Source organism: Providencia manganoxydans (assembly GCF_016618195.1).
GTDB classification, from domain to species: Bacteria; Pseudomonadota; Gammaproteobacteria; order Enterobacterales; family Enterobacteriaceae; genus Providencia; species Providencia manganoxydans.
Genome location: NZ_CP067099.1, coordinates 1,845,487 through 1,903,157, shown reverse-complemented (window position 1 = coordinate 1,903,157; position 57,671 = coordinate 1,845,487). Strand labels below are relative to the sequence as shown.

The following is a 57,671-nucleotide window of genomic DNA, read 5'->3' as shown; positions in this document are numbered from 1 at the left end:
TGGAGAATCTGATGGTGATTTTTCTCCATCAGCAGACTGTCATGGTGGCCCTAAAGCCGGTGTATTTAGCCCAGAATTAGCAATGAAATTAATTGAAGGGAAGTAAGTGATCAGGATGGTTATTCAGGAAAGAAAATAATCATAAAATGGAAGAAAAAATAGAAATGCCGATAGAATATCGGCATTTTTTAAGCATAACCACAATATTAAGCGTGAAAATTGTCACATCGTATTTGTAACTGATTAACTATTCTCGCCATATGAAACCCATCGATAGTTGCATGATGAACTTGTATAGAAAGTGGTAATAAACATTTTTCACTTGATTGGTAATATTTCCCCAGCGTAAAAATAGGCGGAAAATAATCAGTGAAGTTTGCTACATTTAAATTAAAACCATCAAAACTCACCCATGGGATCATCGAAATACAAAAATGATTTTCAGGAAGATTTGGCTTAGCCATCAAATCAATATTGTCTTTGTATAATCGCTGGTCGTACTGATAATTAGCCAAAAAAGCTGACCAGTCACTATCATACTCCGTCCATAACTGGGAAAATGTCTCCGTCTCTGGATGAAAAACCGTATAGGCGGGGTTTACCTGATCCCACAGTATCAGCTCATTATCTTTTATCGCCATTCTCGATTCAGGATATTGATTCACCACCTGTGCAATTATGTGGATCATGGCTGGATAGAGTTTATGCCCTTTATTGCGAAGCTCAGTCTGCAAAGCCGTAATGTCTAACTGGGTAGTTAAACTAAAACCGCAAGGCACAGTTTGACGGTAAAATAGGAAATGCTGTTTTCTATTCCACTGTTCGATATTGACTTTTGTATAATGCATTGAATTGCCCTTCTCATTGATTAATAAAATTTTTAATGAAGAAGGGCAACTCTCTCTGCTTTGATTGGTGACATTGGTTAGTCCTTATGCTTTAGATTACAAATGAAATACTAACAGATCTAACCTAGTTTATTGAAGGTTTAAGTGCCCCGCTATATTTTCAATAGAATGAGTAAACACTTTTTGCTAACTTTATGTTTTGATATGATCTGTTGTCTTAACGACTTAAAATGAATATATATAACTAGCATTCTTATTAAGAGCTTAGATTTAAGAAACGATTTGACTTACACTTCAGGGTTGCTAAAAGGAATATTTAATGGAAAACAATGTGTTACTCTCTGTGATTATTCCTTGCTTCAATAATGAAGAATATGTTTATCCATGTCTATCTTCCTTACCTCTCGTACAACATGAGCTACTTGAAGTGATTATTATCAATGATGGCTCCACCGATCAATCCTTAACTGAAATTCAGCGTTATATTTCTGAGCACGACAGCACCAATATTCATATTATTAACCAGCCTAATCAAGGGGTTTCAATCGCTAGAAATGAGGGATTAAAATATTCAAATGGGAAGTATATTACTTTCTTAGATGCAGATGATTTGTGGTCACCATCGCTATGGGAGAAGCTATTTCCGATACTTAGCGATAAATCACCTGACATGGTCATATATAACGCGTTGAAGTTTTATAATAATGATTTAAATCATAGTCATCAATTAAAGATGACTAAACTAGCGGATGGGTTACATACTATTAATAGTATCTGTGATTTATCTGACCTTTTCGGCGAGAATAAATGGTTTGCTTGGTGCCGTGTGTACAAAAAAGAATTATTAGACACTATTTTATTTCCTAAAAATAGAGAATATGAAGATTTAGCGATAGTCCCAATCATTACCGCTAAAGTAAAAAGATTGTTTGTGATTAATACTCCATTGATATTTTATCGTGTTAGAGAAAATAGCATTACCAGTAAGCCAAAAGAAAAACAAATTGATGACATCATATATGCGATGAGTTGCATATATGATGCCTATTTAAACTCAAATCAGAGTCATAATTTTAAACAAGTGTTAGCCCCGACTATGCAACATGAGTATAGCTTACTCCGTAGTATAAGCCGAAAAGTTCACGGTTATTGCTATTTTACCAAAGAACAACAACACAGTTTAAAAACAATTCTTAAGCCATTCCAAACTGAATTTAAATTTAGTTTTAAAATGAAAGCAAAGTTTCTTGGTGTGTATTGTTTATTAGGTAAAATAAGAACAAAAAAAATGTATAAACATAGCTAATTTATGCCCATATACATCCAATTTGCATGATGCCACATTAAGATTAGATACCCCATAAAATCAATCAGATAACCATTCAAATATATTCATTATAGTAAAACTTTTAACCTTTACTTTCAAATTATTTCTAATCTATTAGAGACAAGATAACTCATGACTACTAGTACTAAAATGATTGTAGAGCAAATAATATTGAAATTGCTCTTAAAATTACCCCTATTAATGTTTACATTAATAGGGGTAACACCATCACTGAAAAGTAAACTTAAATTTATTCCTTTGTTCAAATACTAAAAAAAATTCACTAACTCATTTTTATTTCTAAAAATAATCAATCTCAATAAATAATCAACCAAATAGGAAAAAAGTGTTATAAGAAAAACAAATTGAATGATATAAGAAGTTATAAAGATATCTGACAAAATAACGCTAAATCTCATCGTTCCATTTGTTACATTATCATTAGACAACCAAACAACAATATTAATCCAATATGGAATTAAAAAATAAATAATTAAACGATCTTTCTTACTAATCATTAATGATTTAATTGATGAAAATACAATAAAAACACAAAGAAACGCCAAATACGCAAATAAAGAGTAAGACATTGATTTTATGGAAGGTATTATTAGATTTGAATTAACTGAAACAGGGTAAAATCGAAAAAAATACTCATGAACCAATTCAAGATAAAAAAACAAAATACCAAATAAGAGTGAAAAATACGATATAGCTAATTTTAATTTAGCGTCATTCATAATCTTTTAAATATCCCTGTAATTTATAAGGCACTACTTTATAGTGTAGGTCATAAAACCTCTTGTACTTGGAAAATACAACTCAAGCAACTTATGCCTTAATGTCCATGGATCTTCACGCATCAACAAGTTTGCTTCAAGTGAGCTAAAGATACCACCACTTTGCTTCAAAATAGTAAACACGGTATCTGAACACATAGCCCATCCAGCCATACCATGATTATAAATTAATTCTGTGATTTTTTCTGCTTGTGCTCTAGGTACTGTAAACTCAATAATTTGAATATCTTCACCATCCCATTTTTGAAATGAAAGATAGTCATCCCATGTAAATTCAGGATAGTTAAAAAATTCGCCCGCACTTCTAGGTATTCGATATAATTCTATACTACTGAAACAATCATCAGAACCACACTCACCATACCCTCCAGAAGGATCATACAGAAGCGCTTCTTCACTTTCTCCCACAACTAAACCTGTGTGCCCAATTCCCCAGTTATAATTTATCATCACAAATATTTTTACTGGATCTTCAATTAAAGAATCTGCATAAACATTAGGTGAGATAACAACGGGAATATTGAATCGATTATAATGTACATCGTTAATTTTCATTTCAATCACCTATTTGATTGCTTCATCTCGGATACAATAGCCTGATGTATTAGCACTAATATGTGTATAGGCGATACTTTCATATAAAATTGCAACTTTCTCAAAGGGTTGTAAATCATTTTGAGTCATTGAATTAGGTGCTTCGTTTGTAATACGAGAAATCGAAGCTTTTGTCAGCTTTATCTTTTTGTAAGGGTGCATTATCCCATTCCTATCAACACGATAGTATTCAAAAAGAAAATCCAACATCTCATTATTAGCAATAGCAGATAAAAGAAGTGGTGATGATTTATCATCTGCTTTAATCATGATGAAAGGGGCATGAGAAACATTTTGTTTTCGCGCTAAATCATAAATAGTAGAGTAAACGAAAATTTGGTCTTTGTGATCTACTTGATATTTGTTACCAATCGAATCATAATTGGAACACCCCGCAGAAATCAAACCTTGTTTATTGCCATTTAGTGTTAAGTAAATTAAATCAGCCATACATTTCCTTATGTTAAGCAGTCGAATTTGACTTAATTAATACATTTATTTCAATAAATTGCAATAAGAAAGATTACCCCTTGTCACATAACTAATTATTATTCTTCCTAAAAAATATTTTTAGGATATGACATAATTCTATTTACATATATTGATAGGCTGGCACAGAATACCTATTTGTTTAATAATATTATAGAACATATGTATACTAAGATTAGAGCGTATTTAGAAAAAAGATGATTATTATTTTAAACCAGTCAAAAATATTTAATGTAATAAGAAGCCGCTTTTTATAGCGGCTTTATTTTGATTGAAATTAAGGTTTTTTAGGCCAATCAATATCAGGTGCGGTTGATGTATCAACACGGTTTAACAGAACGCGGTATTTTTTCCATTCTTGGAGTGCTGCTGTTTCAGATTCTGTTGCTAAGTCAACGTCAGCCGCCTCCTGCAAATACGTAATTGTACCATTCGCTTCATTCAATCGCTGGGCTTTTTCGTTGTCAGCTTCGGCAACTAAAGCGATTTTTTGCGCGTCTGTATCAGTGACCCATTGTTTTCCATCCCATTTATCGAATTCCGTTTTCGGTTCTAAAAGTGTGAGTGTATCGGGTAAATCACCGATAAAATCTATCTCTGTTGGCTGACGTGTTTCAGTGCTGTACGCAGTTTTACCGCTATGGTCTATGACATGTAACCATGACAGCTCATCAGCGCTTCGAACAATTGCAATGTCTTGTTTTTCAGGTAGCTCAGGGGCATCTAAATAAGCACCCGCCGGTAAACCACCACCAATTGTAATATGTTCCATCGTTGCGCCCATATACTCGCGCGTTGCCTCATTGATGTAATAGGTTTTTACCCAACCTGTCTGTGACACATAACCATCTTGACCGATTTTGCCTTGATTAATTTCTAAATTATATTTGTTCATTATGCTGCTCTCACTATATATAAAAATGCAATGTTACGAGGACGGTTTTCGTTTGCTGTAGGTACGACTCTTGACGCATCAAATCTTACTTTATGACCAGCATTTCCTCCGCCTAGACCTGACTTGCCGCCAACAAAGCCACCATCATAAAGAGCCCCTATAAACTTTATCATTCGATCATTCGCTTCATACATTTCTCCGGTAATATTTCTTATCGCATCGCCTTGTGCTGATAACACTGTACGAGCACTATCAACATTACGACCAGCATCAAAACCGCGAATAAATTCACCACGTAAATCAGGCAATACACCGGATGGATAAGCTAGCGCTAAAAGAGGGTAAGTTGCTTTATTGAACGTTTGGCCATTACAAATTAAATACCCCGTTGGTGCTGTAGTTTGAGGCCAAGGTAAAGGAATTCCAACGCGACAATCGCTAAGATGCTCTGCTGTTCCTAATTCTCTTAAGTTACCATTTCTGTCTGTTGTAGTATTTTTATCTGTATAAGCTTTCCAACCTATATAAAACTGGCTTTTATTATCTACATTCTTATACGCCGTCCGACCAAACAAAGTGCTATTTGTTAGAAATAGTTGACCTTGTGCACTTGCACCTGTCGGATCATTCCATCCTCTGACAGTTAATAAAGCTCCATACGTAGTACTAGAACTTCCAACGATATAGTCTTTCATTGATGTAATGCCCGCTGTAACACCAATGGGAAATTCATCTGCAATATTAACGTTCACACCACCACGATCAGACCGTGCTTCCATTCTTCCATACTGCATTATACCGTTATAGCTGGCCCAGCCCATAGGCGTGTAAACATCTGTATTTAATAAAGCAAAGCCTGTTTTTTTCGGGATCGATACCACTGCAACGTTTTTACCATCTTTATCACGATAAATAATGTTCACCGATATGGGCGATGTATCAGGAGCTGTTTCTATATCAACGCGCTCCCCATTATTTTTATAATTTTTTCTAAAAGAAAGCGCGGGATAATCTCCCTCATTTTTTATTTTTAACATGCCAGTAGCTTCAGGCATTATTGTATTTAATTTTTCACCTAATCCGTTTTTTAGTGCTGTATTTGTAGCGTAGTCACCAGCCGGTGCATAGCTGCCTTTCGGTTGAAACTTAGTATCCGCATCCTTTTTGGTGTAGTAGTTGCCTAACTCCAAAAACCCCGCCAACGTTGACCACGATGCCTGCGATTTATCAGGCTGTTCGCCTTTAGTTTCTTTAATCGAAACATAGATAACGCTATTAAATTGAACAATGGCGGTTTTTGGGTAGGAAAGCGTGGCATCCCACTCTGCCACACCACGCTGCGTCAGATACATCAACCACTCATCGGTACGTTGACCTATTGCATTAAACCACTCAAGTGGCGGCTTGCCTGCGGTTCTATCAAGGGTGATCCCCCAGCCACGTAATACATCTGGAAATGTTTCAATCTCCCCTGTTTTCGCATCTTGCGCGAAAATTTTTAAGTCTGGCTTTTTAATGACTGACATTCATTAACCTCGTGAATTTTCCATCGTTAAAACCAAAGGCATGCAGATCATTTGACCAACCAAATGGATGCGTATCGGTAATGACGAGATATTTATAACTAACACCTATCGGTCTAGATAAGATGTCGAGATTTTTAATTGCATAAAGTCGAAATGGCGTTAAATAATTGGCAGCAATCACCACATTCATCGTCATATCATCGTTATCAATAACAAAAGATTGCTCACTGAATAAATGAGCAATGGAATAACTAATGTTGGCAATATCAGGCCGCTGGTAATTCTTAATAATTTTCGCTTTGATAAAAAAACGATAGTCTTCATCATCCAGTACTGATGAACCATTTAATGAATCGCCGTAGCGATATAGCACGCCGACATCAAAGGGTAAGGCGCCCTCAACGCCTAAAAAGCCAAAGTAATCTTTTGGAACGACTGATTTCATGACACGGCTGATACCAACGTGCTTGCCAATTAAATCAAGCCCATAACCTGAAGCCTTATTCACATCGAGCACCTCGGCTAATTGAATAACCGACTCGAATGCGGCTCGTGTTTCAGAAAGCAAAAGCCCGACAGTTTGTCGGGCTTTCGGTTTCTGGCGATATTGCCAAATCAGGAAATCTTCACCTTGTTTACTCAATCAGCACCTCCACATCTTCAGGGCGGATCACGGCACATTGGCGAAGGTTTACTGACACCCTCTCTTGGCCATTTACCGTAATACTTTTGATATAAAAGCCGGGTACTTGATTGACCTGACAAATCAAACGTGTCGCATATACTGCTTCACCGATAGCAAATTCTGTCTCCGCTAACAGTGACTTAATACTATCAGTATCAATATCATGGAAGCCGCCCACGCGTTCAATTAACAACTTCACTTGAATATTCACTGGCTGTGCCCGATCAAATTTGACTGTGCGCATTCCCCCCGCATAGTGTTGTGTATTGCTAATGCTGCCGAATACGCCACAACCGCCAATTTTCTTTTTCAAGATCGTTAAACCAATCGCATCATCACTTCCTCCAATCACGACTGCATTTAATGAGTGAGGTGGAATACCTTTCTCATCAGTAAGATGGGTGAAGTTTTCATAAACACGCGCTTGTTTCACATCGGGTAAATCCAGTAACGCACCTTCTAGTCCTTTATAGTCATCATGGTTATTAATCGAGTGTGAACGCATAAACCGCAACAATAAGTTGCCATCCGTTTCTGTGAAAGCACCTTCTTTGGCCGCTTTAGTGGTCATCACTTTGTCAATTCCGACAGTGACCGTATCCATCGTTAACATTTTCTCTGCCGCAAGCGAAAAAGCGCCCAATTCGCTGCTACGCATATTCACCCTAGCCGATCCCGTTGAGCCTAATGTCACTTCACTGGTCGTTACCCACCGAGCACGGTTGTCATCAGTAAAACGACTGCCTTTTGCAACAACCGTGCCCTGCTTACCTGTAATCACCACATCATCAAGATAGCTATATTCCGCGCCACGACGCACAATCCCTGCATACATCGCCCGCTGTTCCAGCCATGAGCCCATCGCTTTATAGGGATCTAACATCTGTACTATCATTGCAATAGCTTGATTGATGTTATCTATTTCCTTAGAGAATAAACCTATCATCTGCCCATCAGGGGTGTCGGCATCAAGGTTGATATCATCGCCATAGATTTGTTTAAACCCTGCGGTTAGCCGTTGATGGACATGGGTTAGTCGATCAATCACTATGCCTGTTTCAGTTATTTGGAGCATCTGTCGTTACCTCCGTTTTGTGACCATAAATATCGATATATGAGACAGAGATCGTAATTAACCGTGTATCTGGATTGAGTTGAATATCAAATGCAGTGATCTGCTCCACGCCTTGGGTATTTAACACACTGTTTTTGATTTCTGATTCCATCACCGCTAAGTTCGGATTTTTACGTAAATAATCAAACCATTTGATGCCATGGTCTCGATTAAGAAACCAATCTTTATTTAATGACAGCAAGCGTGTCAGTACTGATTGCGAAATAGCGCTCGATTGTCCGCAATAATCTGTGCGCCCTCGACCAAAACACCAATCATGATTGTCATCAAGCCTTCGTACTTTCATTAATTAGGTCCTCCGGTATTTCCTCCGCCGGTCTGCACACCACCATGCGTATGCGTATCGCCAATGTTTTTACCATTATGTTTCAGTGTGCCACCTGATGACTCACTATTACCCTCTACTGAATGATCGCCTTTAATCAAAGCATTACCTTCCAATTGATAATTACCTTGATGCTGGATATCACCTTTAATGATTATTTTTCCTGCTTGTATACGAATAAATGTTGAGCCATCATCGGTTTGTAATGACAGCGCATCATGTGAATAATCAGGGATCTTATTGGGTAAACTGCTCGCTTGAGGTAAAAAAAAAGCATCTGACAAATCATGAAAGCGTTGATCAAGCGGCTGTGATTGCTGCCCAGACACATACCATCCATCAATACATCGTTCCGCAAAAATAACTAGCCCTTCATCGCCAGCAGCTAAAGGCACAGTCACACAAAACCCACCGCCACGATAAAAACCAATAGGGACATCCACCAGCGGAGGGAGTGCTATTACCTGCCCTTCTTTATTTATATGGCTGATCATTAATTCGACGGTCGCACTATGCCCATTGGATGAAATAATTTTAGCTGGTAGCGCAGTGTGAATTTCATAGCGTTGGTTCTGTGCATATTGATTGATAACATCAAGAAAAGTAGGTTGTTTCATAATTTAACCTTATTAAATTCACCACCAATACAAACTAATTTGCTATACCAATCCTTTTCCATAAAATCACCCATATGGCTAAGTTCAATAATCTTATAATCGCCATTCAGTTCAGTAGTCATCGAATTAATGCGTACCAATGCACCTATTTTCAACGCAGGATTACACAAACAAGTGATAACTAAACCCGTTTCATTTTTTTCGGGCTTACCAATTAATCCTGTTTCCTGAGATAAAATAAAACCTTCGTTATCAGTAACCACTTTATTTTTAGGTAATAATGTTAATTGACCATCTTGCACAGACCAATCGGCTTGATTGTTTTTGGCTATTTTATGCAGTATTTCCCTTGCGTCCGTAAACATCACCTTACCACGAGGCAGTTGCCTATCATTAGGTAACTCCGTAATCCCAATCTCAATCCCCATTGCTTGGGCATTTTCTTTTAAAATATCGGCATCACTATTGCCTGCGGCGAGTGTTTTATTAATTAGCGACGAGGTATAAGCGCTAAAACCATCACCACAAGCCAATTCACAGATTAAATCTTCTGCACTCTCCGTAATTTTTGCATCAATAATATCGCCTGAATAAATTAAACGCAGTTCATCATAACCAACAGAAAGCGCCACTCGGTTAAACACTTTGCTAGTGAGTAAATTACGGTGTGATGTATTGAGATTATAAATACGAATAATTGCTGGATTAGGCTCTGAAGATAATGTTTTTTTAACATCAAAAGTTACTCTTAAATTAGTGACTTCAAATGCCTCATCTTGATTACCAATAACTAATTTAAGCTGTCTGCCAAATTGTTTCATGCCAGACTCCTTTATCAACGATATAGAGTAATAACCGTTCACCTAATTCATTCTGAGCGATTGCATTAATACCAAAACGTGATTTATCACTGAGTAGAAAAATAAAAGGTAAATTTTTTTCAATTAAAGACGGGGCATTGACTGCTAATCCTTGCATCTGTGTGATCATTCGATTGTTATTTGCATCAAACAAATCAAATTGCCACCCTTTTGAAAGTTGGTTGTAATACAGTGTTAATCGTAGATTCATGCCAAATACAGTAAATAATTGCTCTTGGATTGGCTCATTTGATACTGGTATTTTATATATCATGACGTTATTCCTAGCATTATAGATGTGTCGTGAGAGGAATTAATCGCCTGAAGTTCAGGTTGTGTTCTACCCATATTACTTTTCTGTGGTTGCTGCTTTAAATCAGGATGTAGCCCAGTCACAACTTGACTTTCAACAATAAATATTTCTTCCAGATTTAAAACAAAATCAGCCGCTGCGGGGGTATCTTGTGTCGTGCTAATACTGGTTAGCACCATATTTTTATACAGCCTGATCCCCGTTTGTACATCAATGGGTTGCCCCATTCGTTGGATCGCTAACAAAGACTCATAAGCACGCCCTGCGCGATCTAACGTTTGTGAACTGTCGGCAAACGGTTTCAATGCATCGGGGTACCAAGGTGCGATCACCTTTTGAGTTTTATTTGCCAACACACGACCAACGGTCATATATTGAGCCAACATTGCTTCTGCCTGCCGTATCGATGAGGATATTTCTAATGGCAAAGGATAGTCATCCATGGCATCTGTATCCAACCCCAACAGCTGATTAAAATAGTTAGCGGGTTCATAACCCACGACTTTCCCCGTGATAGTCAGCGATTTGGGTTCAAGTACCGCATGATCAGCAATATCAGCTCCTGATTCGACAGGATTTTTTGTCACTCGCAGCGAAGAAGTATGAGATTCCCGAATGGTACAATCAAACTCAAATTGGCCAATAGTTCGGGTGATCACGGAGGCGCGCCCCGTAAATATTCCACTTGTGATATCCATAATCTGTATCCAATAAAAAAGCCACAATGATGTGGCTATTGTATTATTTAAATATCTAATTAATTGCTATGAGCACTTTGCAGTGAACGATATAAAACCTGAGTCAGATTATCATTGATCCCATTAATGGCTAATGATGCAGCCTGATAAGGATCTGAGCTCATTACATTTTGTTCAACATTCACACTGCCTTGATTAACAATAATATTTTTATTGTTGCTTGTAGTAACATTAGATAAATTAGGATTTGCCAAGTTTTGAGCAATTAATTCCCCTGTTGCATTTGAAATGTTCAGTAAACTATTTTCGCCTTGTTTGTCTTCACTGAGTACTCCAAGCTTTTGTAGCCCTGACGTAATCCCTGAAATAACCCAGCCAAACTTTTCATTTACCCATTTAAACGCGATATCAAACGGTTTTTTAATTAACTCGGTAACACTGTTAAACGTATTCGCAATATCATCAATAAACTTATCAATATCGGTATTACTAATATTGAATATCTCTTTAATATATTGCCAGCCAGCCTCAAATGGTTTGATCAGATAACTGGCAATGGCATAAAATATTAAGCCTAACTTCTCAGTCCATGAAGTTGAGTCATCTGTAAAAATGGCAAACAATGCATTAATTAATGCAAACGCATTTTCAAAAGGTGCGAGTATATAGTGAGTGATCGCTAGGAAAATTTTCGATACATTATCAACAACAGATTTAACAGCATCAACTAACCAATCAAACAGCGCTAATGCAGATGTTTTAATGATGTTCCAAACATTGGTGATCACTTGAACCATCATATTCCACATCACACCAAAAGATGCGACAAATCCAATAAAGTATTGTTTTAATCCCTCCCATATTTGTATTAAACCGTCAGTCATGCCTTTCCATGCTTCAGACATCATGGTGGTATTACCGCTAAATAAACCTACAAGTAATTTAAAAGCATTACTGATATATTTAAAAAAACCACCAAAAATCATGAGCACACCATCAAACATGTGTGACCACGCAGCAGCCATAGCATCTAATAATGCTTTATTTTCTGTATAAAATGTATTCCACCAAGCTAATAGCGACTTTATCCACTCAACAGCAGGTGCCCAAAAGCGGGCAAATAGTGATTCACCGCCATTTAGGTAAGCCATAAAATCGCCAATCAGTACCATTAAACCGGCAATCGCCGCGACAACCCACATTACAGGATTGGCGACAAAAGCCATCAACATGGACTTTTTAAATATGGCCAAAACAGCCACGATACCTAAAATGGCTGCCTTCCAACCAATTGTATTTTCAATTAATTGGCTAATTGCGCTAACGGTATTGCGGATCATCAATATCGCTTTTGAGCCCCATTTCACAACTTGGGTTAACCCTTCAGCGATTAATTCCTTATTTACACTCAACCAAGCGTTAAAATCGTCAATGACCGCGGTTAAATTTGGCAATAATCCCAACGCTATTTTGGCTTTTATCGCGTCTATGGATAATGCTGTTTTCTGTGTTGCGACTTGATATTCATCGGCTTGCTGTAGCTCTTTTTCTGAAATGTCAAATAACAGATCTTTTTGTTGAGCGAGATTTTTTACCCCCTTTACCGTGCTATCAATAAACCCCATAAAACGGTTAGCCACAAAATCGACCGCCATAGCGAGCGTGGATAGTACCGCTTTAAAATTATCAATTGTCAGTCCAAAACCTTTAAGGTTTCTTTTTACCTTGCTAATTGTCTCTGCAATTGAAGCCGCCGCCGTGCCGAGGGCAGTGACGACACCTTTTAATTGCGCCACTTGCTCGACCTCAAAGCCGAGTGTGGTGAGAAGCTTTTCTATTTCCATTCTCTGCCCTCTGCTGTGACAACAAACGCTCGGCATAAGCTTCATGAAAATCAAGCACATCGCCGAGCGTTGCTGTCGTTCGAAGATCGTGACCGGTATAGATGCCTTCCATAATGGGTAGCATTTTCAACCAGTCAACGTCCGTTATGCCGTCAGACTGACCAAGCTGGGCATATTTACTTTGGATGCGACTCCATCGGGCAAAAAATCAGAAAAGTGAAATATCAAACCATTCACAATTAATGGATAATAATGTGAACGGTAAGTATTAAAATGCGTATTAAACACATCTACTTTATCTAATTGAATCAGATTATTATCGACATCTTTCGCCGTCACCCACTTTAAAATAAATTTTTCCACTCCCTGCATATCTGGAGAGCCAATATTGGCTAAAACACCGCCCACATCAATATCAACGTGCTCGCCATTCATCGCAATGCAGCCTTTTAACATACCCAATAATTTCATTGCGTGACTTTTGGCTTCGACAAAATTGCTATGGCGATGCTCATAAGTAATGTTATCTTTTTCCATCAGTTAAACGCTCCTTTACCTAGTTTGGTGATCACGCGTTCAAATTGGATCACCCATGATTGCGCGTTATGGGTCGAGCCACGAGATTGGGTTGGCGGTGTTGTGAAAAAGCCAACATGACCAACAATTTCATCACCATTCCAAGTATCTTTAATATACAGTTCTAGCGGTGCAGGCGCAGACTGGCTGCTTAACATTTGATTGCGTAAGTTAGATAAAAAATGGTTGTCCGCTGAATGTTGCAATAGCTTCATTGTCAATGTACCTGATTGGTTGCCACTAAATACGTAAACACCCCGCCCATTGGCACCGAAGGTCCATGCACCATCATCACCGACAGGCACAATAGATAAAGCATCAGCAGATTCATCAAACGCGGTAAATTCGTAACCATTGATGCTAACCATCAGACTTTTATGATTATATACAGACATAGTGACCTCTTAACGATTGAATTGAATAAGTAAATCCGCAGAATGCCCCGCACCTGCTAGCTTGATAGCGCACATAATTGGCATCATTTTGCGTGCTTCACGATCAGCTTGTGACTGAACATCAAAACTGTCCGAATAAAAATAAAAACCTTCATCTAGACGATCGCCAAAGGTGATTTCACCAATGTCATTGCCTCGCCAAATTCCACCGGCTAAGAAACCATTACGATTGAATTCATTGCCTATAACGGTCAAAGAACCAATTAACATTGCTTGCCCTTTATCGGTTTGCGCAATTTTAGTTGGACTTGCCTGTAAAGTAGTAAAAGCTTGTTTTTGGCATGCATCAATGAAAGCATCTAGCCCCATCACTTCATCAATAAACGTACCGCCAAGCATAGTCCCTTCGGCTAACATATTGATACCGTCATAATCTGTGTAGAAATTTATCCCTAAGCGACGACATTTTTGTGCCTCATCCTGTGTGACGCGGTCGTCGGAACGCACGGAAGTTTGCTGCTTAAATTTGACCGTTTTCGCGGTATTTTGCCCCTGCCAAGTGGTTGACACCGCAATAGCCAGTAACTCAGCTGCCGCATGGTCGTCACCGGTCTTATTGAATTGCACCATTAAGCGACCACTGTTTTTGTCATACAATTTTTTGAGTATATTGCTGTTTTGCCACTCAATTTGTTCATCACGAGTTGCGGTATAAGCCATGACTTTTAAGTCAGCAGCACTAATCCAAGCATGAGCATCTTCAAGCTGCTCATCAGTGAGTTGATCCGCAAAATAGACGCCGTACCAGTTTTGATAGCTATTTTGCAACTGATGCAATGCCTCAGAAGGCTGCTCCGCATTAATGATCTGAGCGGCAGAACCAATACTCAACGTGGCTTGACCTTCCTCTAATTTCAGCAAATGGCCAATGTAACTGCCGTTTTCGGCTGGAGTCACATAACCTAACCGAGTTTTTGCATCAGCACCGGCAGTTTTTGCTTCAATAATTATTCGATTACCAACTTCGTCCCACTTAGTTTGTAGATTGCTGCCTTCAGGCAATTGAGCATCAATCACTTGCGCAATATCGCTAAAATCGATCGCTTTACTAAAATCAAGATCTGCCAGCACCGCTTCTTGACCCGCAATATTTAATGTCATGGTTCCATCAGTGATCTGCTTCAGTGTATTAACACCAATCGACAATGTAGAACCTTTAAGCGCATTTGCTGTAGCTGCAATTTCTTGTTTTTCTTTTGCAAAACGAGCAATCATCGCTCGTTTTAATTTTGGGCGAGCAGAAAACAGCGCTTGAGCAGCTTTATATGTCGATGAATGAGAGCCAAACAAATTAGCGACGTCTTGCTCATTAGAAACAAATAGATAACGTGATGTGGCATCCGTAAATGCATTACCGACCTCAGAAGTAAAAATAGCCACCATACTCAGATCACGGCGTTGTGCTGCCGCTGCCTGTGGCAGAATTTGTGCATTAATGATCTCTTTAATTGATAAACTCATATTGATTCCTTTAGAGTAGTAATAATCACCGATTCACCATGAGTAAGTGATGATTCGATACGATGAATATGTGAAAGTGTTAAATTCAGTTGTGTTGTTTGTGGTTTTCCTTCTATTGGATCTTCTGGGTAATGTTTAATCGCCGATTCACACACAAACCCTCCCCCCATTGCTTTAAATAATTGTTGAGCAATGTAGGTTTGTAATTGCGTAGATAAATCTTCGATAAGCAAATAACAACGTTCCCCATAAGCTTTAATTGCAATCATGGTTTCACGTGTTGACGTGATAATTTCGCGATTATTTTCCGCATCAAACTTGTTCTCTATTCCAATAGGTTCAGATGTCAGCGGAGTGACCGTAATAAATTGACTCCATGCAGATGTATCAGTGTAGGTGCTACCATCAATAACTTGCTTTTCAGGAAGTTGAGTTAACATTGCGATCACTTGTCGCACTTTACTGATATCAAGCCTTGAAAGTGTGTTTGTTGTCATATTTCATTCCAATAATGGCCAAGTCACAGACGTACGAAATCGCCTATCTCATCATGTGAATAGATAGCCTTTTAACTAATCCCTCAATTTACTTTTTATTTGGGAGTTGGATATTACTTAATGTTTGTCGCTGTTGTTCAATTAACTTGAGCGCTTTTTTATCTAAATTACATAACTCGATAACAGTTAATAATGTCTGATTAAGTAATAATGACTCTCCCCAAGTGAGTTCACTTGGAATAATAGGCGGTAAGCAATCATTGAATAAATAATCAGGGATACTGACTTGAGGTATTTGAATATATTCTTTGTGAGTGTTGGCGCAGCCGGTTAGCAGCATCACTAGGCACAAGCTGAGTAGCACACTCATTATGGAAAAACGTTTCTTTAATAATTTGTTTATTCCTTTCAGAATAAATAATCGCGGCCTCTTTTTGTAAAAGATTGTGGTTTGCAATGTCATTAATCTTTGATGAAAGTTTTAAATTAATATCAAATATAAACTGCTGAACTAATAACTGATGATTTAATAAAGTATATTTTTGCGTTAGTTTTTCATAATCATTAATTACCCACCATAACCAAAAACTCAATATAAGACTACTTGCCATAAATAGTTTTTTCATAAATCATGCAGGATAAGCTTGGTGTGATAATTGAAAATGAGGTCCATCTTTAAAATTAACCCAATCACCACCCCATTCGATATCCACTTTTAATTCTTCAGCCGCTTTTTTCATAGCCACAGCAACTTGTGCAAATTTAGACCAATCATCCCACGGTATTTCGCGGTTAATAATAGGAGCGCAATCAATAGCATGTCCTGTTAAATGACGACTGTTCATGGTTTTACTTTTTCCACTGGCAAACAACTGCCTTTGGCGAGCTTCATTACGTTTACCTTCAATAACCATAAAATCAACATTAGATAATTCTAAAGCACGACGCACAACTTTAACTAAATCAGGATGTACGCCGCGTAGATTTTCTTCACTACGTCGACTCAATAAAAATTTACTCATAATTAAACTCCAAATCGTTTTTTTATAAATTGTATAATGAGTTCAATAAGACTATAGAGTTTCTTCGTTCCTAAAAAACCCACAACAACCCCACAAAATTCAGCTAACAAATCCCAAGCCTCTGTATTGCCACTCTGCGCTAACCACCATTCAAGAAAACGGATAGTCCCAACACTGAGTAGACCACACATTAGTGCTTCACCTAAAGACTGCTTCCATAACATACCTTGTTGGCGTTCTCGGATATAAGCTACTAACGCAGCAAAAGTAAAACCACCAATAAAAGGTAAATAGGATTGTAGCCATCGAAAAACAGATCCCCACCATTCATATTTATCAGGCATACATACATTCACTTTAAAATATTATTTTGCATATAAGTTTGACTAATCTAACTCTTTGATAAATTTAATCTAGATTTTCAGTGATTGTTAGCAAGACAATAATCTCCTGATAAACCATCAATTTTTATCAATGACTTTCATTTAGTCGATATTAAATAAGATATACATAACATATTTAAATGTTATTCATAAATTTCAGTTTTAGCAGATTAGCGGCATTTTTGCGCGCGCACCAATCTCTTTTTTAGATAATAGAAACTGGACTCAATTAGCAGTTACCTTTCTATTAATGAAAAATACACTTCCAATACTAAAAAAGCCCCTTTTAAAGGAGCCTTATATTGGTTAATCAATTTCAATGTTAGCAGATTAACGCCATTTTTGCGCGCGCACCAACCTCTTTTTTAGATAATAGAAACTGGACTCAATTAGCGATTACCTTTCTATTAGTGAAAAATACACTTCCAATACTAAAAAAGCCCCTTTTAAAGGATCCTTATATTGGTTAATCAATTTCAATGTTATCAGATTAACGCCATTTTTGCGCGCGCACCAATCTCTTTTTTAGATAATAAAAATGGGGCTCAATCAGCGGTTAGCTTTCTATTAGTGAAAAGCACGCTTCCAATACGAAAAAAGCCCCTTATCAAAGGAGCTTTATATTTATCATGTTAATTTCAGTTTTAGCAGATTAAAGCCATTTTTGCGCGCGCACTAGTTTGTCTGATTGTGATAATGGTTGTTTGCAGATAACATCAATATCTAGTTGAATATTTAATGTTTCTAGGCACCCTAAAATAAAACTTTCTGCGATTTGGATCCTTTCGCGGATTTCGCCTTCACGAATTTTATATTTACGTCCAATTGCTCTCTTTGAATGCCCTTTAACATAAAACTCTTCAATATAGCTACGCTCCCTTTCCATACCAACCAAACCTAATTTAGAGACGCATAAATCAATGACCAAACCATCTTCATCACTACACATTGGTCTATTGTTTTTTGTATATGACACTAAATCACGAAAGCCCGCCGCAACAGATGACCAGCCTATCGAAGCATAATGTTCCCCACACGACCAACTTCCCCAGTAGGATAAAATTTGCTGTATATTTCTATTCATCATTTAAAGGGCCTCTCTGCATCACTCATCTTTAACAACCCGCTACTTGCCAATTTAAGGTCATTTTTCGAACAAATCGTTTTAACAATATTGATTGTATTTAACTACCATGATATTTGTTTGTCAAATACAATAAAAATTGTATTATGAGTAGTAAGAGAATTTTCATTATTTTAACGAGGGTTACCCTATGTCTTTGGCTAGTAGGATCCGGCAACGCCGGCAAGAATTAAACCTAACACAAACAGAACTCGCTGAACGCGCGGGTATTAGCCAGCAATCAGTTGAGTCGATTGAAAATGGTCGAACAAAGAAACCTAGAAACATCATCGAAATCGCAAAGGCACTTCAATCTCATCCGGAGTGGTTACTAAACGGTAAAAGCATCATGCCTATGTCCGAAGTCAACTCCCGTCGTGTCCCACTTCTTAGCTACGTACAAGCTGGGCTATTCAAGGATGCAAATCCAATAACGGACTACGAAGGAAATTTTGAATATATATTAGTTGATGATGACATCAGTGCGAACGCATTTGCTTTACGGGTTGAAGGCGACAGCATGACACCTGAGTTTAAAGAAGGCGATATTGTGGTCATTGATACTGAGATATGGCCTAATCCAGGCGAATTTGTTTTTGCTAAAAACGGTGGCAACCAAGGTACATTCAAGAAGTATCGTCCAACAGGCATTGGCACAGGCGAGTTTGAGCTTGTTCCACTAAACCCTGATTATCCAACACTCAATAGCCACGACTATCAAATATCACTGATTGGCGTTATGGTTGAACATCGAATTTATCGCCGTAAAAGATAACGCTCTTCTCATTACTTCTTGTTTCCTTGCGGGTAATAGGTAAGGAAACAAGGTGCTCCTGCTCAGTTTCCTTTCCTAAAACAATTAGATAAGTATAAAACAAAACAATTACTACATTTATAGTTTACATTTACTATTTTTATAGTATTATCACCTCCATAGATACAATTTATATAGTAATAGGAGATTGTCATGGAGCTCAAACAAGCTATCAAAGAAAATACGCTCGCATTACGTCAGCTGATCACACTTTTACAGTCCCAACACTCCGCACCTGCTCATAACCTCGAATCAATGATTGATTTTAATATGCAGAAAAAACAATCTGTTATAGAAAACCAAGTCAACATATCAGCAAATATCGATATAGATTCATTAGATCTTAAACAAATTGTTGCACTGGCAGTATTATTTAAAGGTGATTTTGAGCAAATTAGCCAGCAACATATGGAAAAAATAATAGCCGCTATTCAAGGAGACAATATTGAGCAACTCCCCCAAATAAATGCATTGTATATGACATTAGCCAATTTAGAGCCTGTTACTCTATTACCGAATATGGCAGTGCATAATTTATGTATCGAAGTACTCGCAAATTGGACAAATTTAAATGGCATTGCCGAACGTTGTGAATATGCCCTTTCACTTATCGAATCGAAAAAAATCACAGCGAATCAACCTAAAAAAACAGATCCTCAAATATTATTTTCACAAGCAGAACAATTAATATTACAACTTGCTAAAAATGGCTTGCGTAATGAAGCCGTTGGAATTTTAAATCAATTTAATGCTAAAAAATTAGGGCAAGTTTCGGTAGAGAATTTACCTGAAGTTATCTCTATTGCGAAAACATTACTAAATAACCAATAAACTCTTTTTTAAATCGAACTATACATAATTCGAGGTACTGCTAAGTAGCAAGCGAACAAATCGCTAAGCACATGTAGGCGTTAATATTTCGCATCATCATACCTTAACGCCACAATTTAAAATAGGTGAGTATCTCTATCTGTAATATTGGAGACTATATGTTAACTCAAAACAATGACGGCCCACTTTACTATCGTGCTGCTCGAGATGCTATTCGTTTAGAACGTTCAGGTAAATACTTTGAAGCTTCAAAGGCATGGTCACAAGCTAATCGACTCTCACGCGTTTATCGTAATCAAATATGGTGTGAGCACCGAGCCAACTTTTGCTACATGCAAATTCAAAGAGAAAAATATAAACTTATGGATGAAGAATATATTTAAATTATAATTTACATAACAAACATTCTATTCATGATTTTTTGATTTAACTCGCTATTATAAATTATAGCGAGTTAGTTATAATGGCAAATGATTATAGCTATCATTCTTAATTAACTTATTTATTCTTATTTTTATCATCATAATAAATTCATTGATTGTTTGTATGAAAAAGATTACAAAGATAAAAATTTTTTTGTTAATCGAGAGTCATTATGTGTCCACTAAAATCAGTTTGGAAATTCTTTGGCTTGTATCAAACACACACAGTCAGAATATTGCATATGTTCATCCTTTTGTTAGTGATAACACAAATCATTATTAGTAATTGGATGGATGTTTCAAATACAGGTTATATCCCAACGAGTGGCTACATATTTTATTTTACTTGGCTACATATTATCGTGGGAATTAGTTTACTTTTTTTTACTGCATTTTTAATTACCATCTGTTTCTCTAACCGTGGATTACGTTACTATTTCCCTTATTTATGGGGAGAGTTTTCCCAGATAAATGATGACATTAAAATGCTTATCAAGTTTAAATTACCCGATAGCTCACCAAAAGGGCTAGCAACCTCCATACAAGGATTAGGTTTAGGTGCTTTAGCCTTAGTTGTATTATCCGGGATCACCTGGTTTATTCTATGGCTACAAGACTCAACATTTGCCAATGAAGCCAAAAATATTCATAAAACGCTAACAGGCTTAATCGAAGCTTACATTATTGGTCACGGGGCAATGGGATTACTACATTTTATTTTATGGTATAGAAACTCAAAAACAACCAATCAATAATTAAAAATGCCCTACATACTTGTATGTGGGGCAAACAGTATCATTCAAACATTTTGCCGTTCGATCGTTTCTTCTCCCCAAAACAATCTATCTGCCTTTGTTTTTGAAAAAGCTAATGGCAAAACTTCATCAGATCCTTCTTCCCATATCTGTTCCGCCAAAACTTCATCATTATTTGCCAGTTCAAAGATAGCCTGAGCAATTTCAATTGAGGTTTCTCTAACTTTCGCCCATTCTGCAATATTATGAGGATCTTTCATTTTTAGCTCCTTAGTTCAGTTTTAACTTCAACATAAATGGAGTCTTCTAAATAATCAATAGTTATGTGATCTATCTTTAACACTTACATAAATATTAAACCATATTCTAGCAAGCAAGCTTTTGCATAAGCTTCAGAACATAAAGAGTGTATATCAAATTAGGACTGTATATTCACTATTGCCCATTCTTTATAGAGACTATTATATGCCGGTTATCTCTACTCAATAGCATAACTAACCATAAAGCAGGATACTCTTTGGCAACACTTGTAATATCAGTACAAACACACATATCTGCATTTGGAGTGATAAAAGCCACATTATTATTCTCTTGTTCCACTAACAGCCTTTTCAAGTGGCTAGGAATATTTTTTTATTATGGAATACTTACTGTTTTAAATTTGATAAGGAAATTAATCAAATACAGAGATAAAAGTGCATCTCATTAACTGATGACTATTAAAATTTCACTTAATCTTGTATCATTACCCTTCTAAAAAAGGGAATTGTATGTTCGAATTTCTAGAATCATTTTTTTCTGCTATTGCAGATATATTATCCATCTTTAAATGGCGTACCATGCTCATGATTGTTGCAGGTATTATTGTCTTATTTAGTGGATTCAACAAATTTTGCATTCTTGGATTTTTCTTAGTTGCGCTTATTTTGTATTCACCTGAAGTGTGGCGATTTATCAGTAAGAAACAGAAACTAAAAAAACCATTCAGTTAACCCCACTGTTATGGATACGGCTGTCAACTAACAGTAGTATCCATCAATATAAACTTTGGTTCAGACTTTTTGTGTTGATTGATCATAGGTACCAGTCGCTGAAAATAATCCAAAGCGTAGTGTTTATCCAATGCGGGTCTATCTGGCCACTCTTCAATAAAGATAAAATGCCCAGGGTCTTTCTCATCAATATACAAATCATATGATTTAGATTTAAGCCGCTTTTATGATGACGTTTGATTGTTTTACTTCACATTATGATCCCAGATATCAGTTATTCCATTATTTAGAATATGTAAACGCACCAAAACTCCGGAAGGTTGGAATTTAAATTACAATCTTAAGTTTTTGGCTTGCCAGTTGTTAATCTCTATTTTACAAGACAATAATTCATCACCAGAACCAGAGCCCCCCATCATTGCATCTGAACGCCGCTGACACTCTTCTTCTCTGAATTTTTGAAAACTTTTTTTTGAGTCTTCCAAAGATTTCAGTGCCTGTTTAGTTAATACAGAATCAACACTTTCTAACTCAGCTTTATTTTTTACGTATGCTTCATTTAATAATTTTTCTGAATCATTAAGCATACCACTTAAACATGATTGAACAGCTGTTCTTGCTTGCCCTTCGGTTGACTCATAACACTGCTCTATTGGACTTTTTGCATTCGCCATTGAAGCACCGAATAAAAAAGATACTGATAATATACCAGTGGCTACTAAGCTATAATTTTTCATATGTCATCCAGTGATTGCATCGTTACGTTAAACCATATTGAAACATAGGCCTTTTTACTGAACATTAACAAATACAATTTTTTACAGTTGAATATCGTGCATTGTTCATTTCGTATTAATTTTTTAGGTTTTTACAGCCTGCTTTGGATTTACCCTTCTGCCACTTTTGATGCTGTATGATTGCGATAGCTTATAAAGAAAGAAGCTGTAACATTGATTAAATCCACGCTTGAAATATTTAGATTAGTTGCTACCTTTTGATTATCCGCCAATAATATCACTAAAAAGGTATTGAAAACTTTTGATTTCATGACTTAAAGCATACTTGAGCGAGTTGGCTTGCTCAGTCCGGAACTTCATTATCTGCACTTCGAGAAATGGGAGGATGGTGTTCAATAGAAATGGTGAGAAGGTATGCTCATTTAGCACCGGATCATCTAACTGAACATGTTATGAAGATCAACGAACTAATGTCACACGATGACACAAATATGGCACAACCACTACTTAGAGCATTGTCATTATGCACATAAATAAAAAGAAAAAACCCGCTACATCTATGAAATGTAGCGGGTTCTTATTTGGTGCCGGCTACCGGAGTCGAACTGGTGACCTACTGATTACAAGTCAGTTGCTCTACCAACTGAGCTAAGCCGGCGAATATGGCGGAGAGATAGAGATTCGAACTCTAGGATGGTTTCCCATCGGCGGTTTTCAAGACCGCTGCCTTCGACCGCTCGGCCATCTCTCCATGGGGCGCGATTATGGAGGAATCAGCTCAGCTTGTCTACCCCTGAAAGTAAAAAAATTGATTTTTTTGTTCCGTTTGGCTAATCTTCATTCAATTGTTCTCTATTACATAGCAAAAGTGTTAATATCTGTGCAAAATAGGTGCATTAAACCTTTATAGGCGTATGATTTTTAATCAATTAATATCTTTTTGCCGACAGGAACGTCCACCAGAATATGTACAGACAATCATTAATAAAAACAACACGGCTTACACGTCTATTCTATCTCTTTATCCTCTTACTGGTGGTGATGCTCTCACTATCGCTATTTAACTCCTATAATTCATGGTTACTTAGCCGACAAGCCGCTTTAAACACCATGGCGAAGCAGTTAGCTTATCAATTAGAAGATTATCGCTATCAAGCCAATTTGATTTATAAGCTAGTTAATGAAAAATCAAGCGAATCCCCCCCTTCCTATGCAGCAAACTCGCCATCCCATACCACCAAGATCCGTCATGACGTATTTTGGTTAAGTAGTGCGAATCAAACTATTGATGCTATTTTGTTTGGCAGCGATAAGCCCAAAAATACTCAACTTGCCAGTAAACTTGCTGATTATATGGAGATTGTTTGGGGGGCTCGAAATGAATATAACTCAATGTATTTTCTTAACGGCTCAGATAACACATTAGTTTTAGTCACTACACATTCAATTTTAAAACCAGAGTTACGCTATAAAGAAAGCTATTTGACATTAACTGCGGAAGAAAAACGCACTGATATGTTAACGCAGTCAACTTTACTGGATAGAAGAGAGATTGTTTCTAATCTACAAAAGTTAACACCAGATAATATTTATTATTACACGTATCGCTTGATGTTCAATTCACCGGGTCAGCTCACTAGCGTGATCTCTTTTGACATTTCAATAAATTCAATCTTACCTTTTAACTTAAAAGGTGATTATTTATCTATCTCACCACGTAATATTGATACCAGCAAAAGCGAAGATGTTGAAACACGTGGCACGAGCCTCGTCTTTTCTCATCAAATCGAAGGCAGTAATTATCAAATTTATTATAAAGTTCCCCTAAAAGATTTAGTCGTTGGTGTGATTGGCTATAATCTCTGGCTATTAGTCTGCATGTTAGTGATTATAGTATTGGTGCTTTCTACCAGTATTTTCATCCGTAAACGCATCATTTCACCCAACTCCGCTATGCTACACGAGCTAAATCTCAAAGATAATCTCAATCACGATATTATTAATAATATTAGTTATGGTATTTTGGTTTATGATTTCGCCAGCAACAAAAAACTCCTAAGTAATAGTGTGGTTAATCCCCTGCTTTCTTCAATGGATCTCAATCATATTAAGGAATTAGCAATCAACAACCATGATATGATCCAAGTTTCGATTGAGAATAATATTTATGAAGTTGTTTTAGTCCATATCACTATGCTGGAAGACACCTATCTCTTTATTATCATTGATAAAGATAAGGAGGTGTTAACTCAACGGCGCCAAGAACTTGCTAATCGTGAATATAAAAAGAATATTCAGCTCAGAAAAGTCGTTTTTGAAAATATGCAGTCTGAAATTCAGCCATCACTGAATGAGCTAAATAAAGCTGTTGAAGGGCTACTTCATGCATCTGAAACGACTAAGCAAGAATTTATTGAGACTATTCTGCTGCAAACAGGCTATATTAATCGTTGGTTTAATAACATTAATTTATTAAATTCAATTGAATCTTCAACGGGTAAATTACAGTTAGATAAAGTTTCAGTCTCTTTGCTAGTGAGCCAATTTTTAAAAAAAAGCCTTGGGAAGTTAAAACATAAAGGGCTGTCTCTTTACTTTCATAATAATATTAATCCTGACTCATTATTCAGTTTAGATACAAGCTGTCTTGAACATTTATTACAGCTAGTTCTGGATTACTCAATTGATACCACAGCATTTGGCAAAGTATCTGTCACCCTTAATTATCAAGAAGATATAAAAAGTATTGTGATTGATATCAAAGATAGTGGGAATGGTTTAACTAACCAAGAATTGAGTAACTTGCAGCACCCATTCTCTGGTCAAGTATTAAACTCCTCTCAATTTGCACGTTCAGGGGTGACTTTTTACTTGTGTAGGGCAATCAGTAAAAAGATGGGCGGTAATTTTACAATTAATAGTAGTTCTGCTATTGGTTCTCATTACCAAATCACCCTACCCATAAAAACGGCATTAATAGAGAAAAACTATCCGACCTTACTGGAAGATGTTCATATACGTCTAGATATTCACAATCTTGATGCATCCCGCATTGTTAGAAATATCCTAACTAATTATGGTGCCATTTTTCTAGAATTGCATGAAAGTTCGCCTCATACTGATTGGGATTTATTGATAACAGATAATGATGACAGTACATTTAAGAACCTAATAAAAATTTCAGGAACGGCTTCAGGTGTCAACTCAGTCACATCGCGCAACCTTGAAGTAAACTATAACTTTGCAGATGAGCTGATTGATGCTATATCTTTGCTAATTGAATACTCAGAATCTGGAAGCAATAGTTTAGATCACTCTGGTAGCATATCATTTTCCGATTACGATCATGCACCAGCTTCTGATAATTCAATAGAAAACATACTACACACTTATCAAAATATTTTATCAAATAGCGATTATAAGGATTTGTTCATCACGACAGTACCGATAGATATTAATAAACTGTATAATAGCGAAAGTGTTGAGGATTTAACCGAATTGAAAAACACAGCACATCGTTTAAAAGGAGTTTTTGCTATGCTGGATTTTAGGTTCCTTCATAAACTTTGTGAAGATTTGGAACTATACATAGCAGAAGAAAACAGCTTGAAAATAAGTAATTGCATTAGAGAACTGGATATCTCAGTGAGAAGACTAATGCCAGAAGGTAACCAATAATATGAATAACCTAAATGTCATTGTTGCCGATGATCATCCTATTGTTCTTTTCGGTATCAGAAAATCACTCGAACAGATTGAATGGGTCAATATCGTTGGTGAATTTGAAGACTCTACATCTTTAATTAATAACTTAGCACGTTTAAACGCTGACGTTTTAGTCACTGATTTATCAATGCCAGGCGATAAGTACGGTGATGGTATTACGTTGATTAAATATATTAAGCGTCACTACCCTGATCTTTCTGTCATTGTTCTAACAATGAACAATAACCCTGCGATTTTAAGTGCTATTCTTGAATTGGATATTGAAGGGATCGTACTAAAGCAAGGTGCACCTGCTGACTTACCTAAAGCATTAGCCGCATTACAAAAGGGTAAAAAATTCACCCCAGAGAGTGTGAGTAAACTGCTAGAAAAAGTGAATGCAAGTGGCTATGGAGACAAACGTTTATCACCTAAAGAAAGTGAAGTATTACGTTTGTTTGCAGAAGGCTTCTTGGTAACAGAAATCGCTAAAAAGTTAAATCGCAGTATCAAAACAATCAGTAGTCAAAAGAAATCAGCCATGTTGAAGCTCGGTGTCGATAATGATATCGCCTTGCTCAACTACCTGTCTTCTGTCAGCATCGATAATTCATCTTCCGATTAATGGATTGATGTATTATGAATAGTGGCGAAAAACCCGGTTGCACGGGTTTTTCTCTTTCTAAGCTTAACATTAGTTAGAAATACATCTCAGTAAAGTCTCTTTTAACACCGTAATCTTTGTTGGCTTAGATAAGCACTCATCCATACCCGCATCAATACAACGCTGTTTTTCTTCTGCCATCGCATTCGCCGTCAAAGCAATAATGGGTATTGTATGCCCAGACTTTCGTAGCGCTTTAGCTAACTCATAACCATCCATATTTGGCATGTTCACGTCTGTCAATACGATATCAACAGAATGATTTTCTATGTATTTCAGTGCATCAAGGCCATCTACCGCAGTACAAGTGTTAAAACCAATATTGGAAATTTGGTCACTCAATAAAACTCGATTAATTGGATGATCGTCCACTATCAATACTTGATAAGAGCATAGCGAAACATCGATTTCATGTGAGTTTACTTTATTGGTTTCTTCTTTCTGTACATTCCCTAATGCCACTTTTGAAATAATCTTATCGATAACAAAAGGTAATTTTTCATTTTGATAAGTATTGTACAACCACTTATTTATTGAAATCTCGCGCAAATCACCAACATATAGGTTGCATAACTGGATCTCATTTTTACCTTTGACCCCATGCGACTCTTGGTTATCGGTGATCACTAAATCATAACCGGCTGTTTTATCAATTTCATCGTCAATAAATACCATGAAATGGCTATGTTTGAGCAATCTAGCTAAAAAATTGGCTAAAAAGCTGTTTTGACAGACAATCGCTATACGGTAACTCAGACGATATTCAGGAATATTGTGCTCAACATATTTTTGTCCATAAAGGGGAATTCGGACGATAAATGAACTTCCTAAGCCTGTTTGTGAATTAACTTCGATATCGCCATCCATTAAATTAATCAGTTTTTCACAAATCGCTAGCCCTAAACCTGTTCCTTTATGCCCTACATTGTTTTGGTCATAAACTTGAAAGAATGGATCAAATAATTGCAAAACAACTGCATGGGACATGCCTATCCCTGAATCTTTGACTTCAATTTTTAAGTAATTTTGATCACGCCATACATAAAATACGACAAATCCTGAGTCTGTGAATTTAATACTATTATTGATAATATTTGAGATCACCTGCTGTAAGCGTACTGTATCATTAAATAATAAATCAGGTACATCAGGTTCAATGTAGGAATATAGTGCAATACGTTTCTTAGCAATGAGCGGTAAGTAGTTCGCCAAAACAAAAGCAAATACATCGCGGCAGTTGAATAACTTTTTTTCGATCTTCAACTGTTTGGATTCTATTTTTGAAAAATCTAATATATCACTGATTATTTGCAATAACAGCGATGATGAGTTGTCCATTGTCGTGACAAGGCTATTCGCTTTATCAGATAATTCAAGTCGTTGTAATAATTCGATATTACCAATAATCCCATACAATGGTGTTCTTAATTCATGGCTCACCGTCGCTAAAAACATAGATTTAGCATGGTTGGCTTGTTCTGCGGCATCAGCGACATCTTGTAGTGATTTTTCCATTTGCACACGTATGCTAATGTCAATCAAAACACAAATTGCGACATCTTCATTTTGATAGCGTGAATTGACAAAGCTAATTTGTAAATGGGTGCTGCTACTCGTCACTACATCAATATAGTTACTTGATTTTTGCCGAATGATAGTCAGTATCCGTTGTTTATCATCTTCGCTTAATAAACGAAAATAATCATGAGCCAGTTCATTACTTAAAATATTCCCACCATCACTCAAGCGTAAAATAATGATACCAACAGGTGCTGAAGCGACGATTTTATGGTTAAACTGTTCATGTTCTTCAAGTCGAATAGCCGTGTTTGCTGCTGGAACTAACATTTTCTTTTCAAGCAACCAGATCAAAGAAAAGATCAAACAGCCGGTAAATATATTAATAATCGTGCTATAAAATATGGTAACTTTAAGCTCAGACAATATCTCAATGGTTGGTACAGCATAAATTACCGTCATCAATGATGGCGTTAGACGTTTTTTGAATATCAGCTTTGAGTAATCTGAGTTAAAACCAAAAAAACTTGGTTCTGTTATTGATAGTAAACTTGAGTTTTTAGGATTCGAATCTGAAGGATAATACAAAACAGGCTGGTTATAAGCATTTACCACTACAGCTTCAATTGATTTGTTATACCGCGGATTAAATTGGTTTAAATTGATCGTTCTTTCTAAACCAATAAACCCTAAAAGCTTACCTTCTGAATAGATAGGTTGAATAAGATACAGCTGCCCCGTATCGGTTTGAACGCCATGGACAATCGTATATAAACTACGTTCCTGACCTTGTAACCTTAAGCTTTGATAAGAACGAACATTTTCATAACCAATTTTTTTGAGTACCTCAATATCTGATACCGTTGTACGGATAGGATAATCCATCATACAGTAGCTTTTAGAGCCAATTACATAAATATGATTGAGCCCTTGCGGAGCCGCAATACTGTCTTTCCAAAAATAGATCAGCTGCTCAAATGCCGTTAAATAAGCACTGGTTTGCGTTTTAAAATATTCGCAATTTGCTTCAGATGATAGTGGATACAGTGAGTAAGAACCTGTTGCTGGCAATCTGACGAAGTCTGGTTGGCTTTCTAACTTATCTTCATGCTGCTCAGTCATAAACTGGATTGACCGCAATGTTGTGCCGGTTTGTAAAATAAACGCCTGCATATTTTCAAAGCCTGAATAAAACTGCTGGCGGATATCAGATTTGCTTTCATTAAACTGAGTGTAGAGAAAGAATAAAGTGATAAAAACCCCCATTCCCCATAGCATTAAGCCTAGGATGCGGAATAAATCACGGGATAACCTTAATGATGTCCTAAATGATGGTAAATATCTCAATCTTTATCCTAAATAGGGGCTATATCACTGTTATTGAGTATACTCGTCGTGCTCCAAGTTGCAGCGCTTTGCGTTGAGGTATGGTGACGCCGCACATTCACGCCAGTCATCTACTTTTGTAGGCTCCTAGCGACTCATTCACTTGTCGCCTAGCTGCACCTCGAATAATTTAAAGTATACCTGATACAACTTACAAAAAGCGATAACTGTTAAAGAGGCTGATAGTAGATAGCAAAACGGGCGCCAAAATAGCCGCCCGTTAATTGTAAGCTAATAACCTGATAACTTACTCAGATGTGTTAGCATCTACATCGTTGCTAGAGGTTTCATCTCCCCCTTCTTCATCAGAAGTTTCATCATCCTCTGTTTCTGCGACACGTTGTAGACCAACAACTTTCTCGTCTTCTGCCGTTCTAATCAGGGTAACCCCTTGAGTATTACGACCAACGACACTTACCTCAGCAACGCGTGTACGAACCAATGTACCCGCGTCAGTGATCATCATAATTTGGTCAGTTTCATCAACTTGGATAGCACCAACCACATTACCATTACGCTCACTCACCTTAATAGAGATAACACCTTGAGTTGCACGTGATTTTGTTGGGTACTCTTGCTCCGCAGTACGTTTACCATAACCATTTTCAGTGACTGTCAGAATATGGCCTTCACCTCGTGGAATGATCAGTGAAACGACTTTGTCTTCATCGACTAAACGAATACCACGAACCCCGGTTGCTGTACGACCCATAGGGCGAACCGCATCTTCAGCAAAACGTACAACTTTACCTTGAGCAGAGAACAGCATGACTTCGTTTGAACCATTAGTTAAATCAACACCAATGAGTTCATCGCCTTCATTAAGATTAACGGCAATAATACCGGCGCTTCTTGGGCGGCTAAAGTCTTGCAGAGGCGTTTTCTTCACAGTACCGCTAGCGGTTGCCATAAAGACATAATAACCCTCTTCATATTCGCGAACAGGTAAAATAGCGGTGATACGCTCATCTTGCTCAAGAGGCAGCAAGTTGACGATTGGTCGACCTCGAGCACCACGGCTAGCTTCTGGTAATTGATAAACCTTCATCCAATAGAGACGACCACGACTTGAGAAACATAAAATAGTGTCATGGGTGTTCGCCACCAGTAAACGCTCAATGAAATCTTCTTCTTTGATACGGGCAGCGGATTTACCTTTACCACCACGGCGCTGAGCTTCGTAATCAGACAATGGTTGATATTTCACATAGCCTTGGTGAGATAACGTCACAACAACATCTTCTTGGCTAATCAAGTCTTCGATATTGATATCAGCTGTATTCTCTGTGATTTCAGTGCGGCGGGCATCATTATATATATCACGAATCGCTTCTAACTCTTCGCGGATCACTTCCATCAGACGCTCTGGGCTACGTAGAATAAACAGTAACTCTTCAATTTGTTTCAGAAGGTCACGATACTCTTCTAGCAGTTTTTCATGCTCAAGCCCTGTTAGTTTTTGCAAACGCAAATCCAAAATTGCCTGCGCTTGTTGTTCTGTTAGATAGTACTTACCATCATGAACCCCAAACTGTTCTTCAAGCCATTCAGGACGAGCAGCATCATCACCAGCACGCTCTAACATTGCAGCAACATTGCCCAGTTCCCAAGGACGTGCAACTAATCCAGCTTTCGCTTCCGCTGGTGTAGGTGCTTGACGGATCAATTCAATAATTGGGTCAATGTTTGCTAGTGCAACCGCTAATGCTTCGAGGATATGCGCACGATCACGTGCTTTGCGTAGTTCGAAAATGGTACGACGAGTGACCACTTCGCGACGGTGACGGACAAAAGCAGCAATAATGTCTTTTAAGTTAAGGATCTTAGGTTGGCCTTGATGTAAAGCAACCATGTTGATACCAAAAGACACTTGTAGCTGAGTCAATGAGTATAGATTGTTAAGTACAACCTCACCCACCGCATCACGCTTAACTTCAATCACAATGCGCATACCATCTTTATCAGACTCGTCACGCAGTGCGCTGATGCCTTCGACACGTTTTTCTTTAACTAGCTCGGCGATTTTTTCAATCAGGCGTGCTTTGTTTACCTGATAAGGGATTTCATTGACAATAATAGTTTCGCGACCATTTTTTTCGTCAACTTCGACTTCGGCACGAGCACGAATATAAACTTTACCGCGACCTGTTCGATAAGCATCGATAATGCCACGACGACCATTAATGATGGCAGCCGTAGGGAAATCAGGCCCAGGAATGTGTTCCATGAGACCTTCGATGCTGATATTTTCATCTTCAATGTAAGCTAGGCAACCGCTGATCACTTCTCCTAAATTATGTGGAGGAATGTTAGTTGCCATACCCACGGCAATACCTGACGATCCGTTAACCAAAAGGTTAGGGATTTTCGTCGGCATCACTTCTGGGATTTGCTCAGTACCATCATAGTTTGGGACGAAATCAACGGTTTCTTTTTCAAGATCCGCCAACATTTCATGGGCAATTTTCGCCATACGGATTTCCGTATAACGCATCGCAGCTGCGGAGTCTCCGTCAACTGAACCAAAGTTCCCCTGACCATCTACCAACATATAACGCATAGAGAAAGGCTGAGCAAGACGAACAATTGTCTCGTAAACAGCGCTATCACCATGTGGATGGTATTTACCGATAACGTCCCCGACTATACGGGCAGATTTTTTATAGGGTTTATTCCAATCATTTCCCAATACATTCATCGCAAATAAAACTCTGCGGTGTACTGGCTTCAGTCCATCTCGAACATCTGGAAGTGCGCGACCGACAATAACGGACATCGCATAATCCAAATACGAACTCTTCAGCTCTTCTTCGATATTGACCGGTGTGATTTCTCTGGCAATGTCGCTCATGGAACCACTGTCCCTCATAACTTCGGATTCAAAGGTTTAGAACTATACCACAATTCGCCAATTTAATAAAAAAAATGAGAAGTGAGTATTTGTCTTTCAAGCCATGTATAATAGCCGAAAAATATCCTTATGTGTCCGCAAGCATCGAGTTTATTGCGTAAGAGCAACAAAAAACCGTTTATGGTACCAATAAATGCCTATTTTATACTCTAAATAATTCAATGTGCCACGAAGTGCTACAAATTGAATATGGTGAGTATAACGTTCGGACAGCTATCTAGAAACAGGAGCTCCATTCATGAATGAGACATCAACCCCAAGCTATCAAAACGTCGACCAACAGGAAATTGAAAAATTTGAAGCTATTGCTTCTCGCTGGTGGGATTTAGAAGGCGAATTTGCACCACTTCATCGTATCAATCCACTGCGTCTTGGCTATATCATGCAGCGTGTCGATGGTTTGTTTGGTAAAAAAGTGTTGGATGTGGGTTGTGGTGGTGGAATTTTATCGGAAAGCATGGCGCGTGAAGGTGCAAATGTCACAGGCCTTGATATGGGTGCAGAACCATTGATGGTCGCTCGATTACATTCATTAGAATCGGGGATCCCTGTTGAATATGTTCAAGAGACCGTTGAACAACATGCCGATAAATATCCACAAGCCTATGATGTAGTCACCTGTATGGAGATGCTTGAGCATGTTCCAGATCCTGAGTCTGTCGTTCGTGCTTGCGCTAAATTAGTCAAACCCGGTGGGCATGTCATTTTTTCCACGATTAACCGCAACAAAAAAGCATGGCTAATGGCGGTTGTTGGGGCTGAATATGTAATGAAAATGGTGCCAAAAGGAACCCATGATGCGAAGAAATTCATCCGTCCTTCTGAACTCATTGGCTGGGTTGATAACACGCAACTAAAAGACAATCATATCATTGGGTTACATTACAACCCTTTGAAGGATAAATTCTATTTAGGACCGAATGTAGACGTCAATTATATGTTGCATACTGTCAGCGAATAAATAGCAAGCGTTGCGTTTAAGAAACCAGCAAACAAACTCCATTTACAAAATTTATTTTTATCACCATGTATCGAGCTTCGATTAATAGAATTCCTTTTCTAGTGCAGCTTACCGACATGGTGATTTTTTTTATCCCAAAAGTTATCCACAGAAGACTCAGATTTGTGCACTTGCTAAAAATGTACATTAACATTATCTTGTTATTGTAAAATCAACAAACCACTACATATAGTATGTAATTCAGTTCTAACACTACAAGCCTCATAGGGTCACACCATGAGTTTTTTTATTGTTAGGGATGTGCTATTTCTATTTGTAGGCCAACCAAGGTGTACTTGCTCATGAACCAGAGTCTGTTAGTCACAAAACGTGATGGACATAAAGAACGCATTGATCTCGATAAAATCCACAAGGTAATAACCTGGGCCGCTGAGGGCCTAAGTAACGTATCTGTTTCACAGGTGGAGTTACGTTCACAGATTCAGTTTTATGATGGAATTAGAACCTCCGATATTCATGAAACCATGATCAAAGCAGCAGCAGACCTGATTACTGGTGATACCCCTGATTATCAGTACCTTGCCGCGCGTCTTGCTATTTTCAACTTGCGTAAAAAAGCGTACGGTCAATTTGAACCGCCAACACTGTATAAACACGTCAAACGCCTAGTTGAAATGGGCAAATATGATAAGCATTTGCTGGAAGACTACTCACAAGCAGAGTTCGAGCAAATGGATGGTTTTATTGACCATTGGCGTGATATGAATTTCTCCTATGCTGCCGTCAAACAACTTGAAGGTAAGTACTTGGTTCAGAACCGTGTTACGGGTGAAATTTATGAAAGCGCGCAATTCCTGTATATTTTAGTTGCGGCATGCCTGTTTTCACATTATCCGAAAGAAACACGCCTTGACTATATTCGTCGTTTCTATGATGCGGCATCAACATTTAAAATCTCATTGCCAACCCCTATTATGGCTGGTGTACGTACTCCTACTCGCCAATTCAGCTCTTGTGTACTGATTGAGTGTGGCGATAGCCTAGATTCAATTAACGCAACCTCAAGTGCGATTGTTAAGTATGTTTCACAACGTGCTGGGATCGGTGTTAACGCAGGCCGTATCCGTGCGCTAGGCAGCCCAATTCGTGGTGGTGAAGCATTCCACACAGGTTGTATTCCTTTCTATAAGCATTTCCAAACAGCGGTTAAATCGTGCTCGCAAGGTGGTGTTCGTGGCGGTGCAGCGACACTGTTCTATCCACTGTGGCATTTGGAAGTTGAAAGCTTATTAGTCCTGAAAAATAACCGTGGTGTTGAAGGTAACCGTGTACGCCATATGGATTACGGTGTTCAAATCAACAAGCTAATGTATGAGCGTTTGATCAAAAACCAAGACATCACTCTGTTTAGCCCATCAGATGTACCGGGACTATATGATGCATTCTTTGCTGATCAAGATGAATTTGAGCGCTTATATGTGACTTATGAGCAAGATGAAACTATCCGTAAAACTAGCGTCAAAGCGGTTGAACTGTTTTCATTGATGATGCAAGAACGCGCCTCAACTGGCCGTATCTATATTCAAAACGTAGACCATTGTAATACGCATAGCCCATTTGATCCTCAAGTGGCACCGGTACGTCAATCTAACCTTTGTTTAGAAATTGCATTACCAACTAAGCCATTGAATAACATCAATGATGAAGAAGGCGAAATTGCGCTCTGTACGCTATCTGCCTTTAACTTAGGCGCGATTGATAGCCTTGACGAATTAGAAGAGCTGGCAGTATTGGCTGTACGTGCTCTGGATGCGTTATTAGATTATCAAGACTACCCGATCATTGCTGCGAAAAAAGGTGCAATGGGTCGTCGTACGTTAGGTATTGGTGTTATCAATTATGCTTATTATTTAGCTAAGCATGGCGTGCGCTATTCTGATGGCAGTGCCAATAATTTGACACATAAAACGTTTGAAGCCATTCAATATTATCTATTGAAAGCCTCTAACGAGCTGGCAAAAGAACAAGGGGCTTGCCCTTGGTTCAATGAAACCACTTATTCACAAGGTATTTTACCAATCGATACCTATAAAAAAGAGTTGGATAAACTGACCAATGAACCTCTACATTTTGATTGGGAAACATTGCGTAAAGATATTCAACAATATGGCCTGCGTAACTCAACATTGTCTGCGTTGATGCCATCTGAAACATCATCACAGATTTCTAACGCAACGAATGGTATCGAGCCACCTCGTGGTTATATCAGTATTAAAGCATCGAAAGATGGTATTTTACGCCAAGTTGTTCCTGATTATGAGAATCTGAAAGGCGCTTATGAGTTATTATGGCAAATGCCTTCAAACAGCGGCTATTTGCAATTAGTCGGTATTATGCAGAAATTTATCGATCAGTCGATCTCTGCCAATACTAACTATGACCCAACGCGTTTTACCACTGGCAAAGTACCAATGAATCAATTGCTAAAAGATTTATTGCTCGCCTATAAGTTTGGTGTGAAAACACTTTACTACCATAACACCCGTGATGGCGCGGAAGATGTTCAAGGTGATCTGGAAGAAGTTGTTGAGTCAGCTGATTCAGATTGTGAAGGCGGCGCGTGTAAAATTTAATAGGAATTGTCATGTCACATACATACACAACCTTCTCTCAAAAGAGAAATGACCAATTGCTGGAGCCGATGTTTTTCGGCCAGCCTGTTAACGTAGCTCGCTTTGATCAGCAAAAGTATCCGATTTTCGAAAAGTTAATCGAAAAACAGCTTTCGTTTTTCTGGCGCCCAGAAGAAGTTGATGTTTCACGCGATCGCATTGATTACAATGCACTGCCTGATCATGAAAAGCATATTTTCATCAGTAATTTGAAATACCAAACGCTGCTTGACTCTATTCAGGGTCGCAGCCCTAACGTAGCACTGCTGCCTTTGATTTCAATTCCTGAATTAGAGACTTGGATTGAAACTTGGGCATTCTCAGAAACTATTCATTCACGCTCTTACACTCATATTATTCGTAATATCGTGAATGATCCGGCACTGATTTTCGATGATATCGTTGAAAATGAAGAAATTCTGAAGCGTGCTCGTGATATTTCAGCGTACTACGATACACTGATTGAAATGACTAATTATTACCATATGTTTGGTGAAGGCACTCACACCTGCAATGGTAAGCAAATTACGGTGTCATTACGCGCTCTGAAAAAACAGCTGTATCTGTGCCTAATGAGTGTTAACGCACTGGAAGCCATTCGCTTCTATGTCAGTTTTGCCTGTTCATTTGCTTTCGCAGAGCGTGAACTGATGGAAGGTAATGCTAAAATCATCAAATTGATTGCCCGTGATGAAGCATTGCATCTCACTGGTACACAGCATATGCTAAATTTACTGCGTTCAGGTCAAGACGATCCTGAAATGGCAGAAATTGCCTTAGAATGTGAAGATGAATGCTATAAACTGTTTGTGGATGCGGCTGAGCAAGAAAAAGAGTGGGCTGAATACTTATTTAGCGAAGGCTCAATGATTGGCTTGAACAAAGACATTTTGTGTCAATATGTTGAATATATCACCAACATTCGTATGCAAGCTGTTGGTTTAAAACTACCATTCGAAGCACGTTCAAATCCAATTCCTTGGATCAATGCATGGTTAGTTTCTGATAACGTTCAAGTTGCGCCACAAGAAGTTGAAGTCAGCTCCTATCTGGTCGGTCAGATTGACTCTGAAGTCAATACTGATGACCTGAGTGATTTTGAACTCTAATCATGGCTAGCCATAAAGTCACCCTGCGGCTTTCGCAGGGTGTGCAAGTCCCCTACCATACCGAGATCCACACTAGCTTGCTCGATGCACTTGAAGACAGCCGTATACCTGTCGAGTTTCAATGCCGAGAAGGTTACTGTGGTTCATGCAAGGTCATGCTTCTAAAAGGGAAAGTGGGTTATAAACAAAAGCCTTTGGCCTTTGTCCAAAATGGAGAAATCCTACCTTGTTGCTGCCACCCTCTTTCTGATATTGAAATCAATCAATAAGTAGCACACTGACAGAACCAAGTAAAAAAGTGTTTGATTGTCACCATCGCACTATCCATCGAGCAGTCAAACCTTTCTTAAGGGCACGCTAAAAAACAGCAAAAATTTTGTTTGAGATTAAAGAAATCCCATTAAAATCAATTTATCAAAAAATTAAATGACTACCGTAAAATATCATTTATTCAACGGTAGTCTGACATACTCATATCACTTTAGAAGTGATTATTTTATGCATTATAGGTAGCCGTACAAACCCGCAAATACCCAGCCAAACACACAAGAAACACCCACACCAATCAAACCCGGTAAAATGAAACTGTGGTTAATCACAAATTTACCAATCCGAGTTGTTCCTGAACGGTCAAATTGAATGGCAGCAAGATCGCTCGGGTAAGTTGGTAAAATATAATAACCATAACAAGCAGGCGCAGATGCAATAATATAGGCGGGATCAACACCAATACCTAACGCAATCGGCACCACCGCAGCTAATGCTGCCGCTTGTGAGTTAACAAATTTAGAAACTAATAATAGAATGACTGCGTAAGCCCATGGAAAATCTTTGACTAATGCGCCAAGGGTGCCTTTTATCTCATCCATATGTGCGCCGAACATGGTTTCTGCCATCCATGCGATACCATACACCGCAACAATTGCTATCATCCCTGAACGGAATACTTCGTTTTTAGATATTTGCCCCGGGTTTGTTTTACAAATAATGATAATCAGTGCACCAGCCAACAGCATAAACATTTGGATCACGAGTACCATGGAAAGTGGCTTACCATTAACCAAAGGTCTTAATTCAGAAACTGCGCCCAAAATGGCAACAACAGCGATGGATGCTAAAAAAATCCACATCGCAACCCAATTAATTTTTGGTAATTTCTTATCAAGTAAAGTCGCGCTGTCACCATAAACATACTCATAGTTTTCTGGCACTGAGATGAATTTTTGGAATTCAGGATCTTTATCTAAATCCTTACCTCTAAACCAGCTAAAAATACCAATAGCCAGTATCCCGATCAGCGTAGATGGAATGGTAATTGCTAATAAATCTAAAAATTCTAATGATTTGCCATTAATAGTGACACCATTAAGCATCGCTACTAATGATACCACTGCAACAGAAACAGGACTGGCGATGATCCCCATTTGTGCACCAATGCTACTGGCCGCCATCGGTCTTTCTGGACGGATATTATTTTTGATCGCGGCATCATAGATAATCGGTAAGATGGTATACACCACGTGCCCTGTACCACACAAAATGGTTAAGATACATGTCACAAAAGGTGCCACAATAGAAATGTATTTTGGATTTTTACGTAGTAGTCGTTCTGCAATTTGCAGCATGACATCCAAACCGCCTGATGCTTGTAAGGTTGCTGATGCGGCAACAACAGCAATAATAACAAGCATAACATCAACAGGCGGTTTTCCAGGCGGTAGACCAAAACCAAACACCAGTATTACCAACCCAACACCACCTAACAGCCCTAATGCCATCCCCCCTTTTCTTGCTCCGTAGAACAAGCAGACAAGAATAATGGCGAGTTGTATCAGAAAGTCCATAAGTTCATCCTTTAATTAATGTTTATCTACATTATCAGGATGAAAGATTGGCAAATTGTTGATTTATATTAATTAGTAAAAGAATTTAATCTTATTTTTCAATGCGATTTCGGCATTACATCACAATATTTATCTTAAGTTACTGCCATACTGTTCTGTTAAGTTAAAATATCCATATAAATCAGTCGATTAATAAAGACATATTAACATTATAAACCATATATATTCACCTTTAATGATCTAATTTCATAACTCTAATTAATTAGTTACCTAAAACTATTCGCAGTTATTTTCATCACTTAAGCTCAATAAACCCCACCATCGTAAATATATGTTTACATCAAATGTAATTTAGATTTGACAGAAAAAAGCAGATCGCATAATCTGCACAGCTTATTAATCTATGACTTTTAATCAGAGGAATTTGTGAAAAATCGCACGCTAGGTAGCGTTTTAATCGTTGCAGGAACAACAATAGGTGCAGGGATGCTGGCAATGCCACTAGCCGCTGCGGGTGTCGGTTTCACAGGTATCGTTTGCTTACTTGTAGGCTTATGGATGTTAATGAGTTATACCTCATTACTGTTGGTTGAAGTTTATCAACATAATCCACCTGATATGGGTTTAGGCTCTATCGCTAAAAAATACCTAGGTCCAATAGGCCAAATCGTCACTGGCCTTAGCATGCTATTATTAATGTATGCACTCACGACCGCTTATATTGGCGGTGCAGGCGTATTAATTTCCGACAGTCTTTCGTCTTGGTGGAATATTCAAATTTCAACCGAAAGCGCAATCATTCTATTTACCGTGATTGGTGGTACGGTAGTTTGTATCGGTACCCATTCTGTCGATTTTATTAACCGCTTACTATTTACTGCTAAAATTATTTTTCTGGTAATTATGTTAGCCGTTATGATGCCTCATGTTGAATCTGTCAACTTAGCGTCGATGCCTGTCGAGAAAGGGATGCTCCTAGCCGCTGTTCCTGTGATTTTTACCTCTTTTGGTTTTCATGGCAGTGTGCCTAGTCTAGTTAATTACATGAATGGTGATGTACGTAAATTACGTCTCATTTTTATTACAGGAAGCGCGATCCCTCTGATCGCCTATATTCTGTGGCAAATCGCCACATTAGGTTCAATCCCATCTAGCACCTTTTTAGGTATTTTGGCTCAAGAGGCTGGACTTAATGGCCTATTGACGGCAATCCGAGATGTTGTCGCAACACCACGAGTCAACATTGCAGTGAGCCTGTTTATGGATCTTGCTCTCGCCACTTCATTCTTAGGAGTCGCACTCGGCTTGTTTGATTATTTAGCTGACTTATTCAAGCGTAGTAATCATTTCTTTGGTCGGATGCAAACGACGTTATTAACCTTTTTGCCACCACTACTTGCCGCATTATTTTTCAGTAGTTTTGTGCAAGCGTTAACTTATGCAGCAGTGGCATTGTCAGTATTAGCACTGATCATCCCTGCATTATTAACCATGCGAGTCAGAGCAACAGAAAAGCCAACGGACAAACCTCACTATCAGGTCAAAGGTGGTTCGGCTGTTTTAGGTGTTGTGCTACTTTGTGGTATCGCTGTGATTGTGATCCAATTTGCTATTGTGGCCGGTTTTTTACCTAATGTAGGTTAAATATCTCTCCCATAAAAAAACCTGTACCGTTAATAAAACGGTACAGGTTTTTTCTTTTAGAACAGATTTATTAGAAACTTAAACCTGCACCAACATACCAACCATCAGCAATTTTGTTGTTTGGGTTGTTGTGATTACCTTTAATATCGATGATACGGTAACCTGCATCAACGGATAAAGGTTTAAATACCGTGTAACGAGCACCCACTTTTGCTTCAGTATAAGCATCACTACCCGAAGTTAACGAAGCAGGCGCACCATAAGCTTCGCCATAGATATTTAATGAAGGTAGAGCTTGCCAGCCTAAACCTGCACCAGCCGCTAGTGCCATACCGTTTTTATTATCTTCAGGAGATAAATATAGCGCTTTACCGCCAACATAAGCAGAGAATGGCCCCAGTGGTAAACCAAAAGTTGCACCTAAGCTACCCATTTGACCGTTATGATCACTGCGCGCCCATGAACCATCAAATGCTAGGCCAGAACCTTTAGTACCAATACCAGCGCTTAATTCAGTATAATGTTCACCTGCACTTGCATTTACCGAGATTGCTTGTGCTGTCCCAACAAACATCAGTGATGACGCCGCAGCAGCAGCGAGAAATAATCCTTTACGCATATTATTGCCCCATAAATAGAAGTTATAGTAATAATATTACAATATATAATCACTATTCTCAGCAGTTATTACTGTTTTTTACTTTATGATTACTAAAAAACAACCAATAACTACTGAAATGAGTATCACTTAGCTCAAGCCAATCTCTATTTATAATCATTTTTAATTAGTTATCACAGCAATCGATACGACAAATTAGTTATACTTCAACCAATCAACTATAATTGAATGATAATAATGCATAATTTATCAATTTATATGATATAAACTGCATTAAAAGGATTTATTGGTTTTATTGTCTATAACTCACTGGAGAGTATTGTGATGAAAAAGAAAGGCCTAACGACTGCGTCTGGCGCACCTGTTGTCGATAATAATAATGTAATGACCGCTGGCCCACGTGGCCCAATGTTATTGCAAGATGTTTGGTTCTTAGAGAAATTGGCTCACTTTGACCGCGAAGTGATCCCTGAACGCCGTATGCATGCTAAAGGTTCAGGTGCATTTGGAACTTTCACCGTAACTCATGACATTACCCGCTATACCCGCGCTAAAATCTTTGCTTCCGTTGGTAAGAAAACCGATATGTTTGCACGTTTTTCAACAGTCGCAGGTGAACGAGGCGCTGCTGATGCTGAACGCGATATCCGTGGTTTTGCACTGAAGTTCTATACCGAAGAAGGGAACTGGGATCTGGTTGGTAATAATACCCCTGTTTTCTATTTACGTGACCCTCTAAAATTCCCTGACTTAAACCACGTTGTTAAACGTTGTCCGTATAGCAATATGCGCTCAATGGCTTATAAGTGGGATTTCTTCTCTCACTTACCTGAATCTCTCCACCAGCTAACCATTGATGTCAGTGACCGTGGTTTACCACGTAGCTATCGTAATATGCATGGTTTTGGTAGCCACACCTATAGCTTTATCAATAATGATAATGAACGTTTTTGGGTTAAATTCCATTTCCGCTGTCAACAAGGCATTGCTAACCTAATGGATGAAGAAGCCGAAGCCATTATTGGTAAAGATCGTGAAAGCTCACAACGAGACCTGTTTGATGCGATCAACAAAGGTGATTACCCACGTTGGAATTTGCAGATCCAAATTATGCCAGAAAAAGAAGCATCAACAGTACCTTATAATCCATTTGACCTCACTAAAGTTTGGCCACATAAAGATTATCCACTGATTGATGTTGGTTATTTTGAATTAAACCGTAACCCTGCCAATTACTTCTCGGATGTTGAGCAAGCTGCATTTAGCCCAGCGAACATCGTTCCAGGTATTGGTTTCTCACCTGATAAAATGCTGCAAGGTCGTCTGTTCTCATATGGTGATGCACATCGCTATCGCTTAGGTGTTAACCACCATCAGATCCCTGTTAATACCCCACGCTGCCCGTTCCATAATTACCATCGAGATGGTGCAATGCGTGTTGATGGCAATAGTGGTAATGGTGTGACTTATGAGCCAAACAGTGCTGGCTTATTCCAAGAACAGCCTAATTTCAGTGAACCACCACTGACGATTGAAGGCGCTGCTGACCATTGGAACCATCGTGAAGATGAAGACTACTTTAGCCAGCCTCGTGCTTTATATGAATTACTGGATGATGCAGAACATCAACGCATGTTCAAACGCCTAGCAGGTGAATTAATTGAAGCGTCTGAAGAAACACAAAAACGCCAAATTGATTTGTTTAAAAAGGTGCATCCTGAATACGGTGCAGGTGTTGAAAAAGCGCTTAATGCACTTAAATAACGTTAGATAAAAATTAAGTTCGGGCTCTATGCTCTAAATAGTTCGAGATGCAGGAAGAAGACAAGCGAAGGCTGCTGGGCTGCATAGATAACTCTATGCCTCGGTGAGCGTAGCACGGTCAGCTCCCTGCAACTTGAAATATAAAGAGTATATATTAGAGCCCTAATTATTTAACTCTCATTATTGATTGTATACCCAGTCTCTGACCTGCTTTCGAGAGACCTTAATGCCACTGCTTTTTAACTGACTTTCAAGTCGATAGAAATGTACAGGAAATTGATATGGCGTGAGTTTGTCTTTTAACCAATCCGCAATCTCACTTAATATCTGTGTCTCGCTGACATCCACCACTGCCACTCCTCGTTGCCCAAATTCTTTATCATCAATTGGTATAATAAAGCTCTGTTTTACCGCAGGATGGCTATTAATAACGGCTTCAATATCTTCTGGTTGGACACATTCACCACCACTGATAAACAGATTATCTAATCGCCCAAGCACTTGATATTCACCATCAATATAAGCTCCTTTATCATTAGTTTTCAACCAACCCTCAAGCGTATTGAGTGGTTTTATTTTCCCATCAAACCAATAACCAAGGGCTTGGCTATGCGACTTAATTTGAATTTCATTGTCGACTAATCTGACTTGTTTACCACTAAGAGGCTGGCCGACCCCTTTTCTACCATCGGCACGTTTAGCACACACCGTTGAAGCCATTTCTGTCATGCCATAACCACTCCAGCAATCAATTCCTTTGCTTGCGGCTAAATCAGTTAATGATGTCGGTATTGTCGCACCACCTAACAAAACTTGTTTTAGGGTTAATGAACGACTTTCTGTTTGCTCAAGCAGTCGCCATAATTGTGTTGGCACCAAAGAGGCATGACTGACCCCTTGTAACGATTCAATTAAACATGCTGATTTAACTGCTAATTTAGCGCCACGCAATAACCAACGCCATAAAATACCTTGCCCAGAAACATGAAATAGCGGTAACGATAACAACCAACAATCATTCATTTGGTAGTCCATTGCCTGTAACACACCATTAGCGCTATCAAAATGCGCATGCATACTATGCAGCGCCGCTTTGGGCAATCCTGTCGAGCCTGACGTTAAGATCAGGGTGGCGGGCTGTTCTATCACATGATCAAAACATGGCAAATGGCTTATCTGCTGCGGATAAGAAGGATTCGTCTCTATAAATTGTAATTCGGGATATGAAAATAAATTGAGTAATCCATCATCAAAGTCAATAACGAAATCAATATCGAGGTGCGGTAATAAATCTTTCAGTAATAATTCAGGTTGTCGTGGATTCAGAGGTAACACCTTTGCACCACAACGTAATATAGCCAATTGGCTTAAGAGCAGTTGTGGACTATTTTTCCCGCGTAAGATAACAGTCTGGCTATTACGTAGCCCCTGCTGATAAAAACACTCAGCAAGCGCGGTAATTTTTTCGGATAACTGCAACCACGTCAAAGCGCTATCATCCGTTAGCAATGCAATAGCACTAGGTTGTTGACTAGCCCAGTGCTGCCAAGGCCAGTCATTAAAACGTGTTAACTCTGCCATTCGATTGTTAATTCATCAAGCTGTGTAACCGGAAGTGAGCTATTAGGCCAAGTTCTAATTAATTGAGATTGAATTAAATCAAGTGTATCTAACCCCGGTATCGTATGCGGTGTTAGCTGATGTGCGATACGAGCTAATTGTGTTAGCCCAAAGCTCGTTTCTATTGATGAGCTGATCACCGCTTGCAAACCATGTTGATGTGCCTCAGTCACCAATTGACGACAATAGGTTAAACTCCCAGTGAGCGTAGGCTTGATCACTATCGCAGCTACCCCTGCTTGCGCTTCGACTTTGAAATTAGCTTCTCTAACACTTTCATCCCACGCAATGGCAATACCCGTATCTGCGGCATATTGCAGTGACTCTTCCCGAGTTTTGCAAGGCTCTTCAAGAAAGTCGATGCGGTGACGATATTCAGGATTAACGTATTTCGCAAAACCCTCCGCTTTGGCTCTTGTCCAACTGCGGTTTGCATCAAGACGTAATTTCAAGTCAGGTACCGCTTCTAGCAGCAAGTTAGTGACCATACCGTCACGTACCGCTTCATACAACCCAACTTTGACCTTAGCAATCTTTTCACCTTCCATTGCATCAAGGCGTAAAATAAGGTCGTCAGGATCACCACTACACAGTGGCGCTTTACGGTAGTCTGCTTGCTCGGGTAGTTCACCTGACAATTCAGCTAAGGCGCAACTGCAACCAAAAGCAACCGATGGTAAAAGGCTATCTATCAAAAGCTGCCCACTTACCCACTCCGTCAACTTTTGTTTTGCTTCTTCGGTGGCTTCAGCTAATGTTTCTCGACTAAACTCAGGAAGGGGCGATATCTCTCCCCAACCTACGTTCTCCCCATCCTCTAAGCGAACCAGCAACCCATCACGAGTTTTTAGGCGTTGGTAACGCAGGATAACGCCTGCCTCCATCGGCAGGCTAAACGCGTAAAGTGTTGCCTTACGCATTATGGGTTACGCTTATATTTAGAGAAGTCAGGCGCACGTTTTTCATTAAAGGCATTACGGCCTTCTTGACCTTCTTCGGTCATGTAAAACAGCATAGTTGCATTACCTGCAAGTTCTTGTAAACCAGCTTGTCCATCACAATCTGCATTTAAAGCTGCTTTCAAACAACGTAATGCCATTGGGCTATTTTCTAACATTTCACGGCACCAACGCACTGTTTCTTTTTCCAGTTCAGCGTAAGGAACAACCGTATTCACCAGCCCCATATCTAATGCTTCTTGTGCATTGTACTGACGGCATAAGAACCAAATTTCACGAGCTTTTTTCTGGCCAACAATACGTGCCATGTAAGAAGCGCCCCACCCACCATCAAAGGAGCCGACTTTTGGCCCTGTTTGACCAAATACGGCGTTCTCTGCGGCAATCGTCAGGTCACACATCATGTGCAGTACGTGACCGCCACCGATGGCAAAGCCTGCCACCATCGCAACAACCGGTTTAGGGCAAGTACGAATTTGGCGTTGAAAATCCAATACGTTAAGGTGGTGTGTACCACTTTCATCACGGTAGCCGCCGTAGTCACCACGGATTTTTTGATCGCCACCAGCACAGAAGGCTTTTTCACCTGCGCCAGTCAAAATAATGGTGCCTACCGTGTCATCATAACGTGCATCAGACAACGCTTGGATCATCTCTTTCACGGTTTGTGGGCGGAATGCATTACGTACTTGCGGACGGTTAATGGTAATTTTTGCAATCCCTTCAGGTGATTTATGATACAGAATATCATCAAACCCCTCAGAGCAATCTTGCCATTCAATCGGAGCATAGAGCTTTTCTTCGCTAGGATAAATCATTATCAGGTTCCTTTAACCACAAAGTGATAAAAAATGGTGAAGCGCAGTTGCATAGTCATGCGGATTTTCACGATGAGCATTATGCCCTGCATTGTTAATTAGCGTAATCGGCAAAGCATATTGTTGCGAAACGCTTCGAAATTTTTGGTCTCGTTCGCCACAAAAATAGCGAAATGGTATCGAGAGCTCAGATAGCTTGTCGGCTAAAAAAGGTTGTTTGGCTAATGAGGTATTTTCTAAAATATTCGCAACCGATTGAGGATTGTTTTGCTGGCGTAATAATACTAATTGTTGGCGTTCATTAGCGGTTAAATGAGCAAAAACCGCTTGTTGATACCAATCATTTAGCACTATTTCAATCGGCTCAAAACGAAAACGTTGCGCCCATTGATGATCGTTTTTCTCTCTTTGAGCACGCAGAGCAACCTCATTTAGCCCGACATTTCCGCCTTCAATAATCAAACCACATAGTCCATCAGTCTGATAGTAACATGCATAGTGCATTGCTAAACGCGCACCCAATGAGTAACCAATAAGATAATATTGTGAAATACCATGATGTTGTATTACCTGAGCTAGCTGCTGATCAAAATCAGCAAAACCATGACAATCTATGGAGCTAGAGGCTCCGTGCCCCGGTAAATCTATACGCAGAGAGGGATAATTTGGACAGAGATCAACAATAGGTTGCCATTCATCAGCACTGCCTAGTAATCCATGTAGCCAAATCAGCCACGGTCCTGATTGGTGTTGATTATCACGGTAGGCCGCTAACATCAAAGGTTACCTACTTCATCAAGTAACTGTTTGAATGTGCGCGCCCCTTCATCACTATCGACAACTAATTCGATCAATAACGTACCTTGTTGATTATGCCAAAACTGCTCAACAACATTGAGTAATGATAACCAATCTTTTGGTGCCTCATATTGCAAGCCAAACATCAAGGCCGCGTGCTGAAAATGAACGTTTTGTGGCATGCAGTAGTAATCTTGTCGTGTTTTTTCAGGCGTTGGCAGCATCGAAAAAATTTGCCCTCCATTATTGTTCACTACAATCAAAATGGTTGGAGCAGAAGGTTCTCGCAATAATGCTAAACTGTTGAGATCATACAGAGCAGAAAGATCACCAACAATGCCCAATGTCGGTTTTGCTGTTGCTCGTTGTACGCCCGCCATCGTGGCAATTAGCCCATCGATACCACTCGCACCTCGATTACTATAAACCGGATATTCAGCAGGTAATTGAGCAAATGCATCAATTAGCCTAACAATAAGGCTATTACCAACAAATAATTGCCCTTTTGGTGCCAAAAGTTGTGGTAGCTGATGCGCAACCGCAGCTTCAGAAAATTGATGTTGTAATTGCTCTGTGACATGCTGTTGCGTACGTTCTGCTAATGCTAATAAACCATCACACCAAGTACCGCGCGGTTGTGCAGGATGTTCATCAAGCCAGCCTTTGATAGAGCAGGTTAATTTTCGACCATAATGATTTGCTGGGTCAAGACGCCCTTGGATCGTATCAATGATCCAGTATTCTTGTGGATGGCATTGAGCCTGCCATTGAAGTAAGCGTTTACCGGTTAAACTTGAACCAAATTGCACCACTAATTCCGCTTGCTTCAGCCAATCTTGAGCTTGAGGATGAGCTAACCAGAGATCTGCACATGGGTAAGGCTGCCCTGTTTGCGAAAGAACATCACCAATTAATGGCCAGCCAAGCATTTTAGCCCAGTCAGCAACGCGTTGGCCGTCCTGTTCATTCATTCTACCGGCTATCACGACACCTTTTTTTTGGCGCCAAAAGTACCAATCTGAAATATGCGCAACGGTATTTGTTAAAGGTTCACTTAACCAAGGTAAATTTGAATGCCACCAATCACCTAACTGTTGTTGCCACTCATAGGCTCCGTCTGTCTCACCGTATAATGGCTCTGCAAATGGGCAATTAATATGAAATGCACCTTGGTGTAACAAGTTCATGCCATTATCAATAGCACTGACTAGCCATTTTGCAGAAATATCTTCTGTTGGCCTTGGCAACATCAAGCTTTGCGTAGGATGCGAAGCAAATATATGTGTCTGACGAATAGCTTGGTTTGCGCCGCAATCAATGAGCTCTGGTGGTCGATCTGCGGTGAGAAAAACGATTTTTTCACCCGTTAAGCCTGCTTCAATCAAAGATGGATATAAGTTAGCCACTGCGGTGCCTGAAGTTACGATCACACCAACAGGCGCTAAACTCGCTTTTGCTAAACCTAATGCAAGATGCCCTAACCCTCTTTCATCAAAATGCGTGTGACAATGTAATTTGTTATTCTTTGCCGCAGTTAAAGTCAAAGGGGTAGAACGCGAGCCGGGCGCAATACAAATATGTTTCATGCCATGACGGGTCAGCGCTTCGATAATAATCTCAGCCCAACGCATATTAAAAACAGAATTCGACATAATAAGCTCAGTAAGTTATTTATTATCAACAAGTGTAATGCGCTTAATAAAAATTTCTTGATCTTAGAACAATTTTTAGTGAACTAATTGAAAGCAAAAGAAAATAACCACTATATGAATAAGGATATTAATCCTGTTCAAGCAATGATTTTAAGCCCGCAGCCTTGTTTTCAATTTCAATCCATTCTTGTTCGGGATCAGAATCGCTGACGATACCTGCACCAGAAAATAGCGACAATTTTTGATGTTCAATTTGAGCGCAGCGTAATGAAACTGCAAATTCACTTTTATTAAGACTAACGAAGCCTCCCGTTCCGGCATACCAACGCCGAGAAAAAGGCTCATGTTCAGTTAAAAATTGTCGTGCAACTGCGCGAGGTAAGCCACACACTGCTGCGGTAGGCTGTAATCGTTGAAGGCATTCGCTATCTGATGAAGAGATCAGCGTTGCCGCAATCGAACGGTATAGATGTTGGATCTTACGTAAGCGAATTATTTTCGCTGGAGAGACGTCAATTCCTGTGACAATACCTTGTAGTTGTTGGCAAATATCATCAACGACAACTAAGTTTTCATGCTGGTTTTTACTGTCTTCCATCAACCATTTTGCATTTTGTGCCGCAATATTGTCATCCATATCATTAGCGACGGTACCTGCTAATGCCTCAGAATTTAATTGGGTTCCTTGACGCAAATACAGGCGTTCAGGTGTAGATGATAAAAAACCCGACTGTTTATCAAACGCCATCATAAAATGATAACATTGATGATTCACTTGTTGGCTAGCCAATAAAAATTCAGCCACTGATACGGATTTTGACAAAGTGAGCTTAGTCTCCCGTGCCATCACCACCTTTTCCATATGGCCAGATTTCATGCGGGTAATTGCATCGCTCAACAATTCACACCATTGTTTTTTTTCTGGTGAATGCTCATAGCTTATGATTCGTGCATCTAAAGGAAGAACTGATGATGTAACAGGTTTAAGCTGCTTTAGAAATTCTATCGCAGCCAAGCGATCCTGTTCCCCCACGATATTAATAGTGATGGTGATTGATGAACGTTGACGAAAAATTTCTAAACGCGGTAAAAAATAATAAGCTGCATTCTGTTTATCAGCTTTTGTGATGCCATCGCCAAATGCATTCCAGCCATTTAGCCCCCATAGACGCATATCAGGGTAATCTGCATTAGCGGAGAGAAAAGCTTCTGCTGCATCAATATCATTAAATTCACATGCAGTGCCAATTGCACTACATTCATCAGTACCAGTACGTTGATACCAGTAAAATTGTGGGTAGCAAGGCTGTTCAGATAGCCATTCAAGCCCTGGAAAAGCTGATTGCCCCTCAACTTTCCAGCATAAACGAGTCAAATTTTGATTATTCAATACCAATTCTGACAGTTGTTGAAGAATTCCAGTTACTAAATTATCTATTTTTTTATATGCCACTTTAGATCCCTACTGCCATCCCCACAAAGACTGTAGGTAATTATATAGTGCAATATAATTTATTGACACATTCATTATTCCTGACAATAGGTGTTACCAATAAAAAAATCAAATTTGCTTTAACAATAGCTTCCTATTTTATCAACAAGATATAGTCTATCTATTTGTATATTATGGCTAAATTTAAAATTGAATCTCTTTGATTTATATCAAATTTCATCACTAACTTAGCATTTATTACCCCAATAAACATGAAAATACGATGACTAATTAATACGCATATCGTAATAAGAATGAGCATTAACCTCCCCTAAATCAAATTAAGTTATCGCTATTAACAATTTTGACAACGATAGCGATTTGCACAATTCAAATAAATCTCAATTATGTTGAGATAAATTATTCAGTGGATGAAGAAAAAATAGACATTTTCATTTTTAAATTAAAATAATAGAGATCTGAGTTAAGTATCACTAACTATATTATAATATATACAATACTCTATTGATTGATTGGAAGTAAAACCAATGATGATTATATTAATACGTCAATTTCTAATATATATTCTCATATTTTATTATCTTCTATCCTACAAATATTCAAGTAGTTTAGTCACTACTCACTGGGTATAAATAAATCTAAATTAATACATTACGTCATAGAGCATAGAATATTAATGTTTTTCTATTTTATTTTTAAATAATAAATAAAAAAACGATTCAAATACAAACTTAAAATATGACGAGTCGCTATGAGTTAAGAGATTATATACCTATTATATTAACCCGTTATTAAATTGGAAACCAATCATTATGAGTGATACAAACTATGATAAAATAATTGAAAAAGAAAATATAGGAAATGTAACGCTTGCATTATTAACTAACCAAGATCCTCTTTCTGCCCGTGCCCCCGGAATTTTCACTCAACTCGATCTTATCAATATTCATAAATACATCAACTTTGCATTAACATTACCCACTTCTTCTCACGATATCTTGTCATGGTTTAAAATTAGTAGCTCAGCAAACTTTCCGCTTGAAATCAGCCACCTCACAAATACTATCCAACTAATTAATAGTCATGCAAAAACTTGGGATAATGTTGAACAACAAGTAAAACAGCAAGCGATTAATCTATCATTAACTAGCCGAAATATTGTTCAAACAGGTAATCAAATAGTCGATTATATTAATCACATGCCAATTGTCCAACAAATAGCAAACAGCTTAGATGAACTCTCTGCAGAAGAACTACGAAATATAAGATATCAAAATGACGATCAACAGATTGCTACAGAATTACTCAGCATTCTAGGTTTTATAAAAGATGATATTTTAAATCAAGCAGATAAGACATCAAAGATAAAAAATATTATTTCTGATTTTCGAGTACATATTATCGGAGGGAATTTATCTAACAATCAAGAAGTCGATTCTTTACTTTTTAAAATTAAATCGATTTATATGCAATTAGATTCTACTGATGATACTCATACAGAATCTAATCTAATTGAAAAGATCTCAGCGCTTAAACACGAAGTGATGATCCTCGAAAAAGAATATAAACATTTTGTTAAACTCAGTTTTACAGGGCTTGCTGGTGGTCTTATCGGTTTAATCATCACAGGAGGAATATTTGGTAGCCAAGCAGAAAAAGTTCGCCACAGGAAAAATGGGTTAATAAATCAAATTAGTGAATTAAATGAAAAAATTAACCGTGACCGTTTTATGAAGAAAACAATCCTTGATATTCAAATTAATCTACAAAAAATTGAAGGCCATTTTAAAGATGCCCGCTTAGCCATTGACCATTTAGATTATATGTGGCTCGTGATATTAACAGAAATTAACCAATCGATAGAGACATTCTCTCGTATCGATAATGCTGAAAATCTTCTTAAATTCATTGCCCGTTTTAAAAAAATTATCACTGCATGGGTCTCAGTTCAAATATATGCAGATCAACTAGTCGAACTATTTGATGTTCAGCTAACTAAATCTTCTCAGGTTTAATAAAGGTAATCATATGTATACTATTGCAACGACTCCTGTTTTACCTAAAATTGAAATTTATCAAGTAAGAATGCTAACTAATAAAATTAAAAATTATAATCAAAGCATTATTAATTATGACCCTATTATTTTCAATCAAATAAAAAGAATATCTAACCAAGCCAGTCATCTAAATGAGTTAGTTAGAAACTCACTCCCTATCATGAAATTAAAAACTCGCTACATCATAAACAGTACTATGTACAATAGTTTCGCATATCATGAAACCAATCAATATCAAAAAAGCCTCAATGAACTAGAAACCATCGAGTTTATTGATGACCTTGCTGATCTTAAAGATGAAATTATCAAATTAAAGACACCATTGCGTACAACTATCGATTTTCTATCAGTATTGGAACTTGATGAAATAAATCAACTAAAACACCATTATTATACTCAGAAAAAAGCAAATCTTTTAATATCCATTGAAAACAATAATAAAAAGACAGCAGAATTCACTCAAGATATGAATATTATTATTAAGGCTGAAGAAGTCATATTAAATTATCGACTTTCTGATATGTTTGATAAAATTTTTCCAGAGATTTCTGTCATTGAGTCAATGGATATTCCACCGTCAAAGAAAGATTTGATAAAATTAGCGATCGATTGTGCCAAACGTCTTTTGGTTATTATTGATAATGGCTTAGATTTCATGAAACTCGTTGATGCTCGATTATATTTAACCGACCAGTTATTTGTTTTAAGGGAACAAGCTAGAGAATATAGTGAACGTAGTAATAAACTGGATTATTTACTGACATTAGCCGGTGATGTCACGAAAATAGAAAAAAATAAAAACAGTATTATCGAAAACTTCCAACAGCTACAGAGTTATTTACAACAATGGATTGATTATATAAATCATTGTTTAAATGAAGAAATAATGGATATCCATAAAGCGATAAAATCTTGTAATACTTTTATGGATTTTATCCTTGAGACAGAATATCAATATCAGCGCCAATTAGCCGATTAAAAAAAAGCGGCTACTCAAAGGTAGCCGCTCTGTTTAGCAATAATCAACTGTATTAATTACAAACTAATTACTGCTAATGCACTTGAAGCGATATTGATCAGAGGTTGTGGCCATACACCCATTAGGATAACGATGATAGCGCAAATTACTGCTACAACAGTACCAAAAGTGGCTTTTGCAGGACCAGTATAACGATCTGCATGCTCTGCATCACGGCTATACAAGCTTGCCATAAAGCGTAGGTAATAGAACAAACCAATAGCGCTACCAACAACGACTGCACCAGTTAACCACCATAGTTCCGCATTCACCGCAGAGATAATCACATAGAATTTACCAATAAATCCTAATGTAATCGGCACCCCTGCTAAAGAAAGCATCATCACGGTTAGCACAGTGGCTAATACTGGCTTGTGCCAGAACAGACCACGGAAAGCACTTATATCGTCTTGGTCATCACCACGGTACGGGCTAGATACAATACTAATCACACCAAACGCACCTAAACTTGCAAATAAATAGCCTGCTAAATAAATAGCCACTGTCACTTGCGATGCAATTGGGTCAACGCGTAATGCAACTAACGCAACAAGCAGGTATCCCATATGCGAAATTGATGAGTAACCAAGCAGACGTTTTGCACTTTTCTGAGTGATAGCCAACAAGTTACCAAACAGAATAGATGCTATCGCTATCACACTTACCACAATCGCTAAGGTATTACTTTGCGCTGCTGGTGCTTCCATAAAGATACGCATCAATACGGCAAAGATCCCTATCTTACTGCCTGTTGCTAAGAATGCCGCTACAGGAGCTGGTGCGCCTTGATAAACATCAGGTGTCCATAATTGGAATGGGAACAGAGACAGTTTGAAACCAAACCCAACGATCAGCATACCTAGACCGACTAATACAAGTGGGGCATGGATTTGGCTGTCAGTGAGGCTCTGGCCCACCGCAGAGAAGCTCAGGCTACCTGATTCTGCATACAGTAACGCGATACCAAACAACAAGAAAGAAGAAGCGGCAGCAGATAGCACCATATACTTGATACCTGCCTCCAGCGAACGTTTACGCTCAAATGTGTAAGCCACTAAGCCGAACAGAGGTAACGAAATCAGCTCGATACCAATGAACATTGATGCCATGTGGTTAGACATTGAAAGTAATACGCCACCTGCCACTGCAATTGTCAGCAGCAAATGAAATTCATCTCTGTTGTCGTTGAAACCTTCCAACCAATGGAAGGCGAAGATGCTTGTTGCCATACCCGCAATCAAGACTAGTGCAGTGTAGAACATTGCATAGCCATCAACACGAATAAGCTGAGTGACTTCCATTGGCAAACTATCAGCAATAAAGAACAGTGATAGCAGCGCAACTGCGAAGCCAAATACTGTCAATGTGGCACTTGTTAGATGATCGCGTCGCCACGCAATGGACAGCATCACAACCACCGCCGTCAATCCGACGATCAACAGCGGGAGTATTGCGATCAATTGTTGAGGTGTTATTGTCATGGCGAATTACGGCCTTAATGTTGTAAGTGAAGCAGTGTACAGGTTATGTAATGTTTCCATCGCACCCGCTGAAGTATCTAACAGCGGTTGAGGGAAGAAACCGATGATAACCAGTAATACAGCCAGAGCTAGCAGCACACCAAATTCACGTGCAGTTAACCCTTTCATTTCGCTTTCGGACTTTGGTGTACCATAGTAAGTTTGTTGCATCATCCACAATGAGTAAACAGACGCAAACACCACACCAAAGACCATAATGCAAGTCACTAAGGTGAACTGGCTGAATGTACCGAACAGGATCATAAATTCACCGATAAAGTTACCTGTTCCCGGCATACCTAATGTTGCAGCAGCAAAAAACAGTGACAAACCCGGTAACCATTTGATCCGTTTCCACAAGCCGCCCATCATGCGCATATCACGAGTCTGTGTGCGTTCATACAGCTGGCCACTGATAATAATCAATGCCGCACCTGACAGACCATTGGTGATCATTTGGATCACCGCACCTTGGTACGCAAGTACTGAACTTGCATAGATAGCAACAGTGACAAATCCCATGTGAGACAAGCTACTGTAGGCAGCTAATCGTTTGATATCCGTCTGTTTAAACGCTAACCAAGCACCATAGAAGATGCTGATCACACCGAGTGTCATCGCAATTGGTGTGAATTCAATAGACGCTTCAGGGAACAGAGGTAAAGTGAAGCGCAGCAAGCCATAAGCGGCTGTCTTCAACATGATACCTGAGATATCAACAGAACCCGCCGTTGGAGACTGTTCTTGCGTATCTGCCATCCACCCATGGAATGGAACTAACGGCATTTTCACTGCAAAGGCAATAAAGAAACCTAACATTAGCATAAAGCCAACAGTGCTAGACATCTGAGTGCCAAGCAACTCATTGTAGTTAAATGTCCACACGCTAGTATCACCGAAGTGGACTAATGCTAATCCAACAATCGACACTAACATAATCAAGCCGCTGGCTTGTGTGTAGATAAAGAACTTAGTTGCTGCATTAATATGTTGTCTGTTTTCTGCCCCTTTGTGCCCCCAGTTCGCAATCAGGAAGTACATTGGGATCAACATCATTTCCCAAAAGAAGAAGAATAAAAACAGGTCAACAGCCGTAAAGATCCCCATCACCCCTGCAATAATCCACAACAGGTTAAAGTGATAAGCACCTTGGTTAGCTTGGTTTTCGCTCCATGAACTGAGTACTGAGAAAGCACCCATAATCGCGGTCAATACCACCATCAGTAGCGATAAACCATCAATAGCAAGATGGAAATTAATCCCCAGCGATGGGATCCACGGCATAAAGAATACGGCTTGCCATTGTGGGATGCCTTGTGGGTTTGCCAGAGAATAATCTCCCTGCAACCACAGCTGGATTGATAATATTAATGTTATTCCCATTGAAGCCAGCGCAACCCAACGAGGTGCACGATGGCTGAATCGGTCAGCCTGCCAACTTAGCAGGCCTCCGATGAAGGGAATGAGTATTAGCCAAGGTAATAGCATGGCGCAATGTGTCCCTTAATTAAACCAAAAGCAGCAGAGCAAGAATCAGCACTGCACCCAGCCCCAATGAGGCAACATACCAACGGACTTGACCGTTTTCACTCACTGCTAACCCTTTATTTGCCCAACGAGACAAACAAGCAGGTAAATTCATCAATGAGTTAATTGGATCGCTTTCCAGCAACCATGCTACACCTTTGAAAGGTTTCACAAAGACAACATCGTACAGCCAATCAAAGCCCCACGCGTGATACCACCACGTAGAGAAGAAACGGCCCGGCGCGCTTTTAGCGATGCCTGTTGCGATAGAACGTCTGAACAGATAAATGAATGTCACAATCAACAGACCGATAACCGCGAGACTACCTGAAAGGATTTCCAACTGTAGTTTGCCAGCTTCATGCTCTAGCGGGTTAACAGGGAAAACACCTTCTAGCGGCTGGTGGATTTGTGCACCAATAAATGTT

The 57,671-nt window shown here is 38.7% G+C and carries 54 protein-coding genes, 2 tRNA genes and 2 pseudogenes (2 of these 58 only partly in view); 18 read left to right on the top strand and 40 right to left on the bottom strand.

Features of this window, described 5'->3' with window-relative positions; all coding sequences use genetic code 11:
• A protein-coding gene (locus tag JI723_RS08405) for a glycoside hydrolase family 6 protein (protein WP_319066576.1) crosses the window boundary here: on the top strand, positions 1 to 106 show its end. 794 nt of this gene lie to the left of the window's left edge; the window shows 106 of its 900 coding nt (coding positions 795–900); its start codon lies beyond the left edge, outside the window; it ends in the stop codon at positions 104 to 106.
• Positions 107 to 206: 100 nt separating this feature from the next.
• On the opposite strand, the gene catA is transcribed toward JI723_RS08405, so the two are convergent.
• On the bottom strand, positions 207 to 848 hold the full coding sequence (gene catA / locus JI723_RS08400) for a type A chloramphenicol O-acetyltransferase (RefSeq protein ID WP_272579979.1): 642 nt from the start codon (positions 846 to 848) through the stop codon (positions 207 to 209).
• A gap of 319 nt (positions 849 to 1,167) precedes the next feature.
• Here catA and JI723_RS08395 point away from each other — a divergent pair, with 319 nt between their 5' ends.
• Positions 1,168 to 2,154 carry a glycosyltransferase family 2 protein gene (locus JI723_RS08395; RefSeq protein WP_272579978.1) on the top strand — a complete coding sequence of 329 codons (987 nt, stop codon included), beginning with the start codon at positions 1,168 to 1,170 and terminating at the stop codon, positions 2,152 to 2,154.
• A gap of 794 nt (positions 2,155 to 2,948) precedes the next feature.
• Here JI723_RS08395 and JI723_RS08390 read toward each other — a convergent pair.
• The 20 genes from JI723_RS08390 to JI723_RS08295 all read right to left on the bottom strand — a co-directional run bounded on the left by JI723_RS08390 (position 2,949) and on the right by JI723_RS08295 (position 18,437).
• A complete protein-coding gene (locus JI723_RS08390) occupies positions 2,949 to 3,530 on the bottom strand; it encodes a hypothetical protein (RefSeq protein ID WP_070929282.1) in 582 nt (193 codons plus the stop codon).
• A gap of 9 nt (positions 3,531 to 3,539) precedes the next feature.
• A complete protein-coding gene (locus JI723_RS08385) occupies positions 3,540 to 4,019 on the bottom strand; it encodes an Hcp family type VI secretion system effector (protein ID WP_337979917.1) in 480 nt (159 codons plus the stop codon).
• 316 nt (positions 4,020 to 4,335) lie between these two features.
• Positions 4,336 to 4,953: a tail fiber assembly protein gene (locus tag JI723_RS08380; RefSeq protein ID WP_140178575.1), complete on the bottom strand. Its 618-nt coding sequence runs from the start codon at positions 4,951 to 4,953 to the stop codon at positions 4,336 to 4,338.
• Positions 4,953 to 6,479 (bottom strand): phage tail protein, encoded by a 1,527-nt coding sequence (locus JI723_RS08375; protein WP_337979916.1) that lies wholly within the window; start codon positions 6,477 to 6,479, stop codon positions 4,953 to 4,955. Before JI723_RS08375 ends, JI723_RS08380 begins: the two co-directional genes overlap by 1 nt.
• Complete coding sequence (locus tag JI723_RS08370) at positions 6,466 to 7,122, bottom strand: DUF2612 domain-containing protein (RefSeq protein ID WP_336193066.1); 657 nt, start codon at positions 7,120 to 7,122, stop codon at positions 6,466 to 6,468. Before JI723_RS08370 ends, JI723_RS08375 begins: the two co-directional genes overlap by 14 nt.
• The gene (locus JI723_RS08365; protein WP_337979915.1) at positions 7,115 to 8,239 is read right to left on the bottom strand and encodes a baseplate J/gp47 family protein; all 1,125 of its coding nucleotides are present in this window, start codon (positions 8,237 to 8,239) and stop codon (positions 7,115 to 7,117) included. The genes JI723_RS08370 and JI723_RS08365 overlap by 8 nt, the downstream gene beginning before the upstream one ends.
• Complete coding sequence (locus JI723_RS08360) at positions 8,223 to 8,585, bottom strand: contractile injection system sheath initiator (RefSeq protein WP_070929276.1); 363 nt, start codon at positions 8,583 to 8,585, stop codon at positions 8,223 to 8,225. The genes JI723_RS08365 and JI723_RS08360 overlap by 17 nt, the downstream gene beginning before the upstream one ends.
• Positions 8,585 to 9,241, bottom strand: coding sequence for a Gp138 family membrane-puncturing spike protein (locus tag JI723_RS08355; protein ID WP_140178589.1), 657 nt, complete (start codon positions 9,239 to 9,241; stop codon positions 8,585 to 8,587). The genes JI723_RS08360 and JI723_RS08355 overlap by 1 nt, the downstream gene beginning before the upstream one ends.
• On the bottom strand, positions 9,238 to 10,062 hold the full coding sequence (locus tag JI723_RS08350) for a phage protein (RefSeq protein WP_140178592.1): 825 nt from the start codon (positions 10,060 to 10,062) through the stop codon (positions 9,238 to 9,240). Before JI723_RS08350 ends, JI723_RS08355 begins: the two co-directional genes overlap by 4 nt.
• Complete coding sequence (locus JI723_RS08345; protein ID WP_070929273.1) at positions 10,037 to 10,375, bottom strand: phage baseplate plug family protein; 339 nt, start codon at positions 10,373 to 10,375, stop codon at positions 10,037 to 10,039. Before JI723_RS08345 ends, JI723_RS08350 begins: the two co-directional genes overlap by 26 nt.
• Positions 10,372 to 11,112: a phage baseplate protein gene (locus JI723_RS08340; protein ID WP_319066600.1), complete on the bottom strand. Its 741-nt coding sequence runs from the start codon at positions 11,110 to 11,112 to the stop codon at positions 10,372 to 10,374. The genes JI723_RS08345 and JI723_RS08340 overlap by 4 nt, the downstream gene beginning before the upstream one ends.
• A 59-nt stretch (positions 11,113 to 11,171) precedes the next feature.
• Positions 11,172 to 12,956 (bottom strand): hypothetical protein, encoded by a 1,785-nt coding sequence (locus JI723_RS08335; protein WP_337979914.1) that lies wholly within the window; start codon positions 12,954 to 12,956, stop codon positions 11,172 to 11,174.
• A gap of 144 nt (positions 12,957 to 13,100) precedes the next feature.
• On the bottom strand, positions 13,101 to 13,493 hold the full coding sequence (locus JI723_RS08330; protein ID WP_070929271.1) for a putative phage tail assembly chaperone: 393 nt from the start codon (positions 13,491 to 13,493) through the stop codon (positions 13,101 to 13,103).
• Positions 13,493 to 13,927, bottom strand: a complete 435-nt coding sequence (locus JI723_RS08325) for a tail tube family protein (protein WP_337979913.1) — start codon at positions 13,925 to 13,927, stop codon at positions 13,493 to 13,495. The genes JI723_RS08330 and JI723_RS08325 overlap by 1 nt, the downstream gene beginning before the upstream one ends.
• Positions 13,928 to 13,936: 9 nt before the next feature.
• On the bottom strand, positions 13,937 to 15,448 hold the full coding sequence (locus tag JI723_RS08320; protein WP_272579969.1) for a DUF3383 domain-containing protein: 1,512 nt from the start codon (positions 15,446 to 15,448) through the stop codon (positions 13,937 to 13,939).
• Positions 15,445 to 15,945 carry a phage neck terminator protein gene (locus JI723_RS08315; RefSeq protein ID WP_140178603.1) on the bottom strand — a complete coding sequence of 167 codons (501 nt, stop codon included), beginning with the start codon at positions 15,943 to 15,945 and terminating at the stop codon, positions 15,445 to 15,447. Before JI723_RS08315 ends, JI723_RS08320 begins: the two co-directional genes overlap by 4 nt.
• 88 nt (positions 15,946 to 16,033) lie before the next feature.
• Positions 16,034 to 16,315: an Rz1-like lysis system protein LysC gene (gene lysC / locus JI723_RS08310; RefSeq protein ID WP_233445743.1), complete on the bottom strand. Its 282-nt coding sequence runs from the start codon at positions 16,313 to 16,315 to the stop codon at positions 16,034 to 16,036.
• A gap of 259 nt (positions 16,316 to 16,574) precedes the next feature.
• Entirely contained in the window at positions 16,575 to 16,967 is a 393-nt protein-coding gene (locus JI723_RS08305; protein WP_272579967.1) for a M15 family metallopeptidase, read from the bottom strand.
• A 2-nt stretch (positions 16,968 to 16,969) separates the two neighbouring features.
• The gene (locus JI723_RS08300; protein ID WP_272579966.1) at positions 16,970 to 17,311 is read right to left on the bottom strand and encodes a phage holin family protein; all 342 of its coding nucleotides are present in this window, start codon (positions 17,309 to 17,311) and stop codon (positions 16,970 to 16,972) included.
• A 691-nt stretch (positions 17,312 to 18,002) separates the two neighbouring features.
• Positions 18,003 to 18,437 (bottom strand): antiterminator Q family protein, encoded by a 435-nt coding sequence (locus tag JI723_RS08295; RefSeq protein ID WP_272579958.1) that lies wholly within the window; start codon positions 18,435 to 18,437, stop codon positions 18,003 to 18,005.
• Positions 18,438 to 18,624: 187 nt separating this feature from the next.
• On the opposite strand from JI723_RS08295, the gene JI723_RS08290 reads away from it, so the two are divergent.
• The 4 genes from JI723_RS08290 to JI723_RS08275 all read left to right on the top strand — a co-directional run bounded on the left by JI723_RS08290 (position 18,625) and on the right by JI723_RS08275 (position 21,295).
• A complete protein-coding gene (locus tag JI723_RS08290; RefSeq protein WP_070929264.1) occupies positions 18,625 to 19,248 on the top strand; it encodes a LexA family protein in 624 nt (207 codons plus the stop codon).
• Between the two features lie 192 nt (positions 19,249 to 19,440).
• Positions 19,441 to 20,118 carry a hypothetical protein gene (locus JI723_RS08285; RefSeq protein ID WP_272579957.1) on the top strand — a complete coding sequence of 226 codons (678 nt, stop codon included), beginning with the start codon at positions 19,441 to 19,443 and terminating at the stop codon, positions 20,116 to 20,118.
• A 158-nt stretch (positions 20,119 to 20,276) separates the two neighbouring features.
• The gene (locus JI723_RS08280) at positions 20,277 to 20,501 is read left to right on the top strand and encodes an ANR family transcriptional regulator (protein WP_070929263.1); all 225 of its coding nucleotides are present in this window, start codon (positions 20,277 to 20,279) and stop codon (positions 20,499 to 20,501) included.
• A gap of 212 nt (positions 20,502 to 20,713) precedes the next feature.
• Positions 20,714 to 21,295, top strand: coding sequence for a cytochrome b/b6 domain-containing protein (locus JI723_RS08275; RefSeq protein ID WP_272579956.1), 582 nt, complete (start codon positions 20,714 to 20,716; stop codon positions 21,293 to 21,295).
• Positions 21,296 to 21,339: 44 nt separating this feature from the next.
• Here the strand turns inward: JI723_RS08275 and JI723_RS08270 are convergent, their stop codons facing one another.
• A complete protein-coding gene (locus JI723_RS08270) occupies positions 21,340 to 21,555 on the bottom strand; it encodes a YccJ family protein (protein WP_070929261.1) in 216 nt (71 codons plus the stop codon).
• Between the two features lie 510 nt (positions 21,556 to 22,065).
• Here JI723_RS08270 and JI723_RS08265 point away from each other — a divergent pair.
• On the top strand, positions 22,066 to 22,287 hold the full coding sequence (locus JI723_RS08265; RefSeq protein WP_272579955.1) for a hypothetical protein: 222 nt from the start codon (positions 22,066 to 22,068) through the stop codon (positions 22,285 to 22,287).
• Positions 22,288 to 22,310: 23 nt separating this feature from the next.
• Here the strand turns inward: JI723_RS08265 and JI723_RS08260 are convergent.
• The 3 genes and pseudogenes from JI723_RS08260 to JI723_RS08250 form a co-directional block, all read right to left on the bottom strand.
• Positions 22,311 to 22,493: pseudogene (locus JI723_RS08260) on the bottom strand (putative quinol monooxygenase); the annotation flags it as partial.
• Between the two features lie 126 nt (positions 22,494 to 22,619).
• Complete coding sequence (gene umoC, locus JI723_RS08255) at positions 22,620 to 23,024, bottom strand: lysozyme inhibitor LprI family protein (protein ID WP_272579954.1); 405 nt, start codon at positions 23,022 to 23,024, stop codon at positions 22,620 to 22,622.
• A 149-nt stretch (positions 23,025 to 23,173) separates the two neighbouring features.
• Positions 23,174 to 23,335: a hypothetical protein gene (locus tag JI723_RS08250; RefSeq protein WP_272579965.1), complete on the bottom strand. Its 162-nt coding sequence runs from the start codon at positions 23,333 to 23,335 to the stop codon at positions 23,174 to 23,176.
• Between JI723_RS08250 and JI723_RS08245 the strand changes: the two are divergent.
• Positions 23,330 to 23,557, top strand: a pseudogene (locus JI723_RS08245) (tyrosine-type recombinase/integrase); the annotation flags it as partial. The gene JI723_RS08250 and the pseudogene JI723_RS08245 overlap by 6 nt on opposite strands.
• Positions 23,558 to 23,606: 49 nt before the next feature.
• Here the strand turns inward: JI723_RS08245 and JI723_RS08240 are convergent.
• Together JI723_RS08240 and JI723_RS08235 are read right to left on the bottom strand one after the other, a co-directional pair.
• Positions 23,607 to 23,682, bottom strand: a tRNA-Thr gene (locus tag JI723_RS08240).
• 5 nt (positions 23,683 to 23,687) lie between these two features.
• Positions 23,688 to 23,775, bottom strand: a tRNA-Ser gene (locus JI723_RS08235).
• Between the two features lie 215 nt (positions 23,776 to 23,990).
• Between JI723_RS08235 and rcsD the strand changes: the two genes are divergently transcribed.
• Positions 23,991 to 26,702 carry a phosphotransferase RcsD gene (gene rcsD / locus JI723_RS08230; protein WP_319066609.1) on the top strand — a complete coding sequence of 904 codons (2,712 nt, stop codon included), beginning with the start codon at positions 23,991 to 23,993 and terminating at the stop codon, positions 26,700 to 26,702.
• Between the two features lies 1 nt (position 26,703).
• Complete coding sequence (gene rcsB, locus JI723_RS08225) at positions 26,704 to 27,354, top strand: response regulator transcription factor RcsB (protein WP_070929256.1); 651 nt, start codon at positions 26,704 to 26,706, stop codon at positions 27,352 to 27,354.
• A gap of 69 nt (positions 27,355 to 27,423) precedes the next feature.
• On the opposite strand, the gene rcsC is transcribed toward rcsB, so the two are convergent.
• Positions 27,424 to 30,201: a two-component system sensor histidine kinase RcsC gene (gene rcsC, locus JI723_RS08220; protein WP_337979962.1), complete on the bottom strand. Its 2,778-nt coding sequence runs from the start codon at positions 30,199 to 30,201 to the stop codon at positions 27,424 to 27,426.
• Between the two features lie 343 nt (positions 30,202 to 30,544).
• Entirely contained in the window at positions 30,545 to 33,148 is a 2,604-nt protein-coding gene (gene gyrA, locus JI723_RS08215; RefSeq protein ID WP_272579950.1) for a DNA topoisomerase (ATP-hydrolyzing) subunit A, read from the bottom strand.
• 298 nt (positions 33,149 to 33,446) lie between these two features.
• Here gyrA and ubiG point away from each other — a divergent pair, with 298 nt between their 5' ends.
• From ubiG to yfaE, 4 genes are all read left to right on the top strand, one after another.
• On the top strand, positions 33,447 to 34,169 hold the full coding sequence (gene ubiG / locus JI723_RS08210; RefSeq protein ID WP_070929253.1) for a bifunctional 2-polyprenyl-6-hydroxyphenol methylase/3-demethylubiquinol 3-O-methyltransferase UbiG: 723 nt from the start codon (positions 33,447 to 33,449) through the stop codon (positions 34,167 to 34,169).
• 341 nt (positions 34,170 to 34,510) lie between these two features.
• Positions 34,511 to 36,802 (top strand): class 1a ribonucleoside-diphosphate reductase subunit alpha, encoded by a 2,292-nt coding sequence (gene nrdA, locus JI723_RS08205; RefSeq protein WP_070929252.1) that lies wholly within the window; start codon positions 34,511 to 34,513, stop codon positions 36,800 to 36,802.
• Between the two features lie 11 nt (positions 36,803 to 36,813).
• Positions 36,814 to 37,950 carry a class Ia ribonucleoside-diphosphate reductase subunit beta gene (nrdB, locus tag JI723_RS08200; RefSeq protein WP_070929251.1) on the top strand — a complete coding sequence of 379 codons (1,137 nt, stop codon included), beginning with the start codon at positions 36,814 to 36,816 and terminating at the stop codon, positions 37,948 to 37,950.
• A 2-nt stretch (positions 37,951 to 37,952) separates the two neighbouring features.
• Positions 37,953 to 38,219 carry a class I ribonucleotide reductase maintenance protein YfaE gene (gene yfaE, locus JI723_RS08195; protein WP_070929250.1) on the top strand — a complete coding sequence of 89 codons (267 nt, stop codon included), beginning with the start codon at positions 37,953 to 37,955 and terminating at the stop codon, positions 38,217 to 38,219.
• 234 nt (positions 38,220 to 38,453) lie between these two features.
• On the opposite strand, the gene JI723_RS08190 is transcribed toward yfaE, so the two are convergent.
• Positions 38,454 to 39,794, bottom strand: coding sequence for an anaerobic C4-dicarboxylate transporter (locus JI723_RS08190; RefSeq protein WP_070929249.1), 1,341 nt, complete (start codon positions 39,792 to 39,794; stop codon positions 38,454 to 38,456).
• Between the two features lie 486 nt (positions 39,795 to 40,280).
• Between JI723_RS08190 and tyrP the strand changes: the two genes are divergently transcribed.
• Positions 40,281 to 41,438, top strand: coding sequence for a tyrosine transporter TyrP (gene tyrP, locus JI723_RS08185; protein WP_420704848.1), 1,158 nt, complete (start codon positions 40,281 to 40,283; stop codon positions 41,436 to 41,438).
• Between the two features lie 70 nt (positions 41,439 to 41,508).
• Here tyrP and JI723_RS08180 read toward each other — a convergent pair whose 3' ends face one another.
• Complete coding sequence (locus tag JI723_RS08180) at positions 41,509 to 42,057, bottom strand: YfaZ family outer membrane protein (protein WP_070929247.1); 549 nt, start codon at positions 42,055 to 42,057, stop codon at positions 41,509 to 41,511.
• Between the two features lie 324 nt (positions 42,058 to 42,381).
• On the opposite strand from JI723_RS08180, the gene JI723_RS08175 reads away from it, so the two are divergent.
• Entirely contained in the window at positions 42,382 to 43,821 is a 1,440-nt protein-coding gene (locus JI723_RS08175; protein ID WP_272579964.1) for a catalase, read from the top strand.
• 180 nt (positions 43,822 to 44,001) lie between these two features.
• Here JI723_RS08175 and menE read toward each other — a convergent pair whose 3' ends face one another.
• From menE to JI723_RS08145, 6 genes are all read right to left on the bottom strand, one after another.
• Positions 44,002 to 45,402, bottom strand: coding sequence for an o-succinylbenzoate--CoA ligase (gene menE, locus JI723_RS08170; protein ID WP_272579948.1), 1,401 nt, complete (start codon positions 45,400 to 45,402; stop codon positions 44,002 to 44,004).
• On the bottom strand, positions 45,390 to 46,361 hold the full coding sequence (gene menC / locus JI723_RS08165; RefSeq protein WP_272579947.1) for an o-succinylbenzoate synthase: 972 nt from the start codon (positions 46,359 to 46,361) through the stop codon (positions 45,390 to 45,392). The genes menE and menC overlap by 13 nt, the downstream gene beginning before the upstream one ends.
• Positions 46,361 to 47,218 (bottom strand): 1,4-dihydroxy-2-naphthoyl-CoA synthase, encoded by an 858-nt coding sequence (gene menB, locus JI723_RS08160; RefSeq protein ID WP_140178631.1) that lies wholly within the window; start codon positions 47,216 to 47,218, stop codon positions 46,361 to 46,363. The genes menC and menB overlap by 1 nt, the downstream gene beginning before the upstream one ends.
• A 12-nt stretch (positions 47,219 to 47,230) precedes the next feature.
• On the bottom strand, positions 47,231 to 47,995 hold the full coding sequence (gene menH / locus JI723_RS08155) for a 2-succinyl-6-hydroxy-2,4-cyclohexadiene-1-carboxylate synthase (protein ID WP_070929244.1): 765 nt from the start codon (positions 47,993 to 47,995) through the stop codon (positions 47,231 to 47,233).
• The gene (gene menD / locus JI723_RS08150; RefSeq protein WP_272579946.1) at positions 47,995 to 49,668 is read right to left on the bottom strand and encodes a 2-succinyl-5-enolpyruvyl-6-hydroxy-3-cyclohexene-1-carboxylic-acid synthase; all 1,674 of its coding nucleotides are present in this window, start codon (positions 49,666 to 49,668) and stop codon (positions 47,995 to 47,997) included. The genes menH and menD overlap by 1 nt, the downstream gene beginning before the upstream one ends.
• Positions 49,669 to 49,795: 127 nt before the next feature.
• Positions 49,796 to 51,121 carry an isochorismate synthase gene (locus JI723_RS08145; protein WP_140187283.1) on the bottom strand — a complete coding sequence of 442 codons (1,326 nt, stop codon included), beginning with the start codon at positions 51,119 to 51,121 and terminating at the stop codon, positions 49,796 to 49,798.
• 812 nt (positions 51,122 to 51,933) lie between these two features.
• Here JI723_RS08145 and JI723_RS08140 point away from each other — a divergent pair.
• Together JI723_RS08140 and JI723_RS08135 are read left to right on the top strand one after the other, a co-directional pair.
• Entirely contained in the window at positions 51,934 to 53,136 is a 1,203-nt protein-coding gene (locus JI723_RS08140; protein ID WP_319066618.1) for an alpha-xenorhabdolysin family binary toxin subunit A, read from the top strand.
• A gap of 13 nt (positions 53,137 to 53,149) precedes the next feature.
• Complete coding sequence (locus JI723_RS08135) at positions 53,150 to 54,157, top strand: alpha-xenorhabdolysin family binary toxin subunit B (protein WP_337979911.1); 1,008 nt, start codon at positions 53,150 to 53,152, stop codon at positions 54,155 to 54,157.
• Positions 54,158 to 54,213: 56 nt separating this feature from the next.
• Here the strand turns inward: JI723_RS08135 and nuoN are convergent, their stop codons facing one another.
• The 3 genes in view from nuoN to nuoL are tightly spaced (at most 19 nt apart) and all read right to left on the bottom strand, a layout consistent with a single transcriptional unit that may run on beyond the window.
• Positions 54,214 to 55,677 (bottom strand): NADH-quinone oxidoreductase subunit NuoN, encoded by a 1,464-nt coding sequence (gene nuoN / locus JI723_RS08130; protein ID WP_272579944.1) that lies wholly within the window; start codon positions 55,675 to 55,677, stop codon positions 54,214 to 54,216.
• Positions 55,678 to 55,683: 6 nt separating this feature from the next.
• Positions 55,684 to 57,204, bottom strand: a complete 1,521-nt coding sequence (gene nuoM, locus JI723_RS08125) for an NADH-quinone oxidoreductase subunit M (protein WP_070929239.1) — start codon at positions 57,202 to 57,204, stop codon at positions 55,684 to 55,686.
• 19 nt (positions 57,205 to 57,223) lie between these two features.
• Positions 57,224 to 57,671: the end of an NADH-quinone oxidoreductase subunit L gene (gene nuoL / locus JI723_RS08120; protein WP_070929238.1), read on the bottom strand. Its footprint extends 1,409 nt past the window's final position; the window shows 448 of its 1,857 coding nt (coding positions 1,410–1,857); its start codon lies off the right edge, out of view; the stop codon is at positions 57,224 to 57,226.

What these genes read in the sequence shown, in the direction of transcription:
- catA (WP_272579979.1), bottom strand. Translation starts at nt 848, where the DNA reads ATGCATTATACAAAAGTCAATATCGAACAGTGGAATAGAAAACAGCAT.
- JI723_RS08395 (WP_272579978.1), top strand. Translation starts at nt 1,168, where the DNA reads ATGGAAAACAATGTGTTACTCTCTGTGATTATTCCTTGCTTCAATAAT.
- JI723_RS08390 (WP_070929282.1), bottom strand. Translation starts at nt 3,530, where the DNA reads ATGAAAATTAACGATGTACATTATAATCGATTCAATATTCCCGTTGTT.
- JI723_RS08385 (WP_337979917.1), bottom strand. Translation starts at nt 4,019, where the DNA reads ATGGCTGATTTAATTTACTTAACACTAAATGGCAATAAACAAGGTTTG.
- JI723_RS08380 (WP_140178575.1), bottom strand. Translation starts at nt 4,953, where the DNA reads ATGAACAAATATAATTTAGAAATTAATCAAGGCAAAATCGGTCAAGAT.
- JI723_RS08375 (WP_337979916.1), bottom strand. Translation starts at nt 6,479, where the DNA reads ATGTCAGTCATTAAAAAGCCAGACTTAAAAATTTTCGCGCAAGATGCG.
- JI723_RS08365 (WP_337979915.1), bottom strand. Translation starts at nt 8,239, where the DNA reads ATGCTCCAAATAACTGAAACAGGCATAGTGATTGATCGACTAACCCAT.
- JI723_RS08360 (WP_070929276.1), bottom strand. Translation starts at nt 8,585, where the DNA reads ATGAAAGTACGAAGGCTTGATGACAATCATGATTGGTGTTTTGGTCGA.
- JI723_RS08355 (WP_140178589.1), bottom strand. Translation starts at nt 9,241, where the DNA reads ATGAAACAACCTACTTTTCTTGATGTTATCAATCAATATGCACAGAAC.
- JI723_RS08350 (WP_140178592.1), bottom strand. Translation starts at nt 10,062, where the DNA reads ATGAAACAATTTGGCAGACAGCTTAAATTAGTTATTGGTAATCAAGAT.
- JI723_RS08345 (WP_070929273.1), bottom strand. Translation starts at nt 10,375, where the DNA reads ATGATATATAAAATACCAGTATCAAATGAGCCAATCCAAGAGCAATTA.
- JI723_RS08340 (WP_319066600.1), bottom strand. Translation starts at nt 11,112, where the DNA reads ATGGATATCACAAGTGGAATATTTACGGGGCGCGCCTCCGTGATCACC.
- JI723_RS08335 (WP_337979914.1), bottom strand. Translation starts at nt 12,956, where the DNA reads ATGGAAATAGAAAAGCTTCTCACCACACTCGGCTTTGAGGTCGAGCAA.
- JI723_RS08330 (WP_070929271.1), bottom strand. Translation starts at nt 13,493, where the DNA reads ATGGAAAAAGATAACATTACTTATGAGCATCGCCATAGCAATTTTGTC.
- JI723_RS08325 (WP_337979913.1), bottom strand. Translation starts at nt 13,927, where the DNA reads ATGTCTGTATATAATCATAAAAGTCTGATGGTTAGCATCAATGGTTAC.
- JI723_RS08320 (WP_272579969.1), bottom strand. Translation starts at nt 15,448, where the DNA reads ATGAGTTTATCAATTAAAGAGATCATTAATGCACAAATTCTGCCACAG.
- JI723_RS08315 (WP_140178603.1), bottom strand. Translation starts at nt 15,945, where the DNA reads ATGACAACAAACACACTTTCAAGGCTTGATATCAGTAAAGTGCGACAA.
- lysC (WP_233445743.1), bottom strand. Translation starts at nt 16,315, where the DNA reads ATGAGTGTGCTACTCAGCTTGTGCCTAGTGATGCTGCTAACCGGCTGC.
- JI723_RS08305 (WP_272579967.1), bottom strand. Translation starts at nt 16,967, where the DNA reads ATGAGTAAATTTTTATTGAGTCGACGTAGTGAAGAAAATCTACGCGGC.
- JI723_RS08300 (WP_272579966.1), bottom strand. Translation starts at nt 17,311, where the DNA reads ATGCCTGATAAATATGAATGGTGGGGATCTGTTTTTCGATGGCTACAA.
- JI723_RS08295 (WP_272579958.1), bottom strand. Translation starts at nt 18,437, where the DNA reads ATGATGAATAGAAATATACAGCAAATTTTATCCTACTGGGGAAGTTGG.
- JI723_RS08290 (WP_070929264.1), top strand. Translation starts at nt 18,625, where the DNA reads ATGTCTTTGGCTAGTAGGATCCGGCAACGCCGGCAAGAATTAAACCTA.
- JI723_RS08285 (WP_272579957.1), top strand. Translation starts at nt 19,441, where the DNA reads ATGGAGCTCAAACAAGCTATCAAAGAAAATACGCTCGCATTACGTCAG.
- JI723_RS08280 (WP_070929263.1), top strand. Translation starts at nt 20,277, where the DNA reads ATGTTAACTCAAAACAATGACGGCCCACTTTACTATCGTGCTGCTCGA.
- JI723_RS08275 (WP_272579956.1), top strand. Translation starts at nt 20,714, where the DNA reads ATGTGTCCACTAAAATCAGTTTGGAAATTCTTTGGCTTGTATCAAACA.
- JI723_RS08270 (WP_070929261.1), bottom strand. Translation starts at nt 21,555, where the DNA reads ATGAAAGATCCTCATAATATTGCAGAATGGGCGAAAGTTAGAGAAACC.
- JI723_RS08265 (WP_272579955.1), top strand. Translation starts at nt 22,066, where the DNA reads ATGTTCGAATTTCTAGAATCATTTTTTTCTGCTATTGCAGATATATTA.
- umoC (WP_272579954.1), bottom strand. Translation starts at nt 23,024, where the DNA reads ATGAAAAATTATAGCTTAGTAGCCACTGGTATATTATCAGTATCTTTT.
- JI723_RS08250 (WP_272579965.1), bottom strand. Translation starts at nt 23,335, where the DNA reads ATGAAATCAAAAGTTTTCAATACCTTTTTAGTGATATTATTGGCGGAT.
- rcsD (WP_319066609.1), top strand. Translation starts at nt 23,991, where the DNA reads ATGTACAGACAATCATTAATAAAAACAACACGGCTTACACGTCTATTC.
- rcsB (WP_070929256.1), top strand. Translation starts at nt 26,704, where the DNA reads ATGAATAACCTAAATGTCATTGTTGCCGATGATCATCCTATTGTTCTT.
- gyrA (WP_272579950.1), bottom strand. Translation starts at nt 33,148, where the DNA reads ATGAGCGACATTGCCAGAGAAATCACACCGGTCAATATCGAAGAAGAG.
- ubiG (WP_070929253.1), top strand. Translation starts at nt 33,447, where the DNA reads ATGAATGAGACATCAACCCCAAGCTATCAAAACGTCGACCAACAGGAA.
- nrdA (WP_070929252.1), top strand. Translation starts at nt 34,511, where the DNA reads ATGAACCAGAGTCTGTTAGTCACAAAACGTGATGGACATAAAGAACGC.
- nrdB (WP_070929251.1), top strand. Translation starts at nt 36,814, where the DNA reads ATGTCACATACATACACAACCTTCTCTCAAAAGAGAAATGACCAATTG.
- yfaE (WP_070929250.1), top strand. Translation starts at nt 37,953, where the DNA reads ATGGCTAGCCATAAAGTCACCCTGCGGCTTTCGCAGGGTGTGCAAGTC.
- JI723_RS08190 (WP_070929249.1), bottom strand. Translation starts at nt 39,794, where the DNA reads ATGGACTTTCTGATACAACTCGCCATTATTCTTGTCTGCTTGTTCTAC.
- tyrP (WP_420704848.1), top strand. Translation starts at nt 40,281, where the DNA reads ATGCTGGCAATGCCACTAGCCGCTGCGGGTGTCGGTTTCACAGGTATC.
- JI723_RS08180 (WP_070929247.1), bottom strand. Translation starts at nt 42,057, where the DNA reads ATGCGTAAAGGATTATTTCTCGCTGCTGCTGCGGCGTCATCACTGATG.
- JI723_RS08175 (WP_272579964.1), top strand. Translation starts at nt 42,382, where the DNA reads ATGAAAAAGAAAGGCCTAACGACTGCGTCTGGCGCACCTGTTGTCGAT.
- menE (WP_272579948.1), bottom strand. Translation starts at nt 45,402, where the DNA reads ATGGCAGAGTTAACACGTTTTAATGACTGGCCTTGGCAGCACTGGGCT.
- menC (WP_272579947.1), bottom strand. Translation starts at nt 46,361, where the DNA reads ATGCGTAAGGCAACACTTTACGCGTTTAGCCTGCCGATGGAGGCAGGC.
- menB (WP_140178631.1), bottom strand. Translation starts at nt 47,218, where the DNA reads ATGATTTATCCTAGCGAAGAAAAGCTCTATGCTCCGATTGAATGGCAA.
- menH (WP_070929244.1), bottom strand. Translation starts at nt 47,995, where the DNA reads ATGTTAGCGGCCTACCGTGATAATCAACACCAATCAGGACCGTGGCTG.
- menD (WP_272579946.1), bottom strand. Translation starts at nt 49,668, where the DNA reads ATGTCGAATTCTGTTTTTAATATGCGTTGGGCTGAGATTATTATCGAA.
- JI723_RS08140 (WP_319066618.1), top strand. Translation starts at nt 51,934, where the DNA reads ATGAGTGATACAAACTATGATAAAATAATTGAAAAAGAAAATATAGGA.
- JI723_RS08135 (WP_337979911.1), top strand. Translation starts at nt 53,150, where the DNA reads ATGTATACTATTGCAACGACTCCTGTTTTACCTAAAATTGAAATTTAT.
- nuoN (WP_272579944.1), bottom strand. Translation starts at nt 55,677, where the DNA reads ATGACAATAACACCTCAACAATTGATCGCAATACTCCCGCTGTTGATC.
- nuoM (WP_070929239.1), bottom strand. Translation starts at nt 57,204, where the DNA reads ATGCTATTACCTTGGCTAATACTCATTCCCTTCATCGGAGGCCTGCTA.